This is a genomic window from Paraburkholderia sediminicola (assembly GCF_046026855.1).
Classification (GTDB): domain Bacteria; phylum Pseudomonadota; class Gammaproteobacteria; order Burkholderiales; family Burkholderiaceae; genus Paraburkholderia; species Paraburkholderia sediminicola_A.
In genome coordinates this window covers 115,343-166,505 of the sequence record NZ_JAQQET010000019.1, presented here as the reverse complement: position 1 = coordinate 166,505, position 51,163 = coordinate 115,343, and the positions used below count along the sequence as shown (strand labels likewise).

Genomic DNA, 51,163 nt, shown 5'->3' with positions numbered 1-51,163 from the left:
CGAGAATTTGAAGTACGTGCCGCTAAATAGGAGAAAATAGCGGTCGCTGTGCGCTTTCAAAGCGCGTGCAGTTCAACCCTCGCGGTTGCCAGGACCGGTAGCCCGCGCACTGTTTAACTGAAATTAGATAGAAAGGTTCTCCACCATGAAAAAGCTGATGATCGCCGCCGTGATTGGCGCACTGTCCACGACGATGCTGACTGTCGCGACTGACGCCGCCGCACAAACGGCGACCACCGCCACGAAGCCGGCTGCCAAGGCTGTGGCGAAGCGCCCGCAACCGAAACGCCTGATCAAGCGCAAGGCCAACCCGGCCAAGGAAGCGAAGGTCGATCCGATTCTGGACGGCTCCGAAAAGTGGTCGTGCAACGAAGGTCTGGCATTCGACCTGAAGGGCGACATGAAGCGTGACCAGATCGTCACGGTTCACTGGGCGAACAAAAACTACAATTTGCCGCGCGAAGCGACCACCACGGGCGCAGACCGTTTCCACGACGCTGCATCGGGTATGGATCTCGTCGTGATCCCGACGAAGGCGATGTTGTTCTCGGATAAGGACAGCTCGCGTCTGGCCGACGAATGCAAGACGGCAGCCATGATCCAGGGCGCGCCGGCTCCGACGCAATCGAACGCGATCAACAAGACCAACTAATCAGTTACATCAGGAAAGCTCCCCGATGTCCGCTCCGATTTCCAACGTGCGACCCGACCCGGACCCAGTCCTGGTCGATATTGTCGATTACGTGCTGGATTTCCCGATCGACAGCACGCTCGCGCTGGACACCGCGCGTAACTGCCTGATCGATACACTCGGCTGCGGACTCGAGGCGCTCACCTACCCGGCGTGCACCAAGCTGATGGGACCGATCGTGCCCGGCACGATCGTCCCCAACGGCGCGAAGGTGCCGGGAACTTCCTTCCAGCTGGATCCGGTTCAGGCCGCCTTCAACATCGGCGCGATGATCCGCTGGCTGGACTTCAACGATACCTGGCTGGCAGCGGAATGGGGCCATCCGTCGGATAACCTCGGCGGGATTCTGGCGACAGCCGACTGGCTCTCGCGCAGTGCCATCGCAGCGGGCAAGAAGCCGCTGACGATGAAAGACGTGTTGATCGGCATGATCAAGGCGCACGAAATTCAAGGTTGTATCGCGCTCGAGAACTCGTTCAACAAGGTCGGGCTCGATCATGTTCTGCTGGTGAAGCTGGCGTCGACCGCAGTGGTCGGCCAGATGATCGGTTTGACGCGCGACGAGTTGATCAACGCGGTATCGCAAGCATTTGTCGATGGGCATGCGTTGCGCACCTACCGCCATGCGCCGAATACCGGCTCACGCAAGTCGTGGGCCGCAGGCGATGCGACGTCGCGCGCCGTGCGTCTCGCGCTGATTGCGAAGACCGGCGAAATGGGTTATCCGTCGGTGCTGACGGCTAAAACCTGGGGCTTTTACGATGTCCTGTTCAAGGGCAACCCGTTCAGGTTTCAGCGTCCGTACGGCTCGTACGTGATGGAAAACGTGCTCTTCAAAATTTCGTTTCCGGCAGAATTCCACGCGCAAACAGCGGTGGAAGCGGCCATGAAGCTGCACGCGCAGCTCGCAACTCAACGCAAGCGCGTAGAAGACATCAAAAAGATCACGATCCGCACCCACGAAGCCGCGATCCGCATCATCGACAAGAAAGGCCCCCTGAACAATCCGGCCGACCGCGATCACTGCATTCAGTACATGATCGCCGTGCCATTGGTCCACGGCCGCCTGACGGCTGCGGACTATGAAGATTCGATCGCGCAGGACGCGCGACTCGATGTGCTGCGCGCAAAGATGGAATGTGTCGAAGACGCGCAGTTCACGAAGGATTACCACGATCCGGAGAAGCGTTCGATCGCCAATGCACTGACGGTCGAATTCAACGATGGGTCGACGTTCGACGAAGTTGTAGTCGAATACCCGATCGGTCACAAGCGTCGTCGCGAAGACGGGATTCCGTTGCTGGTCGAGAAGTTCAAGACCAATCTCGCGCGCCGCTTTCCGGTCAGGCAACAACTGGCGATTCTCGACGTGTCGCTCGATCAGGCAAGGCTCGAAGCCATGCCGGTCAATGAATACGTCGATCTGTACGTCATCTAGTTAAGTTAAGTACTGTAGTTCCGCGATCAAACCAAGGAAAACACCATGGCCCACAACCTCCACAAAACGCTCAAGGAATTCGACAGCGGTTCCGGCAAAGGCAAGTTCTACTCCCTGCCGCAACTCGGCAAGGCACTGAACATCAAGATCGACCGCCTGCCGGTATCGATCCGTATCGTGCTGGAATCGGTGCTGCGTAACTACGACGGCAAGAAGATCGCCGAAGAACACATCACGCAACTCGCGAACTGGAAGCCGACCGCAGCACGCGTCGACGAAATCCCGTTCGTCGTGTCGCGCGTCGTGCTGCAAGATTTTACCGGCGTGCCGCTGCTCGCCGACATCGCTGCAATGCGCGGTGTCGCGAAACACATGGGCAAGGATCCGAAGTCGATCGAACCGCTGGTCCCGGTCGATCTGGTGGTCGATCACTCGGTGCAGATCGATCACTTCCGCGAAAAGAACGCGCTCGATCTGAACATGAAACTGGAATTCCAGCGCAACAACGAGCGCTACCAGTTCATGAAGTGGGGCATGCAGGCATTCGACACGTTCAAGGTCGTGCCGCCGGGCGTCGGTATCGTTCACCAGGTGAACCTGGAGTACCTCGCACGCGGCGTGCACAAGAAGGCCGAAGGCGCGGACACGGTGTACTACCCGGATTCGCTGGTCGGCACCGACAGCCACACCACGATGATCAACGGTATCGGCGTGGTGGGCTGGGGCGTGGGCGGTATTGAAGCTGAAGCCGGCATGCTCGGCCAGCCGGTGTACTTCCTGACGCCGGACGTGGTGGGCGTCGAACTGAAGGGCAAGCTGCGCGAAGGCCTCACGGCGACCGACCTGGTCCTGACCGTTACCGAACTGCTGCGCAAGGAAAAGGTTGTCGGCAAGTTCGTCGAGTTCTTTGGCGAAGGCACGAAGTCGCTGTCGCTGCCGGACCGCGCAACCATCGGCAACATGGCGCCGGAATACGGCGCAACCATGGGCTTCTTCCCGGTCGACGAAAAAACCATCGACTACTTCAAGGGCACGGGCCGCACCGACGCAGAAATCTCCGCCTTCGAAAACTACTTCAAGGCGCAGGGTCTGTTCGGTATTCCGAAGGCTGGCCAGATCGACTACACCAAGGTCGTGACGCTGGATCTCGGCACGGTGACGCCGTCGCTGGCAGGTCCGAAGCGCCCGCAAGACCGTATCGAAATCGGTCATGTGAAGTCGACCTTCAGCGACCTGTTCTCGAAGCCGGTGGCAGAAAACGGCTTCGCGAAGAAGTCGGAAGACCTCGACGCGCAATACACGACGAGCAACGGCGTCGACGTGAAGAACGGCGACATCCTGATCGCCGCCATCACGTCGTGCACGAACACGTCGAACCCGAGCGTCTTGTTGGCTGCTGGCTTGCTGGCGAAGAAGGCTGTGGAAGCCGGCCTGACGGTCGCTCCGCACATCAAGACCTCGCTGGCTCCGGGATCGCGCATCGTCACGGAATACCTGACGAAGACCGACTTGATGAAGTACCTCGACAAGCTCGGTTTCACGTTGGCCGCTTACGGTTGCACGACCTGTATCGGTAACGCGGGCGATCTGACGCCGGAACTGAACGAAGCGATCACGAAGAACGACATCGTCGCGGCAGCGGTTCTGTCGGGCAACCGTAACTTCGAAGCACGTATTCACCCGAACATCCGGGCGAACTTCCTGGCCTCGCCGCCGCTGGTTGTCGCTTACGCGATCGCCGGCAACATCACGCGCGACCTGATGACCGAACCGGTCGGCAAGGGCAAGGGCGGCAAGGACGTCTACCTGGGCGACATCTGGCCGACCAGCGAAGAAGTCGACGCACTGCTCAAGTTTGCGCTGGACGCAGATGCGTTCCGCAAGAACTACTCGGCGCTGACCAAGAAGGGCGACCTGTGGAGCAAGATCGAAGGCGAAGAAGGTCAAGTCTACGACTGGCCGAAGTCGACCTACATCGCTGAGCCGCCGTTCTTCGGCAAGGACTTCTCGATGACGCCGGCCGACAGCATCGCTCCGGTCAAGGGCGCGCGCGCACTGGGCATCTTCGGTGACTCGGTTACGACCGACCACATCAGCCCGGCTGGTTCGATCAAGGAAGACTCGCCGGCAGGCAAGTGGCTGAAGGCAAACGGCGTGCAGAAGGCCGACTTCAACAGCTACGGCTCACGCCGCGGCAACCACGACGTGATGATGCGCGGCACGTTCGCGAACGTCCGGATCAAGAATCTGATGATCCCGGTGAAGGCAGACGGCTCGCGCGTTGAAGGCGGTTTGACGATTCACCAGCCGAGCGGCGAACAAGAGTCCATCTATGACGCAGCGATGAAGTACATCGACGCGGGCACGCCGACGGTTGTGTTTGCCGGTGAAGAGTACGGCACGGGCTCGTCGCGTGACTGGGCTGCGAAGGGTACGCAACTGCTGGGCGTGAAGGCTGTGGTCGCGCGCAGCTTCGAGCGGATTCACCGTTCGAACCTGGTCGGCATGGGCGTGTTGCCGCTGCAGTTCAAGGGCTCGGACAGCGTGCAATCGCTCGGTATTACCGGCGAAGAAACGTTCGATGTTGAAGGCCTGGGCAACGACTTCAAGCCGCAACAGGAAGTGACGCTGGTGATTCACGGCAAGGACGGCAAGGAGAAACGCGTGCAGGTGCTGCTGCGTATCGATACGCCGATCGAAGTGGACTACTACAAGCACGGCGGGATTCTGCCGTTCGTGCTGCGTTCGCTGCTGGCTGCTTAAGGTATTTGCTTACGCGTGCTGTAACTGCGTAAGCGCTGTTTTGCAGGGGCTGCGTCCTGTGGAGGACGCAGCCGACTTTAGAAGCCCGGCTTTGGCCGGGCTTTTTTTATTTGCCCGCTCGCTCCTGTTGTTACTTAAATGCGTCCGGGTTGTCGGTGATCCTGCGTTGGGTCATGCGGGCATTCCAGTTGGTGTCGGACGGCACGCTCGCACGCATGGTCGGGGCCGGACGATGTTGCTGGGCAGCCCAGTTCATCCACGACGCGTCGTCTGTCGAAACGTCGTTATGTGTTACGCCAGCGGTCCACTCGGGCTGCTTCGACGCTGCGGGAGTCGAGGCCGGCCTGGTGGCACGACTCAAGGCCATGCGTTCGTTGACGTGGGCTTCGGACAGACGCGCCACCTTGACCCGCTTCACGGTCTTTTCCGTAGGGGTTGCGGTGCTGTCGTTGCGGGACGTGATCTGCACGGTCTGCTTCGGCACGATGGAAAACGCTCGCGCAACTTGCTTCGTCGCAACGTACGGCGGAGATGCGGCCTGAGTGTCCTGCTTCGGGACGGCAGGCGATGCGGACACGACTTGCATAGCCTGCGCTGGCACAACAGGCGATACAGACACCACTTGCGTAGCCCGCGCCGATACAACAGGAGACACCGGTTTAGCCTGCGCGTCTTGCTTGGGTGCAGTTGGCGGCAACGGCACGGTTTGGGCGACTTGCGTGGGCGCGCCAGCAGACTCTGCCGCCGCTACGTGTGCGGACTGAGCCTTCGCTGGCGCGTCGGCGTTCACCGACGTCGCCGGCGCCGCGCTCGCTGCTGCGGCGACGGTTGGGGCCGCCGCCTTCCCGCCCGCAATCTCTGCTTGCCAGGCTGCAACCACCGGCGTGACAGACGGCTTCTTCGCCTTCTCCGCGTCCTTCATCGAGCACGTGACCAGCAGCCATGTCAGCGCGATGGTACAGCCAGCGAAGATCGCCCCAGCCAGGAGATGATCGGAGCGCGACGAACACGCTCGGGCCGTGTCCATTTGCAGATAGCGTTTCGCTTCTGCCACTGCAGCGTCAAAGCTGTGGGTGTCTACGCGTTGCGGCGGCGCCTTATAGAACAGCACGTGCTTCACGCCTGGCGGAAACATGCTAACCCGCGGCAGCTTGGCGATTTCGCTAACGGCGTGATGCACCGCTTGGCGCAGCACACGGTGGCGCGAACCGAACGGCGGCGGCAAGCCGTCAAACGGTCGTGGCAACGGAATCGTCAGATCGCCTTCGATCAAGGCTAGCGGTCGAGTCATTGCAGGTTGCTCCGAGGTAGGTCGATCGCCTGGTCGAGTTGATTCATCAACGCGTGCGCGCGCTTCGCAAGCGCCTGGACGACGCCCGTTTCAGGTTCGGGTTCGGCCAGGCTGGCGCGCCGCAGCGCTTCCATCAAACTTTGCGCGCCGACAAGACCTACGGCTCCACTCAGTCTGTGCAGCAACGAGCGCAACCCGGCGATGTCGCCGAGATGAGTTAACCCGCTCATGCGCTCCAGATCGTCGTCCATCGAACGCCGCCAGCCGCCGAGAAACGTGTGGAGATCGATACCCTCGTCAGAAAGCGCGTCGAGATAGCGGCGTTCGAAAGGTTCAGATTGGGCACTTGCGGAAGTTTCCTTCTGCGCGGCAATGCCTGGCAGAAGTGCCTGTGCATTGCGAGCAGGTTCTGCGAGCGGCTCCCATTGCTCCACGGTGAACGGCGCATTAAAGCTCGCGCGCGTGACGGAATGTGAGTCGCTTGCAACGGAAAGCTCACCTTGCATACGCTTCGCGAGTATCTGGCAGAGCGGCAAGCACGCGTCAGCATCGCCGAACCGCTCGCCCGGGAGCGATTCGTCAGGGTTCGGCCCAAAAAGTTGCAGCTGAGCGGCCTCGGAGGGTTCTTCACCGGCGTGCGTCACGTTCATAAAAATTTGCTGCGAACCAGTGTTCAACGGCTCCGCTCGCACGACGAGTGCAATCTCACCGTTCGTGTTGAGTTGAATCGTGCGATTGATCAGATGGAAGAACATCTGACCGAGTCGACCGCTGTCGACGAGAATCCGCTCCGCGACCGTTTGATCAACGCTCGAGCTCAAGTGCAAGCCACGCTGAACCGCGGATGGAGACAACAGCGCAACAACGCTGTCGATGAGCTCGCGTAGATTCGTCGCGCTCTCGTCGAGAACGAAGGCACGCGACTCCAGTGGCGAAACTTCCAGCAGGTCGTGAAGCGTTTGGGTCCACGTGCGCACTGCGGATTGAATCACGACCATCTGCGCGCGTTGAGCGGACGGCATGGCCGCCGTTTCGAACGATTCAAGCAGACCCGCTACTGCGGTCAACGGAGCTTCCGCGTAAAGGCGCATCGCGCCGAGCAGCCAGAGCCGCTCCTGTCTCGCAGCGGCGCTCGCCTGAGTGGACGCCGCAAAGCGTGCAGCCTGCTCGCGCGCTTCGGCCGCATCACACCGGCGGGTCCATGTGTCCTCAGCGTGGTGCAGTTTCTCCGCAGCGCGCCGCAGCGCAGCACGAGACAGGCACGCACCGGCCAGCGCAACGACAGCCGGCGCCGCGAGCGCCACTAACCACGTTTGCTGCTCGATCGCGCCATCCTTTGCGGCCGTTACCGGTTGGCCCGCGGATTTGTGGTTATCAGTCGAAGCAAGCTTGAGGGATGCGCCGGCAGCGGTATTGTCGCGCGAATCAGGATCACAGGCCGGCTGCCCGAGTTGTCCTACTGCGTCGCGTGCGGCCAGCGCAGCAGCCGCAGGCGAATCGTCCACTTGCAGCGCGCGCGGCGTACTGTCGACTAACGGCGCCGCATTGGCGCGTATCGAGAGCATGCATAGCAGTGCAAATGCAAACAGACAGCCCAACACCGTCGCAAAACGGATCGAAGTGAGCCCCGCTTTGCGAGAGAAAGAGTGAGAAACGCGCGACGCACGACGGTGCGCGCCCGCTAAAGAACCAGGCAGGCCCATTTTATTCATAGCCCGCAAAACTCAGTCGATCAGCCGATGCAACGAAGCAAACTCGATCAGCGCTGCCAAAGAAGACAAACCAAGCTTTTCCTGGATGCGGCTCTTGTACGTACTCACTGTTTTGTCGCTTATGAAATCATCCCCTTGCCACGCTGATGCTTACCATCGGTAAGCCCCAAAACATTCTGTCGATCGATGCAGAACCCATGATCCGCCCTCCATACAAGAAAGCAGGCGTCAACAAGTATTTTCCACCCGATTCGCGCGCGACAGCGCCCCCGCCTTATTGCAGGGGATGGCAGGGAATTAAGAATATGGAGCTCGTAGCGAGCCGGGGATACAACGCGTGCGAGTCGAAATATTGACCGGCTGCACGACGTCGGCATCCATCAATACTTACGGTCATTCTTGACGCATGGGCACGCTATGAAGCAGCGGCCACAAACTCAATCTCGACGCGGCGATTCGGTGCAAGACACCGCACCAGTTCGTCGCGCTTCGTTTGCTCACAGTTGACCACCTGATTCGCACTGCCTTGACCCTGCGCAATTATCGGCAATGTCACGCCGTGATTGCGCAGATACTGCTTTACCGTTTGCGCACGCTGCACAGACAGACTCTGGTTGTGGGCGTCGCTACCGAGGCGGTCGGCGTAGCCGACAATCTTAAGTTCGCGTATTGCGGGAACCTTCTTCAGACCAGTCACCACGTCATCGAGACGTTGCTTGCCGGACGGCAGGATCGCGGCCTCATTCCCGCCATCGAAGCGGAACAGGGAATCGGCTCGTAGCGTTATTTTTTTAGGCACCTGCGCCACGGCTACCGCTGCCGGCGTCTGCTTCGTCTGCTTCGTCTGCTTGCATTGCAACGCCGTTTCCGCCGACACCCGCAAGTTGCTCTGGATTTCCGGCAAACGCTTTTCAGCCGTGGAGAAACTTCGCATCCATGCGTCATGCCCGGCATGCATCAGTTCGACTTCGGCACAGGCGAGAGGCCGTTGCGCATCAGGACATTCGGCAATGGCGGGATCGCCCTTGATGGTATTGACGATCTTCCAGAGATCAGGACGCACGGTCGACACCGTACGCAGAGCCGGGTTAGCTGCGGATAACGGCGTGCCATTTTCGAGACCGATCGTAATCGTTGCAGCCTGACCGATCGCTTCCTCAACGAAACCCCAGTGATCGTTACCCTGCCGCGCCTGCAGGCCAGCATCGATCCAGCACTGCGCCTTTGCCTGGAAATAGCCGTTCTTTTCGCCCGGCACTTGATTGAGCCGCTGTTGCAACGATGCCAGCGCCATGCGGCTGCTGACAATCGGAGCGTAGGTGTTGACCCATTGTCCATTAGCCGCGCCTGCAGCTTCGTCCTGCGAGGCAACGACGCCAGTTTTCAACACGGTGGCATCTTCAATACCGAGTCGATCACGCGCGGCGTGGTCCGCGCAGCCTGACAAGGCCAGCGCACACACTAGCATCGTTAGCTGAAATTTCATTGATTTTCTGCGTCGAGCGCATCTTATTTAAGAAGGCTCAGTATGAAGAGACGCAGAGAGGTGGGGAATGGGAAGATTCTTATAAACACGTGGGAAAGTTGCGGCGCAAGGATTCACGCCGCATAACAGATGTCATATGGCTCAGACTTAATTGCGGACTGCCCGAGCCGCATTCCGCCCCCGCAACCACTCCAGCGCCAGCAACAGGCACGTGGAAAACACAATCAGAATCGTCGCAAGCGCGGCAATTGTCGGGCTGATGTTCTCGCGAATCCCGGTGAACATCTGCCGCGGCAGCGTGGTCTGATCCGCTCCTGCCAGGAACAGCGTCACCACCACTTCATCGAACGATGTTGCGAACGCGAACAGGGCGCCCGAAATCACGCCCGGTGCAATCACCGGCAACGTGATGCGGAAAAACGTCTTCACCGGATTTGCGCCCAGCGACAAACTGGCACGCACCAGGTTGTAGTTGAAGCCTTGCAGCGTCGCCGCCACCGTCGTCACGACAAACGGCACGCCTAGCGACGCATGCGCCAGGATCAGCCCGATATAGGTATTGGCCAGCCCGAGCGGCGCGAAGAACAGATACATGCCGACGCCGACCACCACCACCGGCACGATCATCGGCGAAATCAGGATCGCCATCAGCAGCGCTTTGCCGCGGAAGTTCGCTTTGGTCAGGCCGATTGCAGCCAGTGTGCCGAGTACGGTTGCGACGACCGTGGCAGAAGGCGCCACGATAAAGCTGTTCTTCGCCGCCATGCGCCATTCATCGGACATAATCAGGTTCTGATACCAGCGCAGTGACCAGCCCGGAATCGGATAGACCAGAAACGTGCTCGACGAAAATGACAACGGCACGATCGCCAGCACCGGCAGAATCAGATACAGCAGCGTCAGCACTGCAAGCGCACGCAGCGCGAAATACCACACGCGTTCAACCCAGGACGTATGCGGCGCAAACAGGGGCTTGGCTAGTTTCATCGCGAATCAGTTCCGTTCTGGCGTTCAGCCGAGGCTCAGGGAAGAACGCGTGAAGCGCCCATAGATCACATACAACACAAGCGTCGCGGCGAGCAGCAAACCGCCGAGCGCACACGCCATGCCCCAATTGATCGTCACGTTGGTGAAGTACGCGACGTAATAGCTGACCATTTGATCGTTCGGTCCACCGAGCAGCGCCGGCGTGATGTAGTAGCCGATTGCCAGAATGAACACCAGCAGTGCGCCGGCACCGATGCCCGGATACGTCTGCGGCACATATACTCGCCAGAACGCAGCGAACGGATGACTGCCGAGCGAAATGGCCGCACGTTGATAAGTCGGCGGGATCGATTTCATTACGCTGTAGAGCGGCAGAATCATGAACGGCAGCAGAATGTGCGTCATCGAGATATACACGCCGGTGCGGTTAAACAGCAGCGACAACGGATCGTGCAACAAACCACTGGCGATCAACGCTTTATTCACCAACCCCTCGCTTTGCAGAATCACGATCCACGCGGCGACGCGCACGAGGATCGAAGTCCAGAACGGAATCAGCACCAGAATCATCACCAGATTCGCGCGACGATCGGACAGCGTCGAGATCCAGTAAGCGAGCGGGTAGCCGAGCAGCAGAGCAAAGAACGTCACGGCGGCGCCGATCACGAACGTGCGGCTAAACACGTGCAGATAAATCTGTTGGTCGGGATCGGTCTCCCTGATGTGACCGAAAGCGTCCTGCTTATGGTCTAAAGACGCTAGCAGATAGAACGGTGAATAGGCGCCGGAGTTCTTGGCAATCGCTTGCCAATAAGCGATATCGTTCCAGCGCTCGTCGAGCTCGACGAACTTGGCGTGCATTTGCGCGGGCGTCAGCGTCAGCGGCTTGCTGTTGTCGTCGACGAACGGCATGGCGCGCGCCGACTTCGCGACCAGCGAGCGATAGCCGGGAATCTCCACATTCAACCGACGCGCCAATGCACCCATGCCGTCGCTATCTGCGACAGCGGTCAGATCGACAGCCAACGCAGCATACGCGGCGTCGGGGGGCGGCGTCTTGCGATCCCAGCCGCTCAACGCACTCAGCGTATGCGGCAGCGCATTGACCACCTCCGGATTCTGCGCGGCGCGCGTCAATAGCGCGCCAATCGGCACGACGAAAATCAGCAGCAAAAAAATCGCGAGCGGCGCAATCAGCAACAGCGCCATTGCGCGCTTCTTCGCTTCCGCGGCCTTCAGTTCCCGCTTGAGCTTAACACTCGACTCAGGCGTCGAATCAGCGGCGATCGACATCGTATTCACACCCATCCCCTGTCGATCCGGAGTTAGCGCTTTAGCGCTTACTCCGGTCCCATGCAACGCGGTCGATCCGGAGTTAGCGCTTCAGCGCTTACTCCGGTCCCATGCACCCAGCTGTTCGCACACGTCGCGAACCCATCTGCTGACGTTTCATTTCATCGCTAAAGCGCGGCTTTACTAACAGGAAAACCGCGCCCTCTCACACCCAGCTAATTACTTCGAAGCCCACGACGAAAAACGCTGCTCCAGTTCATCGCCGTGGTCGGTCCAGAACGTGAGATTCTGCAGCACCGCGTTCTTACCATTGGCCGGCGAATTCGGCAGATTCGCAAGCGTCTTCGGATCGAGCGCCTTGATCGCCGCCACGTTCACCGGACCGTACGCGATGTTATGCGCGTAGTCCTGCTGCGGTTTCGACGAAAGCGAATAGGCGATGTACTTCTCGGCCAACGCCTTGTTCGGCGTGCCCTTCGGAATCGCCCAATAATCGAGGTCGTAAATGCTGCCGTTCCACACGACCTTGAGGTTCTTCCCTTCCCTCTGCGCGGCATCGATACGGCCGTTGTACGCAGTAGACATCACCACATCACCCGCGACGAGGAATTGCGGCGGCTGCGCACCCGCTTCCCACCACTGGATATTCGGCTTCAGTTCGTCGAGTTTCTTGAATGCGCGGTCCTGACCTTCCTTGGTGGCGAGCACCTTGTAGACGTCCTTCGGCGGGACGCCATCGGCCATCAGCGCGAATTCGAGGTTGTAGCGCGCGCCCTTGCGCATAGCGCGCTTGCCCGGGAATTTCTTCACGTCCCAGAAATCGGCCCAGCCAGTCGGCGCGGTTTTGAGTTTGTCGGCGTTATAGGCAAGTGCCGTCGACCACACGAAAAAGCCCACGCCGCAGGTTTGCGGTGCTTCGGGAATCAGATCCGACTTCTTGCCGATTTTCGACCAGTCGAGCTTCTCGAATAGTCCTTCGTCACAGCCGCGGCCAATGTCGCCCGATTCGACTTCCACCACGTCCCAATTCACATGCTTCGCTTCGACCATCGCCTTTATTTTGGCCTGCTCGCCGTTGTATTCGACGGCAGTCACCTTATTGCTGGTTTGCGACTCGAACGGCTGGTTGAATGCGACTTTCTGCGCGTCGCCATTCGCGCCGCCAAAATTAACGACCGTCAGTTCCGCTGCATTGACCTGCGCCGCGCCCAACGCGAGCGCCACAGCACCGACAGCGATGGCGCAGCGCGATTTCCCGATCTTGCTCATGGTGTGTTGCTCTCCTTTGGTGGTGTGCTTCAAGCTAAGTACAGTGCGACTTGTTATGTGCTGCTTACGTGAACTGCTTTTTTTCCTGCGTCGAACGACCTACGACCCACGCCTCACACGACCTCACGCCCCAGCAAACACCCGCAGATGCTCGGGTGCGAACTCCAGCGCAATCGGCGCGCCAGGCGCAAAGGTGTCGAGTGCATCGGTGCCGAGCGGCACCTTGACGAAGCACTCGTCCTGCTCTGGCAGGCCACAGCGCATGCGCACGTGGTCGCCGAAATAGATCAGCCCGCGCGCTTCGCCGCTTAATGCATTGGCGCCTGGCCGTGACACACCGTTGGCAAGCTTCATGCGCTCGGGCCGAATACAGGCGACCGCCGGCGTGCCCGCCCGCGCACCGCCGATATTGCGTCCTGTGAGTCGTGTGCCGTCGATCAGATGAAACTCGCAGTACTCACCGTCGACGTTCGCGATCGTCCCGCGCAGCTTGTTGCTGTCGCCGATGAAGTTCGCGACGAACTCGTTGCACGGCGATTCATAAAGACGATCCACGGTATCGAGTTGCTGCACGATGCCTTTGTCGAACACGGCGACACGGTCGGACATGGTCAGCGCTTCACCCTGATCATGCGTGACGTACACAAACGTCACGCCGAGCTTCTCGTGCAATGATTTAAGTTCGTACTGCATGTGTTCGCGCAACTGCTTGTCGAGTGCACCGAGCGGCTCATCCATCAGCACGAGCTTCGGCTCGAACACCAGCGCCCGCGCGAGAGCAATGCGTTGCTGCTGGCCACCGGAAAGCTGCGCCGGATAACGCTTCGCGAAACTCTCCATGCGCACCATCTTCAGTGCGTTATGGGTGCGATGCGCGCGTTCCTCGGCAGAGAGTTTGCGCACGGTGAGCGGATACGCGACGTTCTGCTCAACCGTCAAATGCGGAAACAGCGCGTAGTTCTGAAAGACCATGCCGATGTTGCGCTTGTGCGGCGGCACGGTATTGAGCAGCGTGCCATCGAGCCAGATCTCGCCGCCGGTGGGAAATTCAAAACCCGCCAGCATCATCAGACACGTGGTTTTCCCTGATCCCGAAGGTCCGAGCAGTGTCAGAAATTCGCCTTGATAGATATCCAGATCGAGTTGCTTGACGACCAGCGTTTCGCCGTCGTACGTCTTGCGTACACCTCGAAAGCTGACGATCACGTCATCGGTTTTCATGCCCAGGTCTCCTCTGCGGTCCGGCTGGCTCCCCCTGCAAAACAGCGGGATTGCATTAATTGCGTGGCTCACTATAGTCCCTTACGGTTCTACAATATGGAACCATTTCATTATTCCGGATAGAACCACTTGGACACCGTGATCTTGTCGGATTGGCTCGCCGCGCGGCTCGACCGCGCGGCCCCCGAACCGGTCTACAGGCAGACGTTGCGGCTAATGCAGCAGGCCATCCTGAACGGCCAGTTGCCGCCAGGCACCAAGCTGCCCAGTTCGCGCACGCTCGCCGAAGACCTCGGCATCGCGCGCAACACGGTGCTGCACGTCTACGATCAGTTGACCGCCGAAGGCTATGTGATCTCGACCACGGGCAGCGGCACCTATGTCGCCGACACGCGGCCGGACACGGCAGCAATGAATGCGCGCAAGCAACCGGCAGTGGCAAGCGTCGACGCGGACGGCGCCAGTCAGGCGACCGAGGCCTTGAAGCCGCCAAAGCGCGATCTCGGCGACCTCTCCATACGCGGACGAAGGTTGATCGATCAGGCCGGCGTGTCAGCAAAACAATGGGGCGCGTTTATGCCGGGCGTGCCTGATGTCGCCGAATTTCCCGCGCGTACATGGAGCCGCTTGCAGGCAAGATTGTGGAAGGAAGCTAATCCCGATCTACTGACCTATGCGCCCGGCGGCGGCTATCGGCCGTTAAGGCGCGCGTTGTCCGACTACCTGCGGGTCGCGCGCTCGGTGAATTGCACGCCCGATCAGATCATCATCACGACGGGCATTCATCAGTCGATCGATCTGGCGGTGCGTTTATTGACCGACGTCGGCGATCGCGCATGGGTGGAAGAGCCGTGCTATTGGGGCGCGCGCAGCGTGCTGCAATCGTCGGGGATCACGTTGGTACCCGTGCCGGTTGATGCCGAAGGCCTCAACCCACGCGAACAGGATTTGCAACAACCACCGCGTCTCGCGCTAGTCACGCCCTCGCATCAATATCCGCTCGGCATGGTGATGAGTCTTGCGCGCCGCCGCACGCTGCTCGAATACGCGCGCCAGCATAACGTCTGGATCATCGAGGACGACTACGACAGCGAGTTCCGCTACGGCAGCCGTCCCCTGGCGTCGTTGCAAGGCCTCGACGACGCCGGTCAGGTGATCTACGTGGGTAGCCTGGGGAAGATGCTGTTCCCAGGTTTGCGGATCGGCTACATGATCGCGCCGGAGCATCTGGTCGATACGTTCCGCACGGGCGTGGCCGAGCTGTATCGCGAGGGACAGTTAATGCAGCAGGCCGTGATGACCGATTTCATCATGGACGGCCATCTCACGTCGCATGTTCGCCGTATGCGAGCGCTCTACGGTGAGCGCCGCCAGATTCTGATCGACGCGATCACTGCGCGCTTCGGCAACGAACTCCCGGTCATGGGCGACGAAGCCGGTCTGCATCTGGTGCTTGGCCTGCCCGATCATGCCAACGATCGGGCGGTCACGGCTGCGGCTTACGATGCCGGCGTGATTGTGCGGCCGCTCGCCGCCTATTACAGCAGCGAGACGCCCGCACGCCGTGGACTATTGCTGGGATACGCCTGCGTGGCGAACGAGAAGATCGGTCCGGCATTCGACACGCTCGCGCGCGTGATCGAGCAGACGGCATTGAAGAGGAAGCCTACGCGCGCCGCTTAACTGCACGCGGCCGCGCTGCGAAATGCGTCCACAACGCATATCGCAAGCGCATCACGAAAGCGAGACGACGATGACGAACCGGCTCGCATTGCAACGCATCACTTCAAGCCAAAGTCCACCCGCGTCGTCGCACCCTTGTCCTTGATGCCATCTGCGTTCAGCTTCGGCGCGACGATAAACACGCGGCTGCTGTCGATCTTGCCTTCGAAATACTGCTGCACAGCTTGCGCCCGTTGCTGTGCAAGATCACGCAAGCTAGCGTCATTGATCGGAGCGTTGGCGGCCATTGCGCTTTTCATCTCGTCGTCCGGCAAGCTCTTGGTCAAGCCGACAAAATTGCGCGGCTTCTTGAAGTCGGCCGCCTTGTAGGCCTTGGTCAAGTACTTGTCGTATTCCTTCGGATCCACGGTGACGGTCGAGAGATCGACGCTCTCGCCGTTGCCCACCACGTCCTTGATCTTCTGCTGCTTGACCTGGCGATCAACATATTGCTCGCGCAGGCCCGGTCCGTCGACCGCCGGATCGACGCGGCCAATCAGATCGATACGAATTGAGGTCTTGTCGGCCAGCGCCTTCACGATCGTGTCAAGTTTCTTGTCGGCGGCATCCGAAAGCTTCGCCGAACCCGGATCGAATTCGACATAGCCCAATTCCTCGCCACCGCCACCGAACGCATTGGCGATCAATGAGAACGGCGCGGTCACGGCCTTCTGCAGCAGATTGAGCACTGCATGCCAAATCAGCCCGCCGATACTGAATTCAGGGTTCGACAACGAACCCGACACCGGCAGATTCACGTCGATTTCACCGCGCGAATTTTTCAGCAGCGAGATCGCGAGACGCACCGGCAGCTTGGTCGCCGTATTGTTCTCGACATGATCGCCGAACGTGAGCTGATCGATGAAAATATGGTTGTTCGCGTTCAACTGATCGTTATCGAGCTTGTAGTGCAGATCGACGTTCAGCTTGCCTTTGGTGATCGGATAGCCGGCGTATTTCGCCGAATACGGCGTGAGGTTGGTGAGCTCGATATCGTGCGCGCTGGCGGTCAGATCGAGCGCCGGCTTCGCGATCAGCGGATTGATCGTACCGCGAATCGACAGCGGGCCATTGGCCGCCAGCTTCGCGGCGATATCCACCGGCGCCGCCGTGGTCGATTGCGTGCCGAACGCGCCGACCGTGCCTTGAATGGCGACGAGATTCGCTGTGAAGTTCGGCTTGATGAAGTTGTCGGTGTACGTCACGCGGCCCTGTTGCAGCACCAGTTGACCGAAGTGCAGTTTGACGGGGCTTTGCGGCGGCGTAGCGGCTGTCACGGTCGCCGGCGTGGCCGACGCCGGCACCAGCGCGGATGCCACCTCGGGCGCCGATGCGGCTTGCGGCGTCAACGGCACCGGTTCGGCGCCGCTCTTGTCGCGTGTCAGCGATTGCGCGGCGCCGCTTTCATGCGCGACCACGTCGCTGAGATTCAGCTTGCCTTGCGCGTCGAGCAGCACACGCCCATAGAACTTCGTGAACGTGACGCGGCCCGCGTCGACCACTGTGCCGCGTTCGTCGTAGTCGGCCTTCAGGTTGGACAGCGCGAGTGAGCCCCAACCCGCAAACGGGTCAGACGTCGCCTTGTCGAGCATCCGTACGTCGACTAGCGCCACGTCACCACGGTACGTCGCTTTCAGCGCCTTCGCCTGACTCAGCGCGAGATCGCCGTTCGCGTTGAGTAACGCGCTCGCGATCAGCGCATTCAGTTTGCTGCCGAAGTACGGTTCGAACGCCGCTGCATCCAGGCGATTCGCGTTCACCTTGACGGCCACCTTGAGCGGTGTCGCCGTGACATCGCCTTTTATGCCGAGGGTGCCCTTCTTGTTGAGCGTCGCCTGCAGATCGACCGGCAGCGGCTTACTCAGATCGTCGCTGATCTGCTGGACCTTCAGTTGCAGCGGCGTCACGCTCAGCTTCACTGGATTCGGCGTGGTGTTGTCGGTGAAATTGGCGGTCGCGTCTTTCAGGTTCAGTTCGCCAATCTTGTAGTGCCATGCGGGACCTTGCTGCTCTGCCTTCTTGACCGCATGAATTGCCGTGCGCTGCTGTTCGGCCTGATGCGGACCGGCGAGCGCGGCAAGGTCGATGCTGCCGTCTTTCAGACGCTGCACGTTGACCACCAGGCCGGTCGTATCGACGGCGGCGATGTCTGCAGTGCGTCCCGCAACGTCCACCTGCTTGATCGTCACCTGGCCCTGCGCGAGCGAGACGACGGGCGCCTTGCTGCCGCGCGTCGCGAGTTTGAGCGATTGCAGATCGAGTTGTGTGTCGGTGACCATCACAGCCGCAGGCGACTTTGACCAGTTCGCACCGACGTTCGCGTTAGCCGACAGCGCTCCGTCAATGACTTGCGCCGCGGTTGCCGCGTCGAGGTAGGGCTGCAGCGGCGGCAATGGCAGCGACTTCAGATCGAGCCTGGCGCTAGCGGTCTTCGCGACAAGACCGAACGCACCGGCCACGCCGAGCGAGCCGGCGGCGTCCTTGAAACCGGTATTGAGCGTGTAGTGCGCGGGGGCGGTAGCGAGCGTCGAGAAATCGGTCAACGTGACGGCCAGTTTTTGCAGGCCGAGATCGACCGGCCGCGAGGCCGCTTCGTCGTGAACATTCACGGTGCCGTCGTTGAGCACGAAGCGTTTGATCGACAGGTCCAGAGGCGGTGCGGTTTTGTCCGTGGCGGTTGCACCCGATGCAGCGACGGGTGCGCTTGCAGCGTTATTGGCCGTCGCAGACGCAGATGCGCCCCCCGCGGATGCCGGGGTAGAAGCGGACGTGGACGCCGGTGCCGGAGCAGAAGCTCCGGCAGCAGGCGCGAACATCCGCTCGACACTCAACACACCTTCTTTGTCGCGCGCAAGATTGGCGCTGGGCGCGTCGATGCGGATATCGTCGAAGTGATACAGGCTCTTCAACGGCTCCAGCGTCGCGGCAGCCACGTGCACGGCGCGCGCAGCGAAGAACGGCGCCTTGCCCTGATCGCGCACGTCCACGTCGTTCAAATCGACGGTGCCCGCCACACGCAACGAAGGCGCGTCGTTGGAGACTACGAAGTTGAGCTTGAGATCGGTGGACAGCTTGCCGCTCTGCACAATCACGGGCAGCTTGGTCGGCACATAGGACATGAGACGCGGCACGTCGAGCCCGTCAAAGCGCAGCAATACTTCCGATTCGCGCGACGCTGCAAACGGCTTGCTCTTGCCGTCGATAGCGAGCGGACTGCCGTCAATGCGCGCACGCAGCAACGGCTCGACGAAGATATCGGTTTTCGAAGGCAGCGTAGCGATGAACGGAATGCCGAGCTTCCATTGATCGATCACGTGCGTAACACCGAGTAGCTTGTCGTCGAACGTGATCTGGCCGTTCTCGAGGCGAATGTTCGACACCGAAAAGAGCGTCGGCTTGCTATCGGGCTTGGCCGGCTGCTTCGAGAACTTCTCGATCAGGTCGGTGAAATTGAAGCGCTGCGCATCATAGCGAACGATATGGAAACGCGGCGAATCGAGTTGCACTTCGTCGATGATCGGCGCCGCACGAAACAGCGAGCTCCACGACGGCTGCACAATGAGCCGCGAAATATCGACGAAATCGCCCGCGCCGCCACGCTCGCCGATATGCACGCGATCGGCTTCGAGTTTGAGCGTGTATGGATTGAGCGCAATGCGGCCGATCGTGGCGGGCCGGTCGAGTTGTTTGCTGAGTTGCTGCTCGGCAATGTGGCGAATCAACGGCGGCGCCGCGAAAAAGCCCAGCAGACCGAACAATACGAGGAAGATCAGCAGACCCGTGATGACACGCCGGGTACGGCGTGACTGCGCGACGTCGCGCACGGTCTGCATGGAAGATGCGAGTGATGCTTTATTGATGCTTGCCATGCTCGGTCTTGGGTAATGCGGCGGCAAGCCCGCCGCGAAAACGAAAATCCCGCAAGCGGCAGTATAAGTGGTGAATCTTACGCGGGATAGAAATGTAAGCCGTGCCTTACAGATTGTTGCGCGTTACAACGCCGCATGTCCGCCGACACGAAGCGGCGGACATGGGCTGATTTATGCGTCACTCATGCATCGCTGTCACAGCAGTGACGCATTTCACTGATGCGGCTTCACAGTCGCACTTCATTCGCGAACTTCATTGACGCACAACTGCCGGCGGCTGCCAGCTGCCGTCGGTAGCTTGCGGCTTCGGCGCGTACAGGCGCAGCATCAGTTGCAGATCGGCACGCGGCGCCGGCAGCCAGTTGCCGCTCTTGCTGCGCGTCGACGACACCGTTACGTCGAGCGAGCCGTCGCGATTGCGGCGCGCACCGTTGCGATCGCCGACCGCCAGACGAGCCGGCGCGCTTTCCCCTAACGCGCCATCCTTCGTGTAGGCGGTGATCGTCCAGAAGCCGCGTACCGGCGGCAACTGGTTCGGTGCGAAATGAATCACATAGCGGTTTGCGCCGTTGAGCGCATGACCGTCGCTGTCCTGAGTGACGACCGCGTGCACTTCGTCGTCCTTCGTGCCAATGCCCGGTTGGGTCGCCGCAGCGTAAGCGCGCATTGCGTAGTCGGGGCCGTAGTTGCCCACGCCGTCGCCGAACCAGCTCCAGCCGTTGCCGCTCAGCAGATTGGACGGCGGCGTGACAACGCGCTCGTGACCGTCGGCGAGACCTGCGGCAACTGCCTCAGGTGCACTCGGCAGCGTCACCGGATTGCCAGGCGTCACGCCGAAATCCGAAAGGATTTTCAGTGCATGCGGATCGGCTGGTGTCGGCGGGTTGTCCGGCAAGGCCTGCGCGAGTCGGCTGAAGAAACCGTTCGCGTCAAGCGCGGCGACTTGCGCGGCCGGCGTACCGGCAGCGGCCGCAGCGGCGGAATCGGCAGCATTGCTGCGCGGCGGCGTAATCGACACCGAACGCGTGTCACCGGCATAGACGCTCAGCGGCGCGACGCGGATGGCGCGCTGCAGCTTGCGCACCGCCGTCAGGTCGCGAGTGCCGTTCGACTGGATGCGCACGCTCACCCATGCGTTGCGGGTCGGCACGTCGACGCGCTTCACGCCCTTGGGCAGATCGCCCTGCCAGCCCGGGCCGACGAAGGCAATCGTTTGCGCCTTGACGCCAGCGGCGCGGGTGGCGAACTGTGAACTGGTCGACCACACCACGTTGGTCCACATGTCGAGCACGCGAGCGTCGACGTAACGTCCGTGCGAGTCGGGCAGCGACACGATCACCGGCTCGCTGCCGACGTCCAGCCAGCCGGTAGAGTCGAGGGTGTCGAGACTCGGCTGCAGCGGATTGGCGGCGCCGATAGGCGGCAAGGCCTGAGCGTGGCGCAGCGTATTGACCGGCGCCTGGCCCGGATCGGTACCGACCGCCGCATCGCGCGCGACGCCCATCAGCACCAACGGATAGCCGAAAACATACGAATCGGCGACTTCGTCCTTGATCCAGCCAGTGGTTTTTTGCGTCGTGGACGGCGTCGACGCACAACCAGCCAGAAATGCGAGGCCTGCGAGCGATGCGCAGGTCCAGTGAAGCGAAAACAGTTCTTGGCGATTTTTTATCATTCGTTCAGGTGGCAGAACGTGCGGTCCTAAGGGAAACGTCGGTGAGCGGCGGAACCTGCTTGCGTGGCCTCCCAAAGCCGAACGCAGCCAGTCCGCGGCTCGCGATGCCGACAACATCGGGTTGTATCGTATCCTTGTTCACCAGGCAAGCGCAAAGGCAGGAATAGCGCTTCGTAACAAACGCGTGGACATCATTTACAGTACGGTTGGCGATTTTTGTCACGCCCGCGCCGGTTCTTGCCCTGCTGGCCGCCCTTTTCGACCACTCACCGCCCTTTTGTATCCGGAGCGTTTTATGTATATGCCCGCCCATTTTGAAGAGAACCGTCCAGAGGTTCTCCACCGCCTGATTGCTGAGCAGTCGTTCGGCGCGCTGATTACCCATGGGCCGAATGGGCTCGACGCGAATCATTTGCCTTTCGAATTCGACGCGCAGCTAGCCCCCGAAGGGGGCGACGCACAGCCCGCCCGCACCCACGGCATCCTCCGCGCCCACGTCGCCCGGGCCAATCCGGTCTGGCAGGAAGTCGCCGCGAACCCGGAAGCCCTCGTTATTTTTCAGGGGCCGGCCGCCTACATCTCGCCGACCTGGTACCCGAGCAAGCACGAGACGCATCGTCAGGTGCCGACTTACAACTATATGGTCGTGCACGCGCATGGCCGGATCGTCGTGCGCGACGACGAGTCTTTCCTGCGCGGTTTGGTCGCGCGGCTCACCCGAAAAATGGAAGCGGGCGAGCCGGTGCCGTGGAAGATGGGCGATGCGCCAGCCGACTATATTGCGCAGATGCTGGGGGCGATCGTCGGCCTCGAGATCGAGGTCACGCGACTGGTCGGCAAATGGAAGCTCGGCCAGAACAAGGAGGCCACCGACCGGCGCGGCGCGGCCGAAGCCCTGCTGGCACGTACCAGCGACGAGCAGAAGGCCGTTGGCCAGGCGATGCTGGACGCGCCACCGGCGTTCTGAGCTTCCGGCTCATTAGCCGTGCGCAACGCAGCCGCAAGCTCTTTGGCTTCGCAGCCTGCCGCCATAGGCTCGATCGGCTGATAGACATCCCGGACGCTTGCGGCAACGCGCTCTGGTGGCCCGTTCGGCAACGTTTCAGTGCGCCTCAAAAACGTTCTTGACCTTCCCATCATGGGAAGGTCAATACTCGGTTCATGATGCGGCCCAATGCTGCTACGAGCCAGACCTGCCATGACCGAACTTGCCACGCCGCTGCGTCCCACGGACGCTACGCCCTCCAGAACCACCGAACTCGATATCGGCGGGATGACCTGCGCCTCATGCGCGATGCGCGTCGAGAAGGCGCTGGCCAAAGTGCCGGGCGTCACGCGCGCGTCGGTGAATCTCGCCACTGAAAAAGCCAGCATCGACAGCGACGCTGCCGTCGACCCCGAAACGCTCGCCAGCGCCGTGCGCAAAGCCGGCTACGACGCCACGCCGTCGGCGCGTCCGGACGTCAAGCCGGCGCAAGCTTCGCACGCCACGGAACTCGCGATAGGCGGAATGACCTGCGCCTCATGTGCGATGCGCGTGGAGAAGGCGCTCGCGAAGGTACCCGGCGTCGCGGGCGTCTCGGTGAATCTGGCGACCGAAACGGCAACCGTTAACCTAAGCGACGCGGCCGCGAGCGCAGATGCCGAAACCGACGCGTTAATCGCAGCGGTCAAGAAAGCGGGCTACGAGGCGACGCTGATGGCGCCGCCGGATACATCGGCGTCCGCCGTCGACACTCCCGCCCTTACCGCCACAGCAAGCAAGCGCAATCAGACGCGCCGCGAACTGACGGCCGTGCTCGCCTCCGCCGTGCTGACGCTGCCGCTCGTCCTGCCGATGGTCGGCGAATGGTTCGGCTTGCACGCGATGCTGTCCCCCTGGCTGCAATTCGCCCTCGCCTCGATCGTGCAGTTCGTGTTCGGCGCGCGCTTCTATCGGGCGGCCTACCGTGCCGTGCGGGCCGGTGCCGGGAACATGGACTTGCTGGTGGCGCTCGGCACGTCGGCGGCTTATGGGATCAGCGTCTACGAACTGGCCACTCATCCGGGCGACATGACGCATCTGTATTTCGAAGCGTCGGCGGTGGTGATTACGCTGGTGCGCTTCGGCAAGTGGCTCGAAGCGCGCGCCAAGCGCCAGACCACGGATGCGATCCGCGCGCTCAACGCGCTGCGCCCCGACCGCGCGCGAATCCGCGTCGGCGCGGACGAACGCGAAGTACCGCTCGCGCAGGTGCGGGTCGGGACAGTGGTGATCGTGCGTCCCGGTGAACGCGTGCCAGTCGACGGCGCCGTGCTCGAAGGCCGTACCCATATCGACGAATCGCTTATTACCGGCGAAAGCCTGCCGGTACCGAAGCAGGCCACCGATCGGGTCACCGCCGGCTCGATCAACGGCGAAGGCGCGATTGCAGTGACAACCACCGCGATCGGCGCGGAAACGACTCTCGCACGCATCATCCGCCTCGTGGAAAGCGCACAGGCCGAGAAGGCGCCGATCCAACGACTGGTCGACCGTGTCAGCGAGATCTTCGTGCCGGCGATTCTGGCGATTGCGGCGCTCACGCTAGTGGGTTGGCTGATTGCCGGTGCGGGCGGCGAAACCGCAATTCTGAATGCCGTTGCCGTGCTGGTGATCGCCTGCCCCTGCGCCCTCGGACTGGCAACGCCCGCGGCCATCATGGCCGGCACTGGCGTTGCTGCGCGGCATGGCGTGCTGATCAAGGACGCCGAGGCGTTGGAAACCGCGCATCGGGTGAATATCGTCGCATTCGATAAAACCGGCACGCTGACGCTCGGGCAACCATCGGTGACGGCGTTCGAGGCAATCGGCGACATTGAACGCGACGAGGCGCTGGCACTCGCCGCAGCCGTGCAGCGGCAAAGCGATCATCCGCTGGCGCGGGCAGTCGTGAAGGCGTATGAAGCAGCACAGGCCGGCAATCTGCAAGACGACAATGCGGTTGAGGTCTCGCTGGCGAATGGCGGCGTTGAGGCACTGGGCGATAACGCGCCGGGCGCTTCAGCATCCGTTGCGGTAGCGAAAGGCGCGGCGGAGCTGCCGGTTGCATTACGCACGGCAAGCACGGTAAGCGCCGCTCGCGCGGTGCCCGGCCGCGGTGTGGAAGCCGACATCGATGGTCGCACCCTGGCGCTCGGTAGCACGCGCTGGCTCAACGAACTCGGCATCCCGTTACCGCCGCAACTTGCCGAGCGCGCAAAACAACTCGAAGCCGCCGGCAACACCGTCTCCTGGCTAATGCAGCGCGCGCCGCTGGCGCCCACCGCGCTCGCATTGATCGCCTTCGGCGACACCGTCAAGCCGACTGCTCGTGCGGCCATCGAACGGCTCACCCAGATGGGCATCAAAAGCGTGCTCGTCACTGGCGACAACGCCGGCAGCGCGGCGAGCGTCGCCCAGGCCCTCGGCATCGCCGAAGTCCACGCCGAAGTCCTGCCTGACGACAAAGCCCGCGTGATCCGCGACCTGAAGATCCGCAGCGCCGGTATCGTCGCGATGGTAGGCGACGGCATCAACGACGCCCCCGCGCTCGCTGCCGCCGACATCGGCATTGCAATGGCGACCGGCACCGACGTCGCAATGCAGGCGGCGGGCATCACGCTGATGCGCGGCGACCCGGCGCTGGTGGCCGACGCCATCGACATTTCGCGCAGGACCTGGCGCAAGATCCAGCAGAACCTGTTCTGGGCCTTCGTCTACAACCTGATCGGCATTCCGTTAGCCGCTCTCGGCTTGCTGAATCCGATGCTGGCCGGCGCGGCGATGGCGTTTTCGAGCGTAAGCGTCGTCACCAATGCGCTGCTGCTGCGCACCTGGCGCGGCGCGTCGGGACGATGATGCGTTCACGCATCGATGGCGCAGACGGGCTATATATGCCCATATATTACGAATCGCTTTCGAATGCGCTAAAGAATTGGGCAAATCGGCCGTAATCCTGACATAGGTGTAAACCATGCGTTCGCATGGTTTACACGTTACATGTCTCCCTTTACTCCGAATGCCCATGGAATTTCTCTCTTTGCGCCGCGCCAGTGTTGGCGCCCGGCTTGCTGTACTGTCGTGCGTGCTGGTGGCGTTGATTTTCGCGGCCTTTACGTGGGCTCTCACGCGCACCGCAGGCAAGCAGGTCAGCGATCAGGTACTCGAACGTATCGCCGATAAGGATCGCTCGATCGCCGCCATGATCACGCTGTTCGACAAGGCGCTGTCGTCCGAAGTCGATCGCTCGATGTCGCTGTTCGCGAGCTTCCTGCCCACCGGCTATACGCTCGACGACACCCAGAAAGTCGACATCAACGGCGTCGCCACCCCAACCATCAAGGCCGGCGACAAAGTCCTGAATATGGACTTCTCGATTCCCGATCAGTTTCTCGAGCGCAGCGGCGCGGTAGCCACCGTGTTCGCACGCAGCGGCGACGACTTCGTCCGCGTGACGACTTCTCTGAAGAAACAGGACGGCTCACGCGCGATCGGCACACTGCTCGACCGCAAGGGACCCGCGTACGCACTGATCATGGCGAACCAATCCTATACGGGACTTGCCGCGCTCTTTGGCAAACGTTTGATTACCCAATATCGGCCGATTACCGATGCAAGCGGTCGCGTGATCGGCGCACTGTTCGTTGGCGTGAACGTGGACAAGGAGATCCAGTCGGTCGAAGACGGCATCAGCAAACTGAAAATCGGCGACAGCGGCTACTACTTCGTGGTCAACGCCTCGAAGGGTGCGGATCGCGGCAAGCTGATCGTGCATCCGGCCGCAGCCGGCCAGAACACGGACAACGCGAACGCGCCCTATCAGCAGATGCTCGATATGAACGAAGGCCAGCTCGAATTCAGCTCCGCCGACGCGACGCTCGGCGAGCGCAACGCGCGCGACAAATTCGTGTCGTTCGTCACTGTGCCGGAATGGCAATGGCTAGTGGGCGGCGTTGCGCCGCGCGACGAGGTGATGGCGGACGTCATCTCCACGCGTGATCAATTCCTGCTGATCGGTTTCGCGCTAGTCGGCGCATTCGCGATCGTGTTCCTGATCGCCGTGCGCCGTCTCGTGAGCCGTCCGCTCGATGAAGCCGCGAAGGCCTCCGAGCGCTTCGCCTCGGGCGATCTGAGGGTGCGCGTGGCCAAAGGGGCGAATACACGTGCCGACGAAATCGGCCGCCTGATGCAGTCGATCGACGGCATCGGCGAAGGCCTCGCGCGTATCGTCTCGCAAGTGCGCAATGCGTCGACGGATATGTCGGATGGCACCGAAAAGATCGCCACCGGCAGCGGCAATATCGCGGCGCGTATTGCCACGCAGGCGAGCAGCCTGGAAGAAACGGCGGCCAGCATGGAACAGATCACGTCGACCGTGCAGCAGAACGCCGATCATGCCGCGCAAGCCAACACCCTTGTCACCCATGCTGCCGATGCCGCGCTCGAGGGCGGCCGTGCCGTCGAACGCGTGGTCTCGACCATGGGCGAGATCAGCCGCTCGTCGCAAAAGATCGCCGAGATCACCAGCGTGATCGAAGGCATCGCGTTCCAGACCAATATCCTCGCGTTGAACGCGGCCGTGGAAGCAGCGCGCGCCGGCGAGCACGGCAAGGGCTTTGCAGTGGTCGCGTCGGAAGTGCGCGCGCTCGCACAGCGCAGCGCGGCTTCGGTGAAGGAGATCGAAGGCCTGATCGCCGCCTCCTCCGCGACCGTTCAAAGCGGCTTCCGGATCGCCGAGGAAGCGAGCTCGACGATGCAGGGCATCGTTCATCAGGTGGGCCAGGTGCGCGCAATCATGGCGGAAATCAGCGTCGCGTCGCGCGAGCAATCGGGCGGCATCGAACAGGTCAACCTTGCTGTCACGCAGATCGGTGAGGCGACCCAGCAGAATGCGACGCTCGTCGGCGAGGCGGAACTCGCGGCGGCTGAGTTGCGCGCTCAGGCCGCGCGGCTTGCGCAGGTGGTTAGTGTGTTCAAGCTGGAAGCCGGGCGGGATTAAGGCGTTGCTTTAGCTTGACGAGGGCGTGGCGCTAGTTGCCGCGCCGCCATCGTCAAAACTCCACATCCAGTTCGTCGATTTCCTCCACTTCCTGCTGCGCGTCCGCGATCCACTCCTGCATTTCGGGCAGCGCCATGATGCGCTGCCCGTATTCGACGATCTCCGGATCGAGCTTCACGTCGTAGGTGACGAAACGTGTCACGACCGGCGCGTACATCGCATCCGCCGCGCTGCGCTCGCCGAATAGAAACGGCCCGCCGTACTGCTTCAGGCAATCGCTCCAGATTGTCACGATGCGGTCGATATCCGATTGCGCCCGCGCCCACACCTTGAAGCCCGGAAAATGCGCTTTCAGGTTCATCGGCAACGCCGAGCGTAGCGAACCAAAACCCGAGTGCATTTCACCGCAAATCGAGCGGCAATGCGCTCGTGCGCGGATGTCCCTGGGCAATAACATCGCGTCCGGTTTCAGCTCGTTCAGATATTCGGCAATCGCCAGGGTGTCCCAGATCTTGATACCGTCGTGAAAGAGACACGGCACCAGAATCGACGGCGAGAGCAGCAGCAATTCGGCGCGTGCGGCCGGATCGTCGATCGGCATCACGATCTCTTCGAAAGGCAGGCCGCTGAACCTGGTCAACAGCCAGCCGCGCAGCGACCACGACGAATAATTCTTGCTGCTGATGGTGAGCGTGGTATTCGCCATACGTTTCTCCTCCAGATGAGGCGTTCAGCCGACGCCTGACGATGCGCATGCACGTTGCCGTGCGCGGACGCACCAAAGCGCGGCAATTTCAGCCCGCTCCCATGACCCGCGCAAATGCTATGCCAACGTAGAGGGACGGCTGCGCCAGTGCGACTGCTTGATTGGCACATGACTTGCCTCTATTCGGGCTCCTTCCTTTCCTGCACTCGTGCGAAGGTTATGAACCTGTTCGCATATCCCACATACCAGGCTTTCGCCGACATGATGCTGCCGATGCGGCACGGCGCTGCGCTGGTGAATCATTCGCTCGACGCCTGGCCCGGGTTTGGTGACACATCGCATGGTCGCTCGATACGCGCGGCCTGCGAGCTTTTGACACTCGCCGGACTTACGCCCGTCAGGCCGCCGTTCGGCATCGATAGCGTGGTGACCGAAGGCAAAGCGGTGAAGATCGTCGAGGAAGTGGCGGCGCACACGCCGTTCTGCTCGCTGTTGCATTTCCGTAAGGACGCCACGCTTTCCCATCCGCAGCCGCGCGTGCTCGTGATCGCGCCGATGTCCGGCCACTTCGCGACGCTGCTGCGCGGCACCGTTCGCACGATGCTGGCCGAGCACGACGTCTATATCACCGATTGGCACAATCCGCGCGACGTGCCGCTGAGCCAGGGCCGTTTCGGCTTCAACGAATATGTAAGGCACGTGATCGACTTCACCGAGACGATCGGACCGGGTACGCACCTGCTGGCGGTGTGTCAGCCGACTGTCGCCGCGTTGGCCGCGGTCGCGCTCATGGCCGCCGACGACAACCCCGCGCAACCCGCCAGCATGACGCTGATGGCGGGCCCGCTCGACACGCGCATCAACCCGACGCGCGTCAACGAACTGGCCAAAAGCAAGCCGCTCGCGTGGTTCGAGCAGAACCTGATCAGCGCGGTGCCGTTTGGTTTTGCAGGCGCGCACCGGCGTGTGTATCCGGGCTTTGTGCAACTCACCGCATTCATGTCGATGAATCTCGGCCGCCATCTCGACTCGTTCGAGACCATGCATTACGAGCGCGCCAAAGGCGATCCGGCGAAGGCCGACACGATCCATACCTTCTACGAAGAATACTTCGCGACGATGGACCTGACGGCCGATTTCTATCTGGAGACCGTCGACACGGTTTTTCAGCGGCATGCGCTGCCGCTGCATGAGCTCGAGGTGGAGGGGCAGCTTGTGGACCCTTCGAAGATTCGGCGTACCGCGTTGCTCACTGTTGAAGGCGAAAAGGACGATATCTGCGCGGTTGGGCAGACGCTCGCCGCGCAGGACATGTGCGACAAATTGCGGCCGTATCTGAAGACGCACCATGTGCAGACCGGCGTGGGGCACTATGGCGTGTTCAATGGGCATCGGTGGGAGCGGCAGATTTATCCACGTGTGCGGGCCGTGATTTACGACAACGAGCCGCGCGCGGTGCTGGTGAGTTCACGGGCACGTACGATTCAACCGGTGTCGGTGGCTGCGGCTTCTGAGGTGATGGCGGCAGCGCCGGCTGCAGCGGCGATGGTCGATGTAGCGGTGGAGCCAGCGGCCACGATGACTGCCGCGCCGAACGGGCCTGGTGCGAGCTCCGGCTCCGCCGTCAAGCCACAACAGGCCTCACGGTCAACGCGACGGAGGCCACCCGCGACGCCGTGAAGTGGTGCTCCGGGTGAGGGCGTTGCAAACGGAGACGGCGCGGTTATTCCTTCAGAAGGCCTCGAGCGGCCGCGATATGCCGCCGCGGCTCTCCTCTCCTCAAGTCGCGATCAAGCTGCGACACTCTTCCACGGCTGTACCGCCGGTACTTCGCACGGGCCATCGACTTCAATCGACTTGAAGTCCGCCGGCGACACGATTTCGATGTACTCCATATCTTCAGAGTAGTCGAACAGATAGTGGACGATGCCCGGCGCCTGATGCACGCAATCTCCGGCGGCGACGAGCGTCTCCTTGTCGCCGTACATGAAGCGCGCCCAGCCCTTCAACATGATCACAATGTGGAAATCGGCCTCATGACGGTGCCAACCGGTGCCTTGCTCTGGTGCGTGATTCGCCTTGACGAGTTGCGCGAGCACCTTGCCGCCGGTTGCCTGCGCGATGCCTAAATCCCGGTAAAGAAAAAAGTCGCGTAGGCCCTGATCTACGTAGGACGTGTCCTGCGGACGGACATGGCTGAATTGCGTGGCGAATTCGGTGGACATGATCGCGCTCCTCTTGAGTGAGCCGGCAGTTGAAAACGACGCGTTGGAGCGTCGGTTGCAAGCATCAAGCGGGCCAGTTTGCGGAGCGGCTTGCATCAACCGCTTCGGCTAATGAGGACTGTTATGCGGTGGGCCGGAACATCTGGAACATCTCGCCGATTTCCGCGTAGTCGGCACGATAGCCGGCGCGCATGATCGGTTGCGCGGCGTGCGTATCGAACAGGCCGTCTTTCAGATAGGCCTCGTTGATGTGAACGCCGACCACTTGCCCGAGCGACAGGTAGTTGTCCATCGGCTTGCCGTCGAGGGTATGCAAACGCACCACTTGCAGCAACTTGCATTCGAGCGCGGCCGGCGATTCGGTGACGTGCGGCACAGCGACGTTGCGGCCGGGTGCCGGCGTGAGACCGGCAAGTTCGAACTCGTCGACGTGCGGTGGGACCGGCGCTGACGAACGGTTCATGTGTTTGGCGAGCGGCTTGCTGGCGAGATTCCAGACGAACTCGCCGGTCGCTTCGATGTTGGCGATGCTGTCTTTACGGCCTTCACTGCAGAAACCGACGATCGGCGGGAAGCTGGCGAACGCGCCGAAGAAGCTATACGGCGCGAGATTCAGCGTGCCTTCGCTATCGCGAGAGGAAATCCAGCCGATCAAACGCGGGGCGACGATGGCCTTGAACGGGTCGTGCGGGAGGCCATGACCGGCGGCAGGGTCGTAGAAGTAATGGGACATGGGTTGTGCTCGCGTTCGCGGGTGAGGTGGAGGGTATTTATACCGCAGAGTGCTGGGAGCTGCTGAGGGCGGCACGAGCCGATCTGATCGACGAGATCCAGCGGCGGCGACACTCAGGGAAGGTGCCCGGCCGCCCCACAACCGATGGTTTAACCGCGACTGATCACCCGCTTGCGGCCTTCCTTGATTCGCGCCAAATGGGCGTCGTCCCATTCATAGAATCCAGCGCCGCTACGCACGCCGACGCGCCCCGCGTTCACCTGCGCACGCAGCAGATCGAGCACGTCTTCGTCCTTGGCGAGTTCCGGCATCAGATGCGTGGCGATGTCGAGAAAGGTGTCCAGGCCGCCCATGTCCGCGCCCTCGATCGGACCGACAATCCCCCATCGGCGCCCGAGCGAGGCCTTCATGACCCGATCGACCACATCAGGCGTCGCAGCGCCTGAACGCACAATGTTCAATGCCTCACGCAGCACCGCGAACTGCAGCCGGTTGCCGACAAAACCCGGAATCGCCTTCGCCAGCACGACCGGCTCCATGCCGATCGCGCTCATCAAAGCAGCGGTTTGCTCAGTGACCTCTGGCGCGGTCGCGGTACCCGGCACAACTTCGACGAGCGGGATCATGTGCGGCGGATTCCAGAAATGCGCGATCAGGAAACGCTCCTTCGCGCGCAACGGCGCAACCAGTTGATCGGGCGGAAAACCACTGGTGTTGCTCGCGAGAATTGCATCGTCAGCCATCAAACTGGCCAGCGACGCATACAGGCGATGCTTCAGTTCGAGCACCTCGGGAATCGCCTCGATCACGAATTGCGCCGACGCCATGACGTCGAGCTGTGCATGCGTCTCGATGCGCGAGAGCGCCGCCTGTTTGGCAGCCGGGTCGATGCGTCCAGCGTCGATCAGTTCGTCGAGCACCGCTTCCGCCTTCGGCGCAACGCTCGCGAGGCGCGCCGGGTCGACGTCGTGAACGATCGTCCGGTGCCCGTGCAATGCGCTTTGCGTCGCAATGCCGACGCCCATCAACCCCGTGCCCACTACGCCTATGACTGCCTTGCTCACGCTGCTCTCCTGCTGCCGTCGATGAAAGCGTTCAAGCATAGCGCAGCGCGCCGCTTTCCAAGGCCGAACGTGACAAAGCCGGTCTTCCGTGAAGAAGGACCGGCTTTGGGGACTTCACGCCGCGTCAAGCGGCGCCGTCATGCGCATTAATAACGCGGGGGCGGCGGGCGACGATCGTCGTGGTGATGCGGATCGTAGTCGTGCGGATGACGGTGCATCCAGTCGTCATGAGCCCAGTAGCGATGGCCGTCATAGTAACGATCGCCATGCCAGCCGATGTTGATCGACACGCCCACCGGCATCATGTGCGGCTGACCGTAAACCACCGGCCCCGGACCGTTCTCAACGATCACCCGTTCCTGGGCGAAAGCGCTGCCGGCTGCGAGCAACGCGCCGCCCGCCAGCAAGGTTGCAATAATCGAACGCGATGTTTTGTTAAAAGTTTTCATAGTGACCTCCCATACAAAGTTTTTGTATCAAGCCAGCGCCCGTGTTCAGTCGACATCGAACCAGGATTTCGGGTTCGGACCAGACGCCGTACGCTTGAGACCAACTTTAGCGGGGCAAACCGCATGAAGAAGTGAGCACTTGTAAGCGCACATTTCATAGAAAGGGACGGATGAAGGGTGGCCTTTTTCGCGTTCGCCGCCCGTCTGCAGCGCATGCGCGGTGGATCAACCGGATGGTCGGGCAGCGCCTTGTCAGGCGCCGTTACATTCATTTCGACCAGGAAATATTTGGAAAGACTGGAAGTGGGCGACAGCCGCACAAAAAAACAAAAGCCACGGCACGCATTTCGCGGGCTGTGGCTTTCAATGATGCTCGCGCACTCGAGGTGCGCGCCCATGCGCGGTGGTCCGCGCTCAGGCCATACGACTTTGCTTTTTTAGTCGCTCAGCTTGATGCCGAACAACGTGGATTGCGCTTTGCGCATGCGCTCTGCTTCGCGGCTACGCGCTGCGTACGAGTAGTCCGAATCCAGCGGCAGATGGGGCGACGCAAAGAGGTCGCTGACCTTTTGGAACAATGCAAAAATGAAGCTCATGGCGACTCCCGGTTGGTTACTGCATTAGCTAGGGTTTTCCCTTAAGAATGATTATAGGGTTTTCCCTAGGCAAAAGCTAGTGCAACGCAGCAATTTCTCGGGTGTGGTGTATTGCCACGGGGTTTTTATTCATGATGCGTCGCACCATGACAACGTCCCTGTTTTTCATATTTCAGGGCCAGAAGCTTCCGTCTACTGGAGCGTGGTTGATTGCGGCTTCCTGCTGCGCGTGGGTTTTGCGCTCGTTGTACTTTTGCCCGGATTGACCGCGGCGGCATCAATGGCGCCTGCCGCGGTGCTCTCCGCGCGCACCAGCGTCGCGTTGTTGACGGACACGATCAGGCCCGGCAGCGTCCGGTTGGGATTGTCTTGCGGCTTGACGGAGGCGCCCGTCGCTGAAAACTCCACGTTCAACGCCCAGTGCCCTTCGTGTATGCCCTGATCGCGCAGAAGCGCGGCTAGCAGCTCCTCGATCGAATATTTGTGCTCGCTAGTCGGCATGGTGGCCCCCGTCAGAAGATGCGCTGGCGTATCCGGTCCGGCTTCGCAACAGCAACGAGAGTGTAAAACGCAAGGTTTGGCTTGCGACGGATCCGCGGCGGACGATGCCTTACGGCACCTATCCTGTGAAGCGGAAATGGAAGCGTGGCTAGGGGAAACGGAAGTACGCGCGGTGCTGGTTGCGCCGGCGCAGCGAGCCGCCGCGGCCAGCTAACGCCGGCGCGGTGATCGCTGAAGATCAATGCGAGTTGGCTGCTTTCGGCTTGTGCGCGTGCTGTACTCGCGCACCGCGCTTGCTATGAGCGGGCGTGGCTGCGGCTGGTGGGGGCACCGCGGTTGCCGCTGCGTCAGAAGCAGCGGTAGCCGCCGCAACATTGGCCATCGCCATGTGGGTGTCGAGCAAGCTGGCCATGGCGGCCTGCTGGTTCTGCATCAACTGTTCGATGCGGTGCTGCTGGGCGGTGGTTTCACGCGTCAGGCGCATCAGAAGCACAGTCTGTGTGATGCCGATCGCGACCGTCACCAGCAACGCGCCTACCACGATCGACAGCATCCATTTCATGCGGCGTGAATGGTCGGTCGCGGCGAGGCGTTGATCGGCGATCACAGCATACAGGGCGTCGACGGTGTCGGCGAAGGCCGTCGCGCGGGCACGGTCAAGTTCAGGCGCGGCACGCAGCGCTGCCGCGGCAGCTTCGGCGCGTTGGGCTTCCCGGAATGAGGGTGCAGCGAATGCGACGTTTGCGTGCCCGGATGCGAATCCGGGCGCAGATGCAGATGCGTTGTCCGACGCCTTGACGGCCGGCTTCGGCGCAGCGCCCGCCGTACCGGACTCGGACTCCTGCTCGGACATAGGCTCGGATTCAGGCGGAAGCAAAGAGAAAGCGCGCTCCGCTCCCGCATTCTCGGCTTCAACGCCAGCCGCTTCTCGCGAAGCCGTCGCCGCCTTGGCAAAGGTCGCCGCAAAGCGCTGCGGTGGTGTAGGGGGCGTGGCAGCACCCGAGGTTGATGCAGCCGCTGTATCGGTCGTCGTGACGCCCGGCTCAGCCGCCTGGCGCAGCGCGGTCACGCTGCGCGCCACGGTAGCCGCCGCCATCGCCGGCGTGAGGGCTGTGGCCGCGTCACGTGCCGATGCCGCCGGCTTCTCTTCGGCCGGTGCCTCTGCTGCCGCCATCACATCCCCGAAAGCCAGCTCGCCAACAAGCGATCCCGTCGCAGTCGTAACGTCCGGCTCCAGGCCGCTCAATTGCGCATTCATCGGCGCCGGCTCGTCGGATTTCCCGGCGCGAGGCATGCGCCGCGCCGCCTTCGTGTCTAGCGTCGCGCCGTCGGCGTCAATCGCGCCAACCGCTGCCAGCACGACATCGGGTAATTCAAAGCCATGCAGCGTGCCTTGCCGGACGTCGATATTCATCGCTTCCAGCGTGGCGCGGGTGGGATCGTCGGGGAACAGGTCGAGCGTGCTGTCGTCGCGTGAGGCATCGCTCAGTTGCGCGAGACGTTGTGCCGAGCGCGCGGCGCGCGCCAGCTTGTTTTCAGTTTCGGTCGAGACGGTGGCCTGACGCCGCTTCTTCGAAGCGGCGCGCTGAGGCCTGGACTGCGTGGATGCTGCGGAATCTGCCATAGAGAAAAAAGCGGTCGTCGCCGGAAAGCGGGCGCCGAGCACCGCTCGTCAATGCCATTGGAATTTTTCGAGACCGCATTGTCGCATGGCCGCCCGCCCCTGCCGAAGCCATTCGCCGACGTTTTTCCGTTTTTAAGACGACGTCTCGTCCTGCCGGAACTGCTTGACGCCATGCAACTGACGCAAGCGTGCGCAGATCGCCTCATATTCGGTATTCGACACGCGGTGCAACGTGATCACCACTTCATCGCACTCCGGCGCGTCGTCGCTCTGCTGCATCACGAATTGCTTGACGCGCGGGCTCGCAGCGCCGAGTTCGTCGTGCAGCGAATGGAACGTCATGGTGCCGCGCTCGACGATCATTGTCAGCTGACGCCGTTGCTTCACCGTAATGAAACGGCGCTCGAGCGGCTTGATCCCGGCGAGGATGATCAGAATGATGATGGTCGCGGCGATCGACGCCGTGTACAGCCCGCCGCCAACCGCCAGCCCGATAGCCGCGACCGACCAGAGACTGGCCGCCGTCGTCAGCCCGCGGACGATTTCGCCGCGCAGCAGAATCGAGCCCGCGCCGAGAAAGCCGATGCCGGAGACCACCTGTGCGGCCATCCGCGACGGGTCGAGCACAACGTGATCGCCTGTCAGTACTTCAGCAAAACCATAGGCCGATACGATCATGATGAGCGTGGAACCGACACAAACCAGCATGTGCGTGCGTAAGCCCGCGGCCCACGAAAGCCGTTCGCGCTCGAAGCCGATGACGCTGCCGAGCGCAGCGGCCAGCACCAGACGGGAAATGAGTTCGAGGTTCCCCAACATTGTTTTTCCTCCTTATCTGAAATTATTTGAAGCGTGTCCCGCACCTGTAGTGGAGTGCCAACGGCAGCCGTTTGCTTTATGCTTGGCCGCACGCCGTCGCGCGGATTGCTGGGACAGTCGTCATGCTGCTTCCGGGCCATCTCATTGCAGGCCAATTAGTATCCACGATCAGTAACCACAATCGCCGGCACAGCACGATCGCCAACAACCGCGCCGCAGCGAGAGCCAAATTCCACCGCCGCTTCGAATGGCCCGTTTGACCAACTGAACTATGCAGAGCATGACCCCTTCCCCCACTTCGACGATCAATCTCGCCGCCACACTGCGCGATCATTTCACTCGCGTGGTGCTGCCGCTGTGGCGCGGGCCCGGTTTCAACACCGCGCTGAAGCTGCCGTACGAAGCGGTCAGTGCCGAGGGTCCCGAGCCGTTGCCCGTGGAACGCTACCGGGCCATGGCGTGCGCGCGACAATTGTTCGTGTTCTCGCAAGCAGGCGATGCGGCGCACGCCCAGGTGCTGTTCGATTCGCTGATGCACACCTTTCAGGACACGCGCCACGGCGGATGGTTCTATAGCGTCGATGCACAGGGCGCGCCGCTCGACACCACCAAAGACCTGTACACGCATGCGTTCGTGGTATTCGCTTGTGCGGAATACGGCGGCCGTTCCGGCAACCGCGACGCGCTGGAAGTCGTGCATCGCACGTCGGCACTGATTCAGTCGCACTTCGCGGCTAGTGACGATCTGTTCAACGCCGCGCTCACCGCGGACTTCGCCAGCGTGACCGGCACGCCGATCCAGAATCCCCTGATGCACCTGACGGAAGCCTGGCTGGCCGCCCGCGACGCCACGCGCGATAACGCCTTCGACGCCGCACTGCGCCGCCTTGCCGGCGCCGTCGCGCATCACTTCGTGCATGCGCCGACCGGCTGCATCGCTGAATTGCCGATTGGCGCGGACGACAACCGTCTGGAACCGGGCCACCAGTTCGAGTGGTTCTGGCTGGTCAAACAGGCCGGCGCGTTGTTCGAAGCCACAGGTCTCGACGAATCGCTGACGCGCGCGTTCAGCTTCGCGCAGCAATATGGTGTCGACCCGCAAACGGGCGGCGTGTGCGCCTCGCTCGACGAAACCGGAGGAGTCAAGGACGCCATCCAGCGGATCTGGGCTCAGACGGAATATCTGCGTGCACTGGCGAGCCATGACGACCCGGCTGCGCTTGCCGCGCTGCCGCGGCAAATCGAGCTTTTCCAGCAACGCTTTCTGCGTCCGCAAGGCTGGTTCGAATGCAAAACGGCGACCGGTGAAGTGGCGCGTGCCGACATGCCGTCGACCACACCCTATCATCTCGCGACCGCCTATGACGCGTTGCCGGGCTAAGCGCCGGCCGCCGTCTTGCCGGGCATCGGCGTTAAAAGCCGACTGACCGGTCAATCAATATTCTTCGCGTTGCCAAGGTCCCCAATCGGCGTCGGCAGTCTTAAATCGCGTGTAGGTCGCGCTTTGTCCGGTGGGGGTATCCGATGTGTCGCCGTGCGGCTTTTTGTCGGTCGTGTGAAGGGCAAAAGCCTGGTGGTCTTCGGTATCGACCGTGATACGGCCAACCGGATCCGGGGCGCCTTCTTGAGGTGATTTCGACTCCAATATCGCGAGATAAGGGGTCAAACGACTCCAGAACGAGGTGAGTTCTTCTTGCAAATAATGTGTCAATGTTTTTCCTGGAAGAGTAATACAACCAGTTTACCCTACCGGCTGGGACACCCCTGCAAAATGCTTCCAAGCCCCAAAAGGGCCCAATCAGGGGAATACCCGAATACTTGTTGATTGGCGTCCATCATAAAGACGTGATACAACTCGTACTTCGCGCTCGATCTCGTGTTGAGAAATAGCGGTCGCGAATGCAACACACAACATTTACTGGATTAAAAATGGCAACAGGTACTGTGAAGTGGTTTAACGATGCAAAGGGCTTTGGCTTCATCACCCCGGACGACGGCGGCGAAGACCTGTTTGCACACTTTTCGGAAGTTCAAGGCAGCGGCTTCAAGTCCCTGCAGGAAAACCAGAAAGTGACGTTCGAAGTCAAGCAAGGCCCGAAGGGCAAGCAAGCTGCGAACATCCAGCCGGCCTAAGTACCTTCAGGTACTTTGAGGCACGCTTAGGCGCTTGCGTCTGATGCAAAATGGCCCGCTTCGGCGGGCCATTTTCTTTTGCAGATGCCCTCTTTTGGGGCGCGTGCGCGGCCTAAATTGCCCGTAGCCCCGACAGCGCAAACCCCGCCGCTTGCCCGCGCATCTCGTCCATTTGTTGCGTCCGCAACACAGTTTCCGAAATTTCGAAAACCGAGACGGCCTCCTTCAATTGCTGCGTCTGCTGATGCAGTGAGGCTGCCGCTGCGGCTGCTTCTTCGACGAGCGCCGCGTTCTGCTGCGTCATCTCGTCCATCTGCACCACCGCCTGATTGACCTGCTCGATACCCGTGCTCTGCTCGAGCGACGACGCGCTGATTTCCGCCATCATCTGGGTGACCCGCGAGATCGATGCGGAAACGTTTCTCATCGCCTCGCCGGCATGCTCGACCAGCGTCGAGCCGCCCTGAATCTCGGCAACCGACTCGCTGATCAGCGTCTTGATTTCCTTCGCCGACTGCGCGCTGCGCTGAGCAAGCCCTCGGACCTCGCCCGCCACCACGGCGAAACCACGGCCCTGTTCGCCCGCACGCGCCGCTTCGACGGCCGCGTTCAGCGCGAGGATATTGGTCTGGAACGCGATGCCGTCGATCACCGAAATGATCTCGGCGATCTTGTCCGAGCTTTGCGCGATGCCGTGCATCTTGTCGACCACCTCATTGACCACTTCACTGCCGCGCGAAGTCGCCTGGAGGGCGGATTCCGCGAGTGCATTGGCTTCCCGGGCGTGATCGGCGTTCTGGCGCACCGTGGCGGTCAATTCCTCCATGCTCGACGCGGTTTCTTCGAGCGATGCCGCCTGGTTTTCGGTGCGAGCCGACAGATCGGCGTTGCCGGTGGCGATTTCATTGGCACCGAGGTGAATCGAGTCGGCGGATTCGCGCACGGTTTGCACGGTGCGCGCCACGCTGGCCTGCATTTTCGCGAGGCCCGAGAACAGGTGGCCGATTTCATTCGTGCCGCGCGCGGCGATCGGCTGGTCGAGGCGCCCCTGCGCAATGCGATCGAAGTGACGGCCGGCTTCTTCCAGCGGCGCCACCACGCCCCGACGTAGGGCGGCGTACACCCCAAAGGTGCCCACCACCAATACCAGCAAGATCGCAATACTGACGCCACGGAACATGGCCATACGCGCATCGATCGAATCGAGCGACGCACGGCTCGCGGCGTCGCCGAATTGCACGAACTTGTGCGACTCGGCCAGGTAGGCGTCCTGGAACGACTGGGTCGGCTGGTCAAGAAAGGCCTGAATATTGTTCGAATCGAGGAACTGCGCCAGTTCCGAGAGCGCGTCGTGCAGCTTTTTATAGCGCTCGGCGAGTGCGGCGGCGCGCGCACTGTTTTCGTCGCTGGTCTTCTGCACACTCATGAAGGCGCTGAACGATTGATCCGCGGCTGTCAGCTGTTCGCGAGCGTGCTGCACGATGTCGGTTGGCTCGGCGCCGCCTCGCACCATGCGCGTACCGGCGCGTGACAGGTTGATGCGCGCATCCATCAGGCGCTGGGTCGTTTCATTGACCGCGTCCACCTGCTTCAAGGCGATGCTCGACAGATCACCCACGTCGTCGTGAGTGCGCGTGAGTGACCAGAACCCCAAACCCACCGTGACAAGCTGGAAAACGCAGAACGCGGCCAGAACACACAACAGGCCGGATGCGACCTTGATCTTGCTGAACATCGTGAACACCTGAAAACAAAGAATGACGGGAGATCTACGTCAGGGTTAACGGCAAGGCCGAACTTTGCTTGAGATCAATGTCGTCAAAAATCGTCTTACATCCCCTTTTCATCGGCCAACTCCGCAATTCAAGTCATTTCGCACAACAATGCCGAGCAGATATTTCCGATTCACCTTGACGCCGTGCGCCGGCGCTTCCTAGAGTGGGTAGGGACTGCACAACGCACGCCGGTGCAGATGCCACTGCGGGCCACGCCCGAAGGACTCCCGATGACCGACCTCCTCGACCGGGCGCGCGGCGCACTGCATGCCCAGCCGTTCAGCATGCTGCTAGGCGCCGAGCTGATGCACACAGGCACTGACGAATTGACACTATGCCTGCCGATCCGCGACGAGCTGCGGCAACAACATGGCTTCGTGCATGGCGGCGTCATCAGCTATCTCGCGGACAATGCGCTGACGTTCGCCGGCGCGCTGTCGCTGGGCCCGAAGGTCGTGACCGGCGAGTACAAGATCAACTATCTGCGACCGGTGGTGAACGGCACGCTGATCGCGCGGGCGAAGGTCGTCTACGCGGGCCGGCTTCAGGCAACCTGCCAGTGCAACGTGTATGTGATGGACGGTGGCCGCGAGAAGCTCGTCGCTGTTGCACAAGGCACGATCAATCGCATCAGCGAGAACGGCGAGCACGAACCGGCGGGGTGAAAGTCGATAGATCGGTCGCGCTGCCTGCGAGGCCGTGTCAACTCAACACGCGTGTCAACACGACGGGACGCTCACGCGCGGATCCATAAAAAAGGCCGTTCCTGCTCGATGCGGGAACGACCCTTTTATCAGCAACACATTTCAACTCAGCAGCAAGCGAATCACTCCGCCGCGTAAGTCGTCTGCTTCTGCTCGCCTAGACCTTCAATGCCGAGACGTATCGTCTGGCCCGGCTTCAGGAACACTGGATTCGGCTTCACACCCATGCCGACGCCCGGCGGCGTGCCGGTTGAAATCACATCGCCCGGTTGCAGGCTCATGCACTGCGACACATACGACACCAGCTTCGCAACGCCGAACACCATCGTCTTCGTGCTGCCGTTCTGGTAGCGGTGGCCATCCACTTCGAGCCACAGGCCCAGGTTCTGCGGATCGGCAACTTCATCGCGCGTCACGACCCAGGGGCCGATCGGGCCGAACGTATCGAAGCCCTTGCCCTTGTCCCACGTACCGCCACGTTCGATCTGCCATTCGCGTTCCGACACGTCGTTGATCACGCAGTAACCGGCGACGTAGTCGAGGGCGTTGGCTTCGTCGATATATTTCGCCGGCTTGCCGATCACCACACCGAGTTCGACTTCCCAGTCGCACTTCTTCGATCCACGCGGGATTTCGACGTCGTCGTTCGGGCCGCAGATCGCGCTCGTCCACTTGTTGAAAATCACCGGTTCCGACGGCACCGGCAGATTCGATTCGGCCGCGTGATCCGCATAGTTGAGCCCGATGCAAATGAACTTGCCGATCTTGCCGACGCATGGGCCCATGCGCGGATTGCCTTCGACCAACGGCAGCGAAGCCGGATCGAGCGCGCGCAGTTTGGCGAGACTCTCGTCGCTCAGCGCGGCGCCGTCGATATCGCCAACGACCTTCGACAGATCGCGAATCTTCCCTTGCGCGTCGAGCAGGCCTGGCTTTTCCTGGCCTTTCGGCCCATAACGAAGCAGTTTCATCGTTGCACTTCCCTTTACGTTCAGTGATATTCGGTTCGTGTTTCAGCGTTGATCTGTGCGCGTCAGTTCGACCAGCCGCCGTCGATCACATGCGCATGACCGGTGGTGAACGACGATTCGTCAGACGCGAGATACAGCGCCAACGCGGCGATCTCTTCCGGCTTGCCGATGCGGCCCATCGGCTGACGCGCGACAAAAGCCGCTTGCACGGCGTCGCGCGTCGCGCCTTGCGCCTTGGCCTGCTCTACGATCCGCTGTTCGAGCGACGGCGAAGCCACCGTGCCCGGGCAAATCGCGTTACAGCGTACACCACGCGTGATGAAGTCTGCAGCAACGGACTTGGTCAATCCGATCACCGCGGCTTTCGACGCGCTATATGCAAAGCGGTTCGGCACGCCCTTTACGCTCGACGCTGCCGACGACATGTTGATGATCGACCCGCCGCCCTTCTCCAGCATGGCGGGCAAAAACGCGCGGATCATGCGGTACATGGCCTTCGCATTCAGATCGAAGGCGAAGTCCCAATCTTCTTCGCTGCATTCGAGGATGTTGCCGGCATGCACGAAGCCAGCGCAGTTGAACAGCACGTCGATCGGGCCGAGTTCGGCCGCCAGCGCCTTGATCGCCGCGTTGTCGCGCACGTCGAGCTTGCGCGCCTCGACCGGCCTGCCAGCGAGTCCGTCGATGCGGATGTCGGTGGCGATCACGCGCGCACCTTCGCGCGCGAACAGTTCCGCCGTGGCAAGGCCGATACCTTGTCCTGCCGCGGTGATCAGGGCCGTCTTGCCGGCCAGTCTTTGTGTCATCTACGACTCCAGTTGAATGGGCTTCTCTTGTCTTCGTAACGCGTGTTCGTCACATCAAAGTCGATAAAACACCGTGGCGTTGCCGCCGAAAACCGCTTCGCGCTCGTCGGCGCTCAAGGACGCAAGCAACGTGTTCGACACCGAGTGCCAGAGCAGGTAGTCGCCGTTCAGATCGAGCACTGGCCAGTCGCTGCCCCACATCAGACGTGCCGGACCGAATGACTTCAGCAGATGCTCGACGTACGGATGAAGTGTTTCCTCGGTCCAGCCAGGTGAAGCTTCTGTGACGAGTCCCGACAGCTTGCAATGCACTTGCGGTAACTTTGCGAGCCGCGTGATTGCATCGGCCCATGATTGCCAACCCGCGCGACCGTAGCGGATCGGCGGCTTCGCGCCGTGATCGACGACGATGCGCAGCGTTGGAAAGCGCGCCGCGAACGTTTCGAAATGCTCGACGTGCCGCGCGTAAATCAACGCGTCGAACGCGAGGTCGTGCGCGATCAGCGCCTCCATCGCGGGGGCGAGATCCGGGTTCGCAATCCATGTGTCGTCGGGCAGATCCTGCAACATCGGCCGCACGCCCTTGAACTTCGGCTCATGCGCGAAAGCGTCGATAACAGCCGGCGCATTCGGCAACAGCAAAGGCACCCAGCCCACCACCCCCGCAATCGACGGCTCTTTGCGCGCGATGTCCAGCAAGTAGCGTGTTTCGTCGATCGTCGGCGCCGCCTGCACCACCACCGTCCGCTCGACACCCACTCTTTCACGCAAAGGTTTGAGATCGGCGGGACCGAACGTTCGGTACAGGATTTTCAGTTCCGGCGTAAGCCACTCGTAGTCGCCCCGGGCGGGGTCCCAATAGTGCTGGTGGGCGTCGATATGCATCGTCAAATCAATCCTCTGGCGCGGGCGCGCGGCTGTCGAGCAAGCCTTTGTCACGCAGCGCGGACCATAAGTCCGCCGGGATCGGCTGCTCGAACGACGCGGCGTTCTCGCGCAATTCGTCGGCACTGCGCGCCCCGGTCAGCACAGTTGCGACCGCCGGATGCGCATACGGAAACTGCAAGGCCGCGGCAGCAAGCGGCACGCCATGTACCCGGCACACCGCTTCCAGCCGCGCGACGCGCTCAATGATTTCTGCAGGCGCGTCGCCGTAATTGAATTTCAGATCGCCTTCGACACCGCGCGCCAGAATGCCCGAGTTGAACGCGCCGCCTAACAGGATGCTGACACCACGCGTTTCGCATGCCGGCAAGAGGTCGCCGAGGGTGGTCTGTTCGAGCAGCGTATAACGGCCGGCAAGCAACGCGCAATCGATATCGAATTCAGCCATTGCATCGAGTATGGCTGCGCCTTCATTGACGCCAAGCCCAACCGCCTTCACCGCGCCCGAGGACCGCAAATCATCGAGCGCACGAAAGCCGCCGCCCTCGGTCAACTGCCGCCAATAATGAGGGTTCTTGTCGCCATGCGTGAGACGGCCGATATCGTGCACGAGAAGAATGTCGATATCCACGATGCCGAGGCGCTGCTGGCTGTCTTCGAACGAACGCAGAATGCCGTCATGCGTGTAGTCGTAGATCCCTTCGAAGGGCAGCGGGTCTTGCCAGCCATCCTTTGGATCGTAAGGCGTGGTGCGAGGCACAAAACGGCGGCCTACTTTGGTGGACAACACGTACTCGCTGCGCGGATAGCGGCGTAGCGCATCGCCAAGACGGTGCTCGGCCTTCGTGTTGCCATAGTGCGGCGCAGTATCGAAGTAACGCACGCCGGCGTCCCACGCGGCGGCAATCGTCGCGTGGGCTTCTTCATCGGACAGATCGCGATAGAGGCCGCCCAGCGGCGCCGTACCGAGCCCCAATCCTGTCACTTGCAATGCGCGGCGGCCGATGCCGCGCCGCTGTTCGATCCTCGAACCGACCGTTGCCGTCATGGACTGCGTCTCCTATGTCGATCAGAGTTGGCGCTTTAGCGCTTACTCTGATCCATCTGTGTTTTTACCACGCGGGGACGAGATTTGCCCGCCACCCTAACGGATTGTCTGTCGATAGGATCGTGCATGGACCGCTCAGTGCGACGCGATCGCAACAACCCGATGCGGCGATGCAGCGCTCGACGGCAAACACGCCGGGCCCACCGGTTCAAAAGTCTTGTACGTCAGGATGAATTCCTGATGTCCGAGCATTTCAGATTTCGACGCCGCACCGAGTGACACCGCGACCGTTTGCTCGAACACTTCGCGACCGACTTCGTCGAGCGTGCCGCGACCTTCGAGAATGCGACCTGCATCGACGTCCATATCACCGGCGAGGTTGCGGTACGTCGAGGGATTCGCGCACACCTTAATGACCGGCGAAATCGCCGAGCCGACCACGGATCCGCGTCCGGTCGTGAACAGAATCACATGCGCACCGCATGCAATCAGTTCGCCGATTTCCGCGTTGTCGCTGATGTTCGGAAAGCCGAAGCGCGGTTCGCCATCTGGGACGACATCGAGAAGATAGAGGCCACCGGTCGGCGGAACGTCACCGGGTTTGATGATGCCGACAATCGGCGACGCCCCGCTCTTTGCATACGCACCCAAAGATTTCTCTTCCTGCGTGGTGAGGCCGCCGTCCGCATTGCCGACGGCAAAACTGCCATGCCCAAGGATCGAGTAGTAGCGTGCCGCCTTTGTTACGCACGCGACAATTTCATCCCCGAGTTCCGGCCTTGCGGCGCGCGTTTTCATGTGAAATTCGCAGCCCACCAGCTCGCCGGTTTCCTCGAAGATACAGGTCGCGCCCGCGTCGATCAGATGATCGAACGCGCGGCCCACGGCTGGGTTCGCGGTGATGCCGCTGGTTCCGTCCGAACCGCCGCAAATCGTGCCGATCACCAGTTCGCTCAGCGCCATCGGCACTTTCTGCTGCGCGGCAAGCTGCTTGCGTGCGTCGCGAATCCAGTCGACGCCGTATTGAATCGTGCTGCGCGTGCCGCCTTTCTCCTGAATCGTCAGGACTTCGACGGGACGTCCGCTCGCACGCACAACGTCGACGAGGTAATGCTTGTTCATGCTCTCACACCCGAGCGACACGAACAGCACCGCACCCACGTTTGGATGCGTGGTGAGACGCTCGAGCATCTTTTCGGCGTAGCCATTCGGATAGCAACCGGGAAAGCCGATCAGATGCACCGGCGGCTCGCGCTCGGCCGAAGGATCGTCGAATGCATCGAGCGGCTCTCGAAACTGCGTGACGATCTCGCGCGCGACGTGATGCGCGCACTCGACCAGATACGCCACCGCGACTATATTGCGGATGCCCTTGCGGCCATCGCTGCGCAGGTAGCCTTGCAGCATGGGCTGCTGCGTGACGGCGGATGCTACGGAAGTGTCAGTCATGGTCATTCCAGCGCGGCGCAAAGCCACGTCATTGTGCTCAACTCAGTGATGGACAAACTCATGGCCCGCGTCGTGCGTATAAGTGGGCAGATAATCGCTTTCGAGGTTGTGCGTATGCAGATGCGCACCGCGCGCCACCGCCCCGGTCACATGCCCGATCACTGCACCGTAACGCAGCACCTTGTCGTCTTTCGAGAGATCATGGCGCGCGACCTTGTGGCCGAGGTCGATGGTTTTGGCGAGCGTCACGCGTGCACCCTCGATCTCGACTTGCGTGCCTGCATCGAGACGCGCCGCCGCGATCAGGCAGTTATCCGCAGGACTGAGCAGGATCAGGCGCGGGTCGGTTTGCGATGTTTGCATTGGACGGCTGGTCAAATGAGTTCTCCGTGATGCGTACGCATTAGTTCTGGCCTTCGCCGCTGGCGAGCCGTGCCACCATCAGCGAACCGAGGATAATCGCGCCATAGATCGCCTGAATCCAGAACGACGGCACCTGTGCAAGCGTCAGCAGGTTCTGCACGACACCGAGCAGCAACACGCCTGAGAGCGCGCCGAGCATCGTGCCCTTGCCGCCGTCGAGCGAAATGCCGCCGATCACCGCCGCCGCGAACACCGTAAAAATCATGCCGTTGCCCTGATTCGCGTTGATCGCGCCGACATACCCGGTCACGATCAGGCCACCCACCGAGGCCAGCATGCTGCCGAGCACGAATACGCCCCACGTAATACGCTCAACGCGAATCCCTGCCGCGCGCGCTGCTTCCGGATTGCCGCCGATCGCGTATAACGCGCGGCCCAGGCGGTGGTAGCGCAGCACGAACGCAGCGATCGCAAATGCGGCCGCCGCGAGCCACACGGACAACGGCAAACCGAGCACGATAGTGGTGGCAAGCGCGAAGAACGACGGCGGCATATCGAACAGCGTGCCGCCTTTGGTCGCGCCGACCAGCATGCCGCGCAACACGATCAGCATCGCCAGCGTGACGATGAATGCGTTCAGCCGCAGACGCACCACCAGGAAACCATTGACGAAGCCGATCACCGCGCCGACCACGACGATCGCAATCAGGCCTACCGCCGCCGGCCATTGCGTCCCGAACCCCGCGGACGCCGCCGGCATCACCAGCATCGCGCCAACGGCGGGCGCGATGCCCACTGTCGATTCGAGCGACAGATCGAACTTGCCGGTCAAGACAATCAGCGATTCGGCGAGCACGACCAATGCCAATGCCGCGGAGGCACCGAGCACACTGATCAGATTCGCCTTCGTCAGAAAGCTGGGACTGACAAACGCGCCGATCACGAGCAGCAACGCGAGGGCGGGCAGCAAGGCCAGTTCGCGCAGCCGCGCGAGTTCGCTGCGGGCACGGGCACGCTTGCCGCGCGCCGCGGTCACGGCGGGCTGCTGCGCCTGACCTTGCGCGGTACTGAATGCAGGGCTGGGCACACTATTCTTCATGGAGACTGACTCCTTCAACGGATGCGATCAGGTCATGGTCTTGCCAACCTGCGGGAAATTCGGCCGCGACACGGCCACGGAACATGACCAGCACACGGTCACAGGTGCGCAGATCGTCGAGTTCGCCGGACACGACCAGCACGGCTTTACCGTCTTCACGCACGCGATCCACGACCGACAGCAACGCTTCTTTCGATTTCACGTCAACGCCCGCCGTAGGATCGATCAGCACGAGCACGTTGGGATCGGTGGCGAGTGCGCGCGCCATCACGACCTTCTGCTGATTGCCGCCCGATAGCCCCGAAACAATGTGCTCCGGACCTTGCGCGACGATGCCGAGCGCGTCGATCATCTTCTGGCCGAAGGCATTTTTCTTCGCCGGTGGCGCAATGCCGAATTTGCCGAGCAGACGCGTGATCGTCATCGAGGCGTTTTCGGCAACGGATTGCGTCAGCACCAGCCCTTCGTGATGACGATCCTTCGGCACGCAGCCAATGCCGTGCGCCAGCGCTGCCGGCACGTCACCTGGGGGCAACTTCACGCCATCCACGCTGATCGCGCCGCGTTTGGCCGCACGCAAACCGGCAATCGCTTCGGCCACGCTCGTGCGGCCGCTACTCGTCGCACCGGTCAGCCCGACCACTTCGCCACGCTTCACCGTAAACGACACGCCTTCGTAATCGGACCCCGCCAGATCTTTGACTTCCAGCGCGATGGCGGTGTCCGCAGGCAGCGCATCGCGCGCCGCCGCATCGGCGACGGCAAGGCCGCCGCGCTCGCCCGTCATCGCTTCGATCAGTTGCTCGCGCGGCAACGCGGAAACCGGCGCGCTGACGATATGCCGCGCGTCGCGCAGCACCGTCACCGCCTGACAGATTTCATAGACTTCCTGCAGGTGATGAGAAATGAAGAGGAACGTCACGCCTTCGCGCTGCAACTCGCTGATGCGGCGGAACAGGCGCTTGATCTCGTCGCCATCGAGTTGCGCGGTAGGTTCATCGAGGATGATGAAGCGCGCGCCGTACGACAGCGCCCGTGCAATCTCCACGAGTTGCCGCGCTTCCACACTCAGATCGCCGGCGCGCGCGTCTTCGCGCACGTCGATCTTCCAGTGATCGAGCAGTTCACGCGCGTCGCGGCGCATGGCGCGCCAATCGATCACGCCGCCGCGTGACGGCTGCCGGTTGATAAACAGATTCTCCGCGACGGAGAGATCGCGGATGATCGTGGAATGCTGATAAACGCAGGCCACACGCTCGCGCCACGCGTCGCGATCCGCGATCGACGGCGCGGCCGCGCCACTGAAACGCACCTCGCCGGTATCGGGCTTGCGCAGGCCGGTGAGGATCGACACCAGCGTCGATTTTCCCGCCCCGTTGCGCCCGACGAGCGCATGCGACTCGCCGGGCATCACGCGGATGCTCACGTCTTTTAGCGCGGCCGTGGAGCCGAAGCGCTTGGTGACCTCAAGCGCTTCGACGACCGGCATGGAGGGCGTCGGCTCGCTCATTTAACCGTGTTTCCCCACAACGCTTTGTCGTCGACATTCGCCTTTGTCACGAGCGGTGCGGGCAGTTGGTCTTCAAGAAGACCCGGCGCGAGCTGAATGATGTTGCTGCCATGATCGGTCGGACCCGGTTTGAAGGTTTGTCCGGCGAGCGCCGCCTTGATATAGAACAGACCGTATTTCGCGTACGAATCAGCGGGCTGCGAGACGGTGGCGTCGATATCGCCGCGACGGATCGCCTCGAACTCTTGCGGAATACCATCGTTACTGACGATCACGACATGCTTCGCATTGCCGGCGGGGAACAGCATCTGCTTGCGGCGCAGCGTTTGCAGCGTCGGTGACAGATAAACGCCGCCCGCCTGCATGTAGATGCCCTTCACGTCGGGATTGGCGGTGAGCAGACTATCGAGCGCGGTGGCCGCGACATCGCCCTTCCAGGCCGCCGGAATCTCCAGCACCGACAAACCCGGAAAGCCCTTCATGCACGAGCGGAACGCTTCGGACCGGTCGCGCCCATTCACCGAGGCCAGGTCACCCATGATCTGCACGACCTTGCCCGACTTCACATGCTCGCCGATGTACTTGCACGCCTTCTCGCCATACGCACGGTTGTCTGCGCGCACCACCATCGCCACCTTGCCTTGCGTCGGCGCGACGTCGACGGCGACGACCGGCACGTTCTTCGCCGCTGCCGCATCGAGCGCGCGGCTGATCGCCGCCGAATCCAGCGGGCCGACCACGATGCCCTTGGAGCCGAGGTTCAGCAGGTTGTTCATGTCGGTAATCTGCTGGACGGGGTCGCCGTTCGAATTGACCGGCGCGAGGATATCCAGACCCATGTCCTTCGCGTACTTGGGCAGATAGTTGTTGTACGACTGCCAGAACGGCGATGTGAGCAGCGGCAGATCGAGACCGATCTTGCCCGCGTCGGCGGCTTGTGCGGCACCGCTGACAGCGAGGCCGGCTATACAAGCCGCCGCCGCGACGGCGAACAGCGAACTCTGGAACATACGGTGAGCCGCGTGCGGCCCTTTTGCGAACGTCATGGTTGTCTCCTCTGTGTCGGTCCGAAGTTGGCGCTTTAGCTGTCGACCGGAGTTCGCGCTTTAGCGCGCTACTCTGGTCCCATGCAAAGCACTTACTCCGGCCCCATGCAAAGCAATGCGTTGTGGGAACTGCGTGCACCCGCCATGCGAGTGGTGGGCGCTTCGTCCTGCGCTTTCTTATGAAGTATTGGTGTACGTTAATTCACCAATGAACGTATTATTCATATACGGACTTTTTGAAGTCAAGCAATGTGCACTGCACCATGCGTCAGTGTTTCCCCTGGACCCGCGTCGCCTCGCACGAGAATCGCCCTACACGTACACTCACCCGGATAATGAGAACTGCACACGGAACCTCGCTCACGATGGACGCTGAAGACAAAGACGACGCCGACCGTTACCGCGCCCCCGCGCTGGACAAGGGCCTCGACATCCTCGAACTGCTCGCCGAGCAGAAAGACGGGCTGACGCGCGCCGAAATCACCAAGCTGCTGGGACGCAACGCGAGCGAGATGTACCGGATGCTGGAGCGACTGGTCGCGCGGCAATACGTGGTGCGCTCGGCGGCGGGCGACCGCTATTCGCTGAGTCTGAAGCTGTATGCGCTCGCGCATCGTCATCCGCCGATGAACCGTCTGATCTCCGAAGCGCTGCCGCTCATGCAGCGTTTTGCCGACGCGGCCGAGCAGTCATGTCATCTGGCGGTGTACGACCGCGGCAATCTGCTGGTGATCGCGCAGGTGGACGGACCAGGCACGTGGGGGATGTCGGTACGGCTCGGATCGCGGGTCGGCCTGATCGATACGGGTTCGGGCCGCGTGATGCTCGCGTTTCAAAGCAACGAGCAGCGTGAACAGATGCTCGCGGAACACACCAAGGTGAAGGGCGAAGTCACGATCGATCGCGACGCCCTGGAACAGTCCTGCGAACGGATTCGCGCGGCGGGTTTTTCGCAGAAAGACAGTCAGCAGACGTTCGGCGTGACCGACGTCACCTTCCCGGTCCAGGGGCCGTCCGGCCAGGCGATCGCGGCGCTCACCTGCCCGTATTTGCGACGCATCGACGAATACGTTGCGCCGACATTGGAGACGGCGACGGGGTTGCTGCGCGAGACGGTGCAGGCGCTATCGATGTTTCGGGAAGAGGCGGTCTAGTGCACATGGTTTAGAATGGCGACCCTCTCAAAAATCACGCCGCATGGGTCCCCTCATGCGCGCTCAACGATCAAGCAATGGCGAAAC

The 51,163-nt window shown here is 61.6% G+C and carries 42 protein-coding genes and 1 pseudogene (1 of these 43 only partly in view); 13 read left to right on the top strand and 30 right to left on the bottom strand.

Going from position 1 to position 51,163, the window contains the following annotated elements; genetic code table 11:
• The first annotated feature begins 145 nt into the window (after nt 1-145).
• Genes PQR40_RS21840 through acnA form a run of 3 tightly spaced genes read left to right on the top strand, consistent with a single transcriptional unit; the run spans nt 146 to nt 4,892 of the window.
• Complete coding sequence (locus tag PQR40_RS21840) at nt 146-652, top strand: hypothetical protein (RefSeq protein ID WP_408336738.1); 507 nt, start codon at nt 146-148, stop codon at nt 650-652.
• A gap of 25 nt (nt 653-677) precedes the next feature.
• The gene (locus PQR40_RS21835; protein ID WP_408239104.1) at nt 678-2,129 is read left to right on the top strand and encodes a bifunctional 2-methylcitrate dehydratase/aconitate hydratase; all 1,452 of its coding nucleotides are present in this window, start codon (nt 678-680) and stop codon (nt 2,127-2,129) included.
• A gap of 45 nt (nt 2,130-2,174) precedes the next feature.
• Entirely contained in the window at nt 2,175-4,892 is a 2,718-nt protein-coding gene (acnA, locus tag PQR40_RS21830; RefSeq protein WP_408239101.1) for an aconitate hydratase AcnA, read from the top strand.
• Between the two features lie 130 nt (nt 4,893-5,022).
• Here the strand turns inward: acnA and PQR40_RS21825 are convergent, their stop codons facing one another.
• The 8 genes and pseudogenes from PQR40_RS21825 to PQR40_RS21790 all read right to left on the bottom strand — a co-directional run bounded on the left by PQR40_RS21825 (nt 5,023) and on the right by PQR40_RS21790 (nt 14,151).
• Nucleotides 5,023-6,183, bottom strand: a complete 1,161-nt coding sequence (locus tag PQR40_RS21825; protein WP_408509862.1) for a hypothetical protein — start codon at nt 6,181-6,183, stop codon at nt 5,023-5,025.
• Nucleotides 6,180-7,748, bottom strand: a complete 1,569-nt coding sequence (locus tag PQR40_RS21820; protein WP_408509861.1) for a sensor histidine kinase — start codon at nt 7,746-7,748, stop codon at nt 6,180-6,182. The genes PQR40_RS21825 and PQR40_RS21820 overlap by 4 nt, the downstream gene beginning before the upstream one ends.
• 159 nt (nt 7,749-7,907) lie before the next feature.
• Nucleotides 7,908-8,021 (bottom strand): annotated as a pseudogene (locus tag PQR40_RS21815) (LuxR C-terminal-related transcriptional regulator); the annotation flags it as partial.
• Nucleotides 8,022-8,310: 289 nt separating this feature from the next.
• A complete protein-coding gene (locus PQR40_RS21810; RefSeq protein WP_408509860.1) occupies nt 8,311-9,381 on the bottom strand; it encodes an OmpA family protein in 1,071 nt (356 codons plus the stop codon).
• A gap of 147 nt (nt 9,382-9,528) precedes the next feature.
• A complete protein-coding gene (locus PQR40_RS21805) occupies nt 9,529-10,368 on the bottom strand; it encodes an ABC transporter permease (RefSeq protein ID WP_408509859.1) in 840 nt (279 codons plus the stop codon).
• Nucleotides 10,369-10,392: 24 nt separating this feature from the next.
• Nucleotides 10,393-11,661, bottom strand: a complete 1,269-nt coding sequence (locus PQR40_RS21800) for an ABC transporter permease (protein ID WP_408389789.1) — start codon at nt 11,659-11,661, stop codon at nt 10,393-10,395.
• 219 nt (nt 11,662-11,880) lie between these two features.
• Nucleotides 11,881-12,930: an ABC transporter substrate-binding protein gene (locus PQR40_RS21795; protein ID WP_408239083.1), complete on the bottom strand. Its 1,050-nt coding sequence runs from the start codon at nt 12,928-12,930 to the stop codon at nt 11,881-11,883.
• Between the two features lie 123 nt (nt 12,931-13,053).
• Nucleotides 13,054-14,151, bottom strand: a complete 1,098-nt coding sequence (locus tag PQR40_RS21790) for an ABC transporter ATP-binding protein (RefSeq protein WP_408509858.1) — start codon at nt 14,149-14,151, stop codon at nt 13,054-13,056.
• Nucleotides 14,152-14,280: 129 nt separating this feature from the next.
• Between PQR40_RS21790 and pdxR the strand changes: the two genes are divergently transcribed.
• The gene (gene pdxR / locus PQR40_RS21785) at nt 14,281-15,834 is read left to right on the top strand and encodes a MocR-like pyridoxine biosynthesis transcription factor PdxR (RefSeq protein WP_408509857.1); all 1,554 of its coding nucleotides are present in this window, start codon (nt 14,281-14,283) and stop codon (nt 15,832-15,834) included.
• A 98-nt stretch (nt 15,835-15,932) separates the two neighbouring features.
• On the opposite strand, the gene PQR40_RS21780 is transcribed toward pdxR, so the two are convergent.
• Both PQR40_RS21780 and PQR40_RS21775 read right to left on the bottom strand, forming a co-directional pair.
• Nucleotides 15,933-19,742 (bottom strand): DUF748 domain-containing protein, encoded by a 3,810-nt coding sequence (locus tag PQR40_RS21780; RefSeq protein ID WP_408509856.1) that lies wholly within the window; start codon nt 19,740-19,742, stop codon nt 15,933-15,935.
• A 253-nt stretch (nt 19,743-19,995) separates the two neighbouring features.
• Nucleotides 19,996-21,417, bottom strand: a complete 1,422-nt coding sequence (locus tag PQR40_RS21775; protein ID WP_408389651.1) for a DUF1254 domain-containing protein — start codon at nt 21,415-21,417, stop codon at nt 19,996-19,998.
• 295 nt (nt 21,418-21,712) lie between these two features.
• On the opposite strand from PQR40_RS21775, the gene PQR40_RS21770 reads away from it, so the two are divergent.
• The 3 genes from PQR40_RS21770 to PQR40_RS21760 all read left to right on the top strand — a co-directional run bounded on the left by PQR40_RS21770 (nt 21,713) and on the right by PQR40_RS21760 (nt 27,416).
• Nucleotides 21,713-22,384, top strand: a complete 672-nt coding sequence (locus PQR40_RS21770; RefSeq protein WP_408389653.1) for an FMN-binding negative transcriptional regulator — start codon at nt 21,713-21,715, stop codon at nt 22,382-22,384.
• A 231-nt stretch (nt 22,385-22,615) separates the two neighbouring features.
• Nucleotides 22,616-25,276, top strand: a complete 2,661-nt coding sequence (locus tag PQR40_RS21765) for a heavy metal translocating P-type ATPase (RefSeq protein ID WP_408484509.1) — start codon at nt 22,616-22,618, stop codon at nt 25,274-25,276.
• Nucleotides 25,277-25,442: 166 nt separating this feature from the next.
• Nucleotides 25,443-27,416: a methyl-accepting chemotaxis protein gene (locus PQR40_RS21760; RefSeq protein WP_408509855.1), complete on the top strand. Its 1,974-nt coding sequence runs from the start codon at nt 25,443-25,445 to the stop codon at nt 27,414-27,416.
• 52 nt (nt 27,417-27,468) lie between these two features.
• On the opposite strand, the gene PQR40_RS21755 is transcribed toward PQR40_RS21760, so the two are convergent.
• Nucleotides 27,469-28,122: a glutathione S-transferase family protein gene (locus PQR40_RS21755; protein ID WP_408239061.1), complete on the bottom strand. Its 654-nt coding sequence runs from the start codon at nt 28,120-28,122 to the stop codon at nt 27,469-27,471.
• 219 nt (nt 28,123-28,341) lie between these two features.
• Between PQR40_RS21755 and PQR40_RS21750 the strand changes: the two genes are divergently transcribed.
• A complete protein-coding gene (locus PQR40_RS21750; protein ID WP_408239059.1) occupies nt 28,342-29,802 on the top strand; it encodes a polyhydroxyalkanoate depolymerase in 1,461 nt (486 codons plus the stop codon).
• A 110-nt stretch (nt 29,803-29,912) separates the two neighbouring features.
• Here the strand turns inward: PQR40_RS21750 and PQR40_RS21745 are convergent, their stop codons facing one another.
• The 8 genes from PQR40_RS21745 to PQR40_RS21710 all read right to left on the bottom strand — a co-directional run bounded on the left by PQR40_RS21745 (nt 29,913) and on the right by PQR40_RS21710 (nt 36,133).
• On the bottom strand, nt 29,913-30,347 hold the full coding sequence (locus PQR40_RS21745) for a cupin domain-containing protein (RefSeq protein WP_408239056.1): 435 nt from the start codon (nt 30,345-30,347) through the stop codon (nt 29,913-29,915).
• Between the two features lie 121 nt (nt 30,348-30,468).
• Nucleotides 30,469-31,080, bottom strand: coding sequence for a flavin reductase family protein (locus PQR40_RS21740; RefSeq protein WP_408509854.1), 612 nt, complete (start codon nt 31,078-31,080; stop codon nt 30,469-30,471).
• A 149-nt stretch (nt 31,081-31,229) separates the two neighbouring features.
• The gene (locus PQR40_RS21735; protein WP_408509852.1) at nt 31,230-32,183 is read right to left on the bottom strand and encodes a 3-hydroxyacyl-CoA dehydrogenase family protein; all 954 of its coding nucleotides are present in this window, start codon (nt 32,181-32,183) and stop codon (nt 31,230-31,232) included.
• A 107-nt stretch (nt 32,184-32,290) separates the two neighbouring features.
• Nucleotides 32,291-32,593: a hypothetical protein gene (locus tag PQR40_RS21730; RefSeq protein ID WP_408239047.1), complete on the bottom strand. Its 303-nt coding sequence runs from the start codon at nt 32,591-32,593 to the stop codon at nt 32,291-32,293.
• 437 nt (nt 32,594-33,030) lie between these two features.
• A complete protein-coding gene (locus PQR40_RS21725; RefSeq protein WP_166618131.1) occupies nt 33,031-33,189 on the bottom strand; it encodes a hypothetical protein in 159 nt (52 codons plus the stop codon).
• 192 nt (nt 33,190-33,381) lie between these two features.
• On the bottom strand, nt 33,382-33,690 hold the full coding sequence (locus PQR40_RS21720) for a hypothetical protein (RefSeq protein WP_408239044.1): 309 nt from the start codon (nt 33,688-33,690) through the stop codon (nt 33,382-33,384).
• A gap of 238 nt (nt 33,691-33,928) precedes the next feature.
• Complete coding sequence (locus tag PQR40_RS21715) at nt 33,929-35,314, bottom strand: hypothetical protein (protein WP_408389663.1); 1,386 nt, start codon at nt 35,312-35,314, stop codon at nt 33,929-33,931.
• A 132-nt stretch (nt 35,315-35,446) separates the two neighbouring features.
• Entirely contained in the window at nt 35,447-36,133 is a 687-nt protein-coding gene (locus tag PQR40_RS21710) for an MgtC/SapB family protein (RefSeq protein WP_408239039.1), read from the bottom strand.
• Between the two features lie 271 nt (nt 36,134-36,404).
• Here PQR40_RS21710 and PQR40_RS21705 point away from each other — a divergent pair, with 271 nt between their 5' ends.
• Nucleotides 36,405-37,514: an AGE family epimerase/isomerase gene (locus tag PQR40_RS21705; RefSeq protein WP_408509851.1), complete on the top strand. Its 1,110-nt coding sequence runs from the start codon at nt 36,405-36,407 to the stop codon at nt 37,512-37,514.
• Between the two features lie 54 nt (nt 37,515-37,568).
• On the opposite strand, the gene PQR40_RS21700 is transcribed toward PQR40_RS21705, so the two are convergent.
• Nucleotides 37,569-37,844 carry a hypothetical protein gene (locus PQR40_RS21700; RefSeq protein ID WP_408239033.1) on the bottom strand — a complete coding sequence of 92 codons (276 nt, stop codon included), beginning with the start codon at nt 37,842-37,844 and terminating at the stop codon, nt 37,569-37,571.
• A 218-nt stretch (nt 37,845-38,062) separates the two neighbouring features.
• On the opposite strand from PQR40_RS21700, the gene PQR40_RS21695 reads away from it, so the two are divergent.
• Nucleotides 38,063-38,266 (top strand): cold-shock protein, encoded by a 204-nt coding sequence (locus tag PQR40_RS21695; protein WP_007178724.1) that lies wholly within the window; start codon nt 38,063-38,065, stop codon nt 38,264-38,266.
• Between the two features lie 112 nt (nt 38,267-38,378).
• Here PQR40_RS21695 and PQR40_RS21690 read toward each other — a convergent pair whose 3' ends face one another.
• Nucleotides 38,379-40,001 (bottom strand): methyl-accepting chemotaxis protein, encoded by a 1,623-nt coding sequence (locus PQR40_RS21690; RefSeq protein ID WP_408509850.1) that lies wholly within the window; start codon nt 39,999-40,001, stop codon nt 38,379-38,381.
• A gap of 270 nt (nt 40,002-40,271) precedes the next feature.
• Here PQR40_RS21690 and PQR40_RS21685 point away from each other — a divergent pair, with 270 nt between their 5' ends.
• Complete coding sequence (locus PQR40_RS21685; RefSeq protein ID WP_408208335.1) at nt 40,272-40,706, top strand: PaaI family thioesterase; 435 nt, start codon at nt 40,272-40,274, stop codon at nt 40,704-40,706.
• 161 nt (nt 40,707-40,867) lie between these two features.
• On the opposite strand, the gene PQR40_RS21680 is transcribed toward PQR40_RS21685, so the two are convergent.
• The 9 genes from PQR40_RS21680 to PQR40_RS21640 all read right to left on the bottom strand — a co-directional run bounded on the left by PQR40_RS21680 (nt 40,868) and on the right by PQR40_RS21640 (nt 49,922).
• Entirely contained in the window at nt 40,868-41,716 is an 849-nt protein-coding gene (locus PQR40_RS21680) for an ureidoglycolate lyase (protein WP_408336769.1), read from the bottom strand.
• 62 nt (nt 41,717-41,778) lie between these two features.
• Nucleotides 41,779-42,522, bottom strand: coding sequence for an SDR family oxidoreductase (locus tag PQR40_RS21675; protein WP_408239021.1), 744 nt, complete (start codon nt 42,520-42,522; stop codon nt 41,779-41,781).
• A 54-nt stretch (nt 42,523-42,576) separates the two neighbouring features.
• Entirely contained in the window at nt 42,577-43,407 is an 831-nt protein-coding gene (locus PQR40_RS21670; RefSeq protein ID WP_408509849.1) for an amidohydrolase family protein, read from the bottom strand.
• Between the two features lie 7 nt (nt 43,408-43,414).
• On the bottom strand, nt 43,415-44,455 hold the full coding sequence (locus PQR40_RS21665; RefSeq protein ID WP_408509848.1) for an aldo/keto reductase: 1,041 nt from the start codon (nt 44,453-44,455) through the stop codon (nt 43,415-43,417).
• 135 nt (nt 44,456-44,590) lie between these two features.
• Entirely contained in the window at nt 44,591-45,904 is a 1,314-nt protein-coding gene (locus PQR40_RS21660; protein WP_408239013.1) for a UxaA family hydrolase, read from the bottom strand.
• A 42-nt stretch (nt 45,905-45,946) separates the two neighbouring features.
• On the bottom strand, nt 45,947-46,267 hold the full coding sequence (locus PQR40_RS21655) for a UxaA family hydrolase (protein ID WP_408239010.1): 321 nt from the start codon (nt 46,265-46,267) through the stop codon (nt 45,947-45,949).
• Nucleotides 46,268-46,307: 40 nt separating this feature from the next.
• Complete coding sequence (locus PQR40_RS21650; protein ID WP_408509847.1) at nt 46,308-47,366, bottom strand: ABC transporter permease; 1,059 nt, start codon at nt 47,364-47,366, stop codon at nt 46,308-46,310.
• Nucleotides 47,356-48,876 carry a sugar ABC transporter ATP-binding protein gene (locus PQR40_RS21645; protein ID WP_408239004.1) on the bottom strand — a complete coding sequence of 507 codons (1,521 nt, stop codon included), beginning with the start codon at nt 48,874-48,876 and terminating at the stop codon, nt 47,356-47,358. The genes PQR40_RS21650 and PQR40_RS21645 overlap by 11 nt, the downstream gene beginning before the upstream one ends.
• Nucleotides 48,873-49,922, bottom strand: coding sequence for a sugar ABC transporter substrate-binding protein (locus PQR40_RS21640; protein WP_408509846.1), 1,050 nt, complete (start codon nt 49,920-49,922; stop codon nt 48,873-48,875). Before PQR40_RS21640 ends, PQR40_RS21645 begins: the two co-directional genes overlap by 4 nt.
• Nucleotides 49,923-50,287: 365 nt before the next feature.
• On the opposite strand from PQR40_RS21640, the gene PQR40_RS21635 reads away from it, so the two are divergent.
• Both PQR40_RS21635 and PQR40_RS21630 read left to right on the top strand, forming a co-directional pair.
• On the top strand, nt 50,288-51,076 hold the full coding sequence (locus PQR40_RS21635) for an IclR family transcriptional regulator (RefSeq protein WP_408239001.1): 789 nt from the start codon (nt 50,288-50,290) through the stop codon (nt 51,074-51,076).
• A gap of 77 nt (nt 51,077-51,153) precedes the next feature.
• A protein-coding gene (locus PQR40_RS21630) for a hypothetical protein (protein ID WP_408389673.1) crosses the window boundary here: on the top strand, nt 51,154-51,163 show its beginning. The gene runs 536 nt beyond the window's last position; only the first 10 of its 546 coding nucleotides appear in the window; the start codon lies at nt 51,154-51,156; its stop codon lies off the right edge, out of view.

Bases quoted from the DNA above. Each gene is read 5' to 3' on its own strand.
- PQR40_RS21780 (WP_408509856.1), bottom strand. From the start codon at position 19,742: ATGGCAAGCATCAATAAAGCATCACTCGCATCTTCCATGCAGACCGTG.
- PQR40_RS21760 (WP_408509855.1), top strand. From the start codon at position 25,443: ATGGAATTTCTCTCTTTGCGCCGCGCCAGTGTTGGCGCCCGGCTTGCT.
- PQR40_RS21765 (WP_408484509.1), top strand. From the start codon at position 22,616: ATGACCGAACTTGCCACGCCGCTGCGTCCCACGGACGCTACGCCCTCC.
- PQR40_RS21665 (WP_408509848.1), bottom strand. From the start codon at position 44,455: ATGACGGCAACGGTCGGTTCGAGGATCGAACAGCGGCGCGGCATCGGC.
- PQR40_RS21800 (WP_408389789.1), bottom strand. From the start codon at position 11,661: ATGTCGATCGCCGCTGATTCGACGCCTGAGTCGAGTGTTAAGCTCAAG.
- PQR40_RS21695 (WP_007178724.1), top strand. From the start codon at position 38,063: ATGGCAACAGGTACTGTGAAGTGGTTTAACGATGCAAAGGGCTTTGGC.
- PQR40_RS21720 (WP_408239044.1), bottom strand. From the start codon at position 33,690: ATGCCGACTAGCGAGCACAAATATTCGATCGAGGAGCTGCTAGCCGCG.
- PQR40_RS21670 (WP_408509849.1), bottom strand. From the start codon at position 43,407: ATGCATATCGACGCCCACCAGCACTATTGGGACCCCGCCCGGGGCGAC.
- PQR40_RS21775 (WP_408389651.1), bottom strand. From the start codon at position 21,417: ATGATAAAAAATCGCCAAGAACTGTTTTCGCTTCACTGGACCTGCGCA.
- PQR40_RS21825 (WP_408509862.1), bottom strand. From the start codon at position 6,183: ATGACTCGACCGCTAGCCTTGATCGAAGGCGATCTGACGATTCCGTTG.
- PQR40_RS21820 (WP_408509861.1), bottom strand. From the start codon at position 7,748: ATGCTCTCGATACGCGCCAATGCGGCGCCGTTAGTCGACAGTACGCCG.
- PQR40_RS21675 (WP_408239021.1), bottom strand. From the start codon at position 42,522: ATGACACAAAGACTGGCCGGCAAGACGGCCCTGATCACCGCGGCAGGA.
- PQR40_RS21650 (WP_408509847.1), bottom strand. From the start codon at position 47,366: ATGAAGAATAGTGTGCCCAGCCCTGCATTCAGTACCGCGCAAGGTCAG.
- PQR40_RS21810 (WP_408509860.1), bottom strand. From the start codon at position 9,381: ATGAAATTTCAGCTAACGATGCTAGTGTGTGCGCTGGCCTTGTCAGGC.
- PQR40_RS21840 (WP_408336738.1), top strand. From the start codon at position 146: ATGAAAAAGCTGATGATCGCCGCCGTGATTGGCGCACTGTCCACGACG.
- PQR40_RS21835 (WP_408239104.1), top strand. From the start codon at position 678: ATGTCCGCTCCGATTTCCAACGTGCGACCCGACCCGGACCCAGTCCTG.
- PQR40_RS21805 (WP_408509859.1), bottom strand. From the start codon at position 10,368: ATGAAACTAGCCAAGCCCCTGTTTGCGCCGCATACGTCCTGGGTTGAA.
- acnA (WP_408239101.1), top strand. From the start codon at position 2,175: ATGGCCCACAACCTCCACAAAACGCTCAAGGAATTCGACAGCGGTTCC.
- PQR40_RS21635 (WP_408239001.1), top strand. From the start codon at position 50,288: ATGGACGCTGAAGACAAAGACGACGCCGACCGTTACCGCGCCCCCGCG.
- PQR40_RS21790 (WP_408509858.1), bottom strand. From the start codon at position 14,151: ATGAAAACCGATGACGTGATCGTCAGCTTTCGAGGTGTACGCAAGACG.
- PQR40_RS21705 (WP_408509851.1), top strand. From the start codon at position 36,405: ATGCAGAGCATGACCCCTTCCCCCACTTCGACGATCAATCTCGCCGCC.
- PQR40_RS21745 (WP_408239056.1), bottom strand. From the start codon at position 30,347: ATGTCCACCGAATTCGCCACGCAATTCAGCCATGTCCGTCCGCAGGAC.
- PQR40_RS21770 (WP_408389653.1), top strand. From the start codon at position 21,713: ATGTATATGCCCGCCCATTTTGAAGAGAACCGTCCAGAGGTTCTCCAC.
- PQR40_RS21645 (WP_408239004.1), bottom strand. From the start codon at position 48,876: ATGAGCGAGCCGACGCCCTCCATGCCGGTCGTCGAAGCGCTTGAGGTC.
- PQR40_RS21685 (WP_408208335.1), top strand. From the start codon at position 40,272: ATGACCGACCTCCTCGACCGGGCGCGCGGCGCACTGCATGCCCAGCCG.
- PQR40_RS21795 (WP_408239083.1), bottom strand. From the start codon at position 12,930: ATGAGCAAGATCGGGAAATCGCGCTGCGCCATCGCTGTCGGTGCTGTG.
- PQR40_RS21640 (WP_408509846.1), bottom strand. From the start codon at position 49,922: ATGACGTTCGCAAAAGGGCCGCACGCGGCTCACCGTATGTTCCAGAGT.
- PQR40_RS21715 (WP_408389663.1), bottom strand. From the start codon at position 35,314: ATGGCAGATTCCGCAGCATCCACGCAGTCCAGGCCTCAGCGCGCCGCT.
- PQR40_RS21690 (WP_408509850.1), bottom strand. From the start codon at position 40,001: ATGTTCAGCAAGATCAAGGTCGCATCCGGCCTGTTGTGTGTTCTGGCC.
- PQR40_RS21660 (WP_408239013.1), bottom strand. From the start codon at position 45,904: ATGACTGACACTTCCGTAGCATCCGCCGTCACGCAGCAGCCCATGCTG.
- PQR40_RS21655 (WP_408239010.1), bottom strand. From the start codon at position 46,267: ATGCAAACATCGCAAACCGACCCGCGCCTGATCCTGCTCAGTCCTGCG.
- PQR40_RS21755 (WP_408239061.1), bottom strand. From the start codon at position 28,122: ATGGCGAATACCACGCTCACCATCAGCAGCAAGAATTATTCGTCGTGG.
- PQR40_RS21680 (WP_408336769.1), bottom strand. From the start codon at position 41,716: ATGAAACTGCTTCGTTATGGGCCGAAAGGCCAGGAAAAGCCAGGCCTG.
- PQR40_RS21735 (WP_408509852.1), bottom strand. From the start codon at position 32,183: ATGCTTGAACGCTTTCATCGACGGCAGCAGGAGAGCAGCGTGAGCAAG.
- PQR40_RS21740 (WP_408509854.1), bottom strand. From the start codon at position 31,080: ATGTCCCATTACTTCTACGACCCTGCCGCCGGTCATGGCCTCCCGCAC.
- PQR40_RS21725 (WP_166618131.1), bottom strand. From the start codon at position 33,189: ATGAGCTTCATTTTTGCATTGTTCCAAAAGGTCAGCGACCTCTTTGCG.
- PQR40_RS21730 (WP_408239047.1), bottom strand. From the start codon at position 32,593: ATGAAAACTTTTAACAAAACATCGCGTTCGATTATTGCAACCTTGCTG.
- PQR40_RS21710 (WP_408239039.1), bottom strand. From the start codon at position 36,133: ATGTTGGGGAACCTCGAACTCATTTCCCGTCTGGTGCTGGCCGCTGCG.
- PQR40_RS21750 (WP_408239059.1), top strand. From the start codon at position 28,342: ATGAACCTGTTCGCATATCCCACATACCAGGCTTTCGCCGACATGATG.